Annotated in this window: 57 protein-coding genes, 1 tRNA gene and 1 pseudogene; 40 read left to right on the plus strand and 19 right to left on the minus strand. The window is 57.9% G+C overall.

Annotated elements, in window-relative coordinates; genetic code table 11:
* Window positions 1–66 precede the first annotated feature (66 nt).
* The 3 genes from PH605_RS22115 to PH605_RS22125 all read right to left on the minus strand — a co-directional run bounded on the left by PH605_RS22115 (window position 67) and on the right by PH605_RS22125 (window position 1,789).
* Entirely contained in the window at window positions 67–357 is a 291-nt protein-coding gene (locus PH605_RS22115) for a hypothetical protein (RefSeq protein WP_161987982.1), read from the minus strand.
* Window positions 358–455: 98 nt separating this feature from the next.
* Window positions 456–947: a lysozyme gene (locus PH605_RS22120; RefSeq protein ID WP_142846102.1), complete on the minus strand. Its 492-nt coding sequence runs from the start codon at window positions 945–947 to the stop codon at window positions 456–458.
* Window positions 948–1,003: 56 nt separating this feature from the next.
* On the minus strand, window positions 1,004–1,789 hold the full coding sequence (locus PH605_RS22125) for a DNA-methyltransferase (protein WP_142846104.1): 786 nt from the start codon (window positions 1,787–1,789) through the stop codon (window positions 1,004–1,006).
* A 73-nt stretch (window positions 1,790–1,862) separates the two neighbouring features.
* Here PH605_RS22125 and PH605_RS22130 point away from each other — a divergent pair, with 73 nt between their 5' ends.
* From PH605_RS22130 to PH605_RS22160, 7 genes are all read left to right on the plus strand, one after another.
* Window positions 1,863–2,873, plus strand: a complete 1,011-nt coding sequence (locus PH605_RS22130) for a hypothetical protein (protein ID WP_142846106.1) — start codon at window positions 1,863–1,865, stop codon at window positions 2,871–2,873.
* Window positions 2,874–2,961: 88 nt separating this feature from the next.
* Window positions 2,962–3,426: a hypothetical protein gene (locus PH605_RS22135; protein WP_142846108.1), complete on the plus strand. Its 465-nt coding sequence runs from the start codon at window positions 2,962–2,964 to the stop codon at window positions 3,424–3,426.
* 77 nt (window positions 3,427–3,503) lie between these two features.
* Window positions 3,504–3,776 (plus strand): hypothetical protein, encoded by a 273-nt coding sequence (locus PH605_RS22140; RefSeq protein ID WP_142846110.1) that lies wholly within the window; start codon window positions 3,504–3,506, stop codon window positions 3,774–3,776.
* Between the two features lie 108 nt (window positions 3,777–3,884).
* Window positions 3,885–4,046: a hypothetical protein gene (locus tag PH605_RS22145; protein WP_161987983.1), complete on the plus strand. Its 162-nt coding sequence runs from the start codon at window positions 3,885–3,887 to the stop codon at window positions 4,044–4,046.
* A 484-nt stretch (window positions 4,047–4,530) separates the two neighbouring features.
* Window positions 4,531–6,024, plus strand: a complete 1,494-nt coding sequence (locus tag PH605_RS22150; protein ID WP_161987984.1) for a KAP family P-loop NTPase fold protein — start codon at window positions 4,531–4,533, stop codon at window positions 6,022–6,024.
* Complete coding sequence (locus PH605_RS22155; RefSeq protein WP_142846114.1) at window positions 6,021–6,743, plus strand: hypothetical protein; 723 nt, start codon at window positions 6,021–6,023, stop codon at window positions 6,741–6,743. Before PH605_RS22150 ends, PH605_RS22155 begins: the two co-directional genes overlap by 4 nt.
* 227 nt (window positions 6,744–6,970) lie before the next feature.
* Complete coding sequence (locus tag PH605_RS22160) at window positions 6,971–7,615, plus strand: recombinase family protein (RefSeq protein WP_142846116.1); 645 nt, start codon at window positions 6,971–6,973, stop codon at window positions 7,613–7,615.
* A 126-nt stretch (window positions 7,616–7,741) separates the two neighbouring features.
* On the opposite strand, the gene PH605_RS22165 is transcribed toward PH605_RS22160, so the two are convergent.
* The gene (locus tag PH605_RS22165; protein ID WP_142846118.1) at window positions 7,742–8,506 is read right to left on the minus strand and encodes a DUF2971 domain-containing protein; all 765 of its coding nucleotides are present in this window, start codon (window positions 8,504–8,506) and stop codon (window positions 7,742–7,744) included.
* A 154-nt stretch (window positions 8,507–8,660) separates the two neighbouring features.
* On the opposite strand from PH605_RS22165, the gene PH605_RS22170 reads away from it, so the two are divergent.
* The 9 genes from PH605_RS22170 (at window position 8,661) to recX (ending at window position 16,497) form a co-directional block, all read left to right on the plus strand.
* Window positions 8,661–9,107: a hypothetical protein gene (locus tag PH605_RS22170; protein WP_142846120.1), complete on the plus strand. Its 447-nt coding sequence runs from the start codon at window positions 8,661–8,663 to the stop codon at window positions 9,105–9,107.
* A complete protein-coding gene (locus PH605_RS22175) occupies window positions 9,104–9,379 on the plus strand; it encodes a hypothetical protein (RefSeq protein WP_271040162.1) in 276 nt (91 codons plus the stop codon). The genes PH605_RS22170 and PH605_RS22175 overlap by 4 nt, the downstream gene beginning before the upstream one ends.
* A 14-nt stretch (window positions 9,380–9,393) precedes the next feature.
* Window positions 9,394–9,792, plus strand: coding sequence for a hypothetical protein (locus tag PH605_RS22180; protein WP_142846122.1), 399 nt, complete (start codon window positions 9,394–9,396; stop codon window positions 9,790–9,792).
* A gap of 612 nt (window positions 9,793–10,404) precedes the next feature.
* Window positions 10,405–11,421, plus strand: coding sequence for an ABC transporter substrate-binding protein (locus tag PH605_RS22185; protein WP_003522114.1), 1,017 nt, complete (start codon window positions 10,405–10,407; stop codon window positions 11,419–11,421).
* Window positions 11,422–11,533: 112 nt separating this feature from the next.
* Window positions 11,534–12,997, plus strand: coding sequence for an ATP-binding cassette domain-containing protein (locus PH605_RS22190; protein ID WP_142846124.1), 1,464 nt, complete (start codon window positions 11,534–11,536; stop codon window positions 12,995–12,997).
* Window positions 12,994–13,935, plus strand: a complete 942-nt coding sequence (locus tag PH605_RS22195; protein ID WP_080857658.1) for an ABC transporter permease — start codon at window positions 12,994–12,996, stop codon at window positions 13,933–13,935. Before PH605_RS22190 ends, PH605_RS22195 begins: the two co-directional genes overlap by 4 nt.
* On the plus strand, window positions 13,932–14,879 hold the full coding sequence (locus PH605_RS22200; RefSeq protein ID WP_003522111.1) for an ABC transporter permease: 948 nt from the start codon (window positions 13,932–13,934) through the stop codon (window positions 14,877–14,879). The genes PH605_RS22195 and PH605_RS22200 overlap by 4 nt, the downstream gene beginning before the upstream one ends.
* Window positions 14,880–14,913: 34 nt before the next feature.
* A complete protein-coding gene (locus tag PH605_RS22205; RefSeq protein WP_142846126.1) occupies window positions 14,914–15,834 on the plus strand; it encodes an SMP-30/gluconolactonase/LRE family protein in 921 nt (306 codons plus the stop codon).
* Window positions 15,835–15,906: 72 nt separating this feature from the next.
* On the plus strand, window positions 15,907–16,497 hold the full coding sequence (recX, locus tag PH605_RS22210) for a recombination regulator RecX (RefSeq protein ID WP_142846127.1): 591 nt from the start codon (window positions 15,907–15,909) through the stop codon (window positions 16,495–16,497).
* Between the two features lie 3 nt (window positions 16,498–16,500).
* Here recX and PH605_RS22215 read toward each other — a convergent pair whose 3' ends face one another.
* The 6 genes from PH605_RS22215 to PH605_RS22240 form a co-directional block, all read right to left on the minus strand.
* On the minus strand, window positions 16,501–16,899 hold the full coding sequence (locus PH605_RS22215; protein WP_161987985.1) for a c-type cytochrome: 399 nt from the start codon (window positions 16,897–16,899) through the stop codon (window positions 16,501–16,503).
* A 95-nt stretch (window positions 16,900–16,994) separates the two neighbouring features.
* On the minus strand, window positions 16,995–17,522 hold the full coding sequence (locus tag PH605_RS22220) for a DUF992 domain-containing protein (RefSeq protein ID WP_003522107.1): 528 nt from the start codon (window positions 17,520–17,522) through the stop codon (window positions 16,995–16,997).
* 248 nt (window positions 17,523–17,770) lie between these two features.
* Window positions 17,771–18,580 (minus strand): ATP-binding cassette domain-containing protein, encoded by an 810-nt coding sequence (locus tag PH605_RS22225; protein ID WP_142846129.1) that lies wholly within the window; start codon window positions 18,578–18,580, stop codon window positions 17,771–17,773.
* A gap of 34 nt (window positions 18,581–18,614) precedes the next feature.
* On the minus strand, window positions 18,615–20,579 hold the full coding sequence (gene fhuB, locus PH605_RS22230; protein WP_142846131.1) for a Fe(3+)-hydroxamate ABC transporter permease FhuB: 1,965 nt from the start codon (window positions 20,577–20,579) through the stop codon (window positions 18,615–18,617).
* A complete protein-coding gene (locus PH605_RS22235) occupies window positions 20,576–21,478 on the minus strand; it encodes an iron-siderophore ABC transporter substrate-binding protein (RefSeq protein ID WP_065657415.1) in 903 nt (300 codons plus the stop codon). The genes fhuB and PH605_RS22235 overlap by 4 nt, the downstream gene beginning before the upstream one ends.
* A 28-nt stretch (window positions 21,479–21,506) precedes the next feature.
* Window positions 21,507–23,669, minus strand: coding sequence for a TonB-dependent siderophore receptor (locus PH605_RS22240; RefSeq protein ID WP_161987986.1), 2,163 nt, complete (start codon window positions 23,667–23,669; stop codon window positions 21,507–21,509).
* 158 nt (window positions 23,670–23,827) lie between these two features.
* Between PH605_RS22240 and PH605_RS22245 the strand changes: the two genes are divergently transcribed.
* The 5 genes from PH605_RS22245 (at window position 23,828) to PH605_RS22265 (ending at window position 29,180) form a co-directional block, all read left to right on the plus strand.
* Entirely contained in the window at window positions 23,828–24,739 is a 912-nt protein-coding gene (locus PH605_RS22245) for a LysR family transcriptional regulator (RefSeq protein WP_142846164.1), read from the plus strand.
* A 243-nt stretch (window positions 24,740–24,982) separates the two neighbouring features.
* A complete protein-coding gene (locus PH605_RS22250; protein WP_065657417.1) occupies window positions 24,983–25,246 on the plus strand; it encodes a spike base protein, RCAP_Rcc01079 family in 264 nt (87 codons plus the stop codon).
* Window positions 25,247–25,433: 187 nt separating this feature from the next.
* Window positions 25,434–27,101: a phosphoethanolamine transferase gene (locus PH605_RS22255; protein WP_065657418.1), complete on the plus strand. Its 1,668-nt coding sequence runs from the start codon at window positions 25,434–25,436 to the stop codon at window positions 27,099–27,101.
* Window positions 27,102–27,166: 65 nt separating this feature from the next.
* Window positions 27,167–27,820, plus strand: coding sequence for a response regulator transcription factor (locus PH605_RS22260; RefSeq protein ID WP_020010073.1), 654 nt, complete (start codon window positions 27,167–27,169; stop codon window positions 27,818–27,820).
* A 22-nt stretch (window positions 27,821–27,842) separates the two neighbouring features.
* The gene (locus PH605_RS22265; protein ID WP_142846133.1) at window positions 27,843–29,180 is read left to right on the plus strand and encodes a sensor histidine kinase; all 1,338 of its coding nucleotides are present in this window, start codon (window positions 27,843–27,845) and stop codon (window positions 29,178–29,180) included.
* Between the two features lie 62 nt (window positions 29,181–29,242).
* On the opposite strand, the gene PH605_RS22270 is transcribed toward PH605_RS22265, so the two are convergent.
* A complete protein-coding gene (locus tag PH605_RS22270) occupies window positions 29,243–30,547 on the minus strand; it encodes an MFS transporter (RefSeq protein WP_065657420.1) in 1,305 nt (434 codons plus the stop codon).
* A 211-nt stretch (window positions 30,548–30,758) separates the two neighbouring features.
* Between PH605_RS22270 and PH605_RS22275 the strand changes: the two genes are divergently transcribed.
* The 5 genes from PH605_RS22275 (at window position 30,759) to PH605_RS22295 (ending at window position 36,380) form a co-directional block, all read left to right on the plus strand.
* The gene (locus PH605_RS22275; protein ID WP_065657421.1) at window positions 30,759–31,871 is read left to right on the plus strand and encodes an RHE_PE00001 family protein; all 1,113 of its coding nucleotides are present in this window, start codon (window positions 30,759–30,761) and stop codon (window positions 31,869–31,871) included.
* Window positions 31,872–32,127: 256 nt separating this feature from the next.
* Window positions 32,128–32,358, plus strand: coding sequence for a helix-turn-helix domain-containing protein (locus tag PH605_RS22280; RefSeq protein ID WP_003522093.1), 231 nt, complete (start codon window positions 32,128–32,130; stop codon window positions 32,356–32,358).
* 231 nt (window positions 32,359–32,589) lie between these two features.
* Window positions 32,590–33,840, plus strand: a complete 1,251-nt coding sequence (locus PH605_RS22285) for an adenylate/guanylate cyclase domain-containing protein (protein ID WP_078053687.1) — start codon at window positions 32,590–32,592, stop codon at window positions 33,838–33,840.
* Window positions 33,841–34,052: 212 nt separating this feature from the next.
* Window positions 34,053–35,045 (plus strand): inositol 2-dehydrogenase, encoded by a 993-nt coding sequence (gene iolG / locus PH605_RS22290; RefSeq protein ID WP_142846135.1) that lies wholly within the window; start codon window positions 34,053–34,055, stop codon window positions 35,043–35,045.
* Window positions 35,046–35,495: 450 nt separating this feature from the next.
* Entirely contained in the window at window positions 35,496–36,380 is an 885-nt protein-coding gene (locus PH605_RS22295; protein WP_059755971.1) for a DMT family transporter, read from the plus strand.
* Between the two features lie 10 nt (window positions 36,381–36,390).
* On the opposite strand, the gene PH605_RS22300 is transcribed toward PH605_RS22295, so the two are convergent.
* Window positions 36,391–37,446, minus strand: a complete 1,056-nt coding sequence (locus tag PH605_RS22300) for an ornithine cyclodeaminase (protein WP_142846136.1) — start codon at window positions 37,444–37,446, stop codon at window positions 36,391–36,393.
* Window positions 37,447–37,459: 13 nt separating this feature from the next.
* Window positions 37,460–38,380, minus strand: coding sequence for an arginase (gene rocF, locus PH605_RS22305; protein WP_142846138.1), 921 nt, complete (start codon window positions 38,378–38,380; stop codon window positions 37,460–37,462).
* Between the two features lie 129 nt (window positions 38,381–38,509).
* On the opposite strand from rocF, the gene PH605_RS22310 reads away from it, so the two are divergent.
* Both PH605_RS22310 and PH605_RS22315 read left to right on the plus strand, forming a co-directional pair.
* Window positions 38,510–38,947, plus strand: coding sequence for an Lrp/AsnC family transcriptional regulator (locus PH605_RS22310; RefSeq protein ID WP_003508428.1), 438 nt, complete (start codon window positions 38,510–38,512; stop codon window positions 38,945–38,947).
* Window positions 38,948–39,070: 123 nt separating this feature from the next.
* Window positions 39,071–39,144, plus strand: a tRNA-Gln gene (locus tag PH605_RS22315).
* 75 nt (window positions 39,145–39,219) lie between these two features.
* Here PH605_RS22315 and PH605_RS22320 read toward each other — a convergent pair.
* The 5 genes from PH605_RS22320 to bioB are packed head-to-tail and all read right to left on the minus strand — an operon-like array spanning window position 39,220 to window position 44,365.
* Window positions 39,220–40,206, minus strand: a complete 987-nt coding sequence (locus PH605_RS22320; RefSeq protein ID WP_142846140.1) for a beta-ketoacyl-ACP synthase III — start codon at window positions 40,204–40,206, stop codon at window positions 39,220–39,222.
* 55 nt (window positions 40,207–40,261) lie between these two features.
* On the minus strand, window positions 40,262–41,557 hold the full coding sequence (locus PH605_RS22325; RefSeq protein ID WP_142846142.1) for an adenosylmethionine--8-amino-7-oxononanoate transaminase: 1,296 nt from the start codon (window positions 41,555–41,557) through the stop codon (window positions 40,262–40,264).
* On the minus strand, window positions 41,554–42,192 hold the full coding sequence (gene bioD / locus PH605_RS22330; RefSeq protein ID WP_142846144.1) for a dethiobiotin synthase: 639 nt from the start codon (window positions 42,190–42,192) through the stop codon (window positions 41,554–41,556). Before bioD ends, PH605_RS22325 begins: the two co-directional genes overlap by 4 nt.
* A complete protein-coding gene (locus tag PH605_RS22335) occupies window positions 42,189–43,334 on the minus strand; it encodes an 8-amino-7-oxononanoate synthase (protein WP_142846146.1) in 1,146 nt (381 codons plus the stop codon). Before PH605_RS22335 ends, bioD begins: the two co-directional genes overlap by 4 nt.
* Window positions 43,331–44,365 (minus strand): biotin synthase BioB, encoded by a 1,035-nt coding sequence (bioB, locus tag PH605_RS22340; protein WP_142846148.1) that lies wholly within the window; start codon window positions 44,363–44,365, stop codon window positions 43,331–43,333. The genes PH605_RS22335 and bioB overlap by 4 nt, the downstream gene beginning before the upstream one ends.
* Before the next feature lie 232 nt (window positions 44,366–44,597).
* Between bioB and PH605_RS22345 the strand changes: the two genes are divergently transcribed.
* The 9 genes from PH605_RS22345 (at window position 44,598) to PH605_RS22385 (ending at window position 51,613) form a co-directional block, all read left to right on the plus strand.
* A complete protein-coding gene (locus PH605_RS22345; protein ID WP_142846150.1) occupies window positions 44,598–45,044 on the plus strand; it encodes an acetyltransferase in 447 nt (148 codons plus the stop codon).
* A gap of 99 nt (window positions 45,045–45,143) precedes the next feature.
* Window positions 45,144–46,043: an AraC family transcriptional regulator gene (locus tag PH605_RS22350; RefSeq protein WP_161987987.1), complete on the plus strand. Its 900-nt coding sequence runs from the start codon at window positions 45,144–45,146 to the stop codon at window positions 46,041–46,043.
* Window positions 46,044–46,128: 85 nt separating this feature from the next.
* Window positions 46,129–47,073 carry a hypothetical protein gene (locus PH605_RS22355; protein ID WP_142846152.1) on the plus strand — a complete coding sequence of 315 codons (945 nt, stop codon included), beginning with the start codon at window positions 46,129–46,131 and terminating at the stop codon, window positions 47,071–47,073.
* Between the two features lie 134 nt (window positions 47,074–47,207).
* A complete protein-coding gene (locus tag PH605_RS22360; protein ID WP_142846168.1) occupies window positions 47,208–47,618 on the plus strand; it encodes a hypothetical protein in 411 nt (136 codons plus the stop codon).
* Between the two features lie 87 nt (window positions 47,619–47,705).
* A complete protein-coding gene (locus tag PH605_RS22365) occupies window positions 47,706–47,936 on the plus strand; it encodes a hypothetical protein (RefSeq protein WP_003522077.1) in 231 nt (76 codons plus the stop codon).
* Complete coding sequence (locus PH605_RS22370; protein ID WP_142846154.1) at window positions 47,933–49,411, plus strand: TolC family protein; 1,479 nt, start codon at window positions 47,933–47,935, stop codon at window positions 49,409–49,411. The genes PH605_RS22365 and PH605_RS22370 overlap by 4 nt, the downstream gene beginning before the upstream one ends.
* Before the next feature lie 14 nt (window positions 49,412–49,425).
* The gene (locus tag PH605_RS22375; protein ID WP_125146138.1) at window positions 49,426–50,775 is read left to right on the plus strand and encodes a multicopper oxidase family protein; all 1,350 of its coding nucleotides are present in this window, start codon (window positions 49,426–49,428) and stop codon (window positions 50,773–50,775) included.
* 53 nt (window positions 50,776–50,828) lie between these two features.
* On the plus strand, window positions 50,829–51,305 hold the full coding sequence (locus tag PH605_RS22380; protein WP_142846156.1) for a cupredoxin domain-containing protein: 477 nt from the start codon (window positions 50,829–50,831) through the stop codon (window positions 51,303–51,305).
* Between the two features lie 23 nt (window positions 51,306–51,328).
* Window positions 51,329–51,613, plus strand: coding sequence for a copper-binding protein (locus PH605_RS22385; RefSeq protein WP_003522073.1), 285 nt, complete (start codon window positions 51,329–51,331; stop codon window positions 51,611–51,613).
* An 88-nt stretch (window positions 51,614–51,701) separates the two neighbouring features.
* Here the strand turns inward: PH605_RS22385 and PH605_RS22390 are convergent, their stop codons facing one another.
* Window positions 51,702–52,538, minus strand: coding sequence for a phosphatase PAP2 family protein (locus tag PH605_RS22390; protein ID WP_142846158.1), 837 nt, complete (start codon window positions 52,536–52,538; stop codon window positions 51,702–51,704).
* A 172-nt stretch (window positions 52,539–52,710) separates the two neighbouring features.
* On the opposite strand from PH605_RS22390, the gene PH605_RS22395 reads away from it, so the two are divergent.
* From PH605_RS22395 to PH605_RS22405, 3 genes and pseudogenes are all read left to right on the plus strand, one after another.
* Window positions 52,711–53,409, plus strand: a complete 699-nt coding sequence (locus PH605_RS22395) for a response regulator (RefSeq protein ID WP_065657442.1) — start codon at window positions 52,711–52,713, stop codon at window positions 53,407–53,409.
* A complete protein-coding gene (locus tag PH605_RS22400) occupies window positions 53,406–54,563 on the plus strand; it encodes an ATP-binding protein (protein ID WP_142846160.1) in 1,158 nt (385 codons plus the stop codon). Before PH605_RS22395 ends, PH605_RS22400 begins: the two co-directional genes overlap by 4 nt.
* A gap of 150 nt (window positions 54,564–54,713) precedes the next feature.
* Window positions 54,714–55,206, plus strand: a pseudogene (locus PH605_RS22405) (DUF535 family protein); the annotation flags it as partial.

The following is a 55,206-nucleotide window of genomic DNA, read 5'->3' on the forward strand; positions in this document are numbered from 1 at the left end:
AAGCTCTGTGGGACACGGTCGGCGAAATCGTCCCGCTCTTCAAACCCAAAGAGTGCGCCAACTATTTTACGTCGTGCGGATATGACCCCGAGTAAAGTGGACGTGCTCTAGATTGTTAATCGTTCTGCGGTCAGGGATATCAAGGTATGGTTTGTCCTGATTTGTACCGGTTGATTTAATCGAAAAATCAAACGATAGCGGGGATGCCGACAATCTAATTAATATCCAGTCTTCCGAACAACCACCTACATCATATTTCTTTCCATCTTCACTGCCATAATCAACGACCAAATCGTCAATCCAAGCAGATGGTTTAGGTGGTGCTGGTGGTTTTATCTTACGTGATTTCATTGCCATTTTTTGTAATCCTTGAATAAAAAGTAGGCGTTGCCTCGCCTACATATGTATTTATTCGAAAGGCTGAAAAATGCGCATTTAGCGTCAAAAAACTGCGATTATTTGGAAGCGGTTTTCTTCACGGCTACGGGCTTGAGTTTCGATACGGATATCGGTGATTCAAACAACAATCTTTCTGCTGCGCGGCGCGAAGTAAGACCGGCCAACACTCGACCGCCGCCCTTGTTCCATCGTGCAAATTGTTCAGCTGCTTCCTTGGTTCGGCCCGCATTTAACAATTTCAAAAGCGTGGATCCAGCAAACGCGCCTACCCCGATGTTATAGCAAAAGGACACCAGAGCGCCGTATTGATTTTCATTGATATCGACTTTGACAAGCCGTGTGACATCGGCTTCGAAACGTTTAAGATCATCCTGAAGGAGTTTTTCCGCCTGCGCCTCGGTGATCTTTTTGATACCAACATCTGACGCTTTGACTGTTGCAGTGTGTCCGTATCCGATGCTAGGTACGTGGGCGGCGCAGTAATATGCGGTAGTTTTTAAGCCTTCGAATCTTTTTATTAAAGAAATAGCGGCTGCATTGATAGCCATTGAAATACACCTGCAAAATTGAATACAGGTGTATTTATTTTCGTTATATCAGATGATTATCGGTAGCGGCGGATATACTCTTTCACCAAATACGTACCAACATCATAGTAATGCTGATCTTGCTCTATGCATATCCATTTACGACCAGTTGATTGCGCAGCCAATGCCGTAGTCCCGGAACCAGCCGTGTTATCCAATACGACATCATCTGGTTTGGAATACCATTGGATGAGTTGCTGAAACAAAGGCACCGGCTTGCGCGTCGGATGGATACCTTTATCAATCCAATCCCATTTCGCCATTTCAAGCGGATCCGTCCGAACAACGGATGTTGGATAACCAACTGCCTCAACGAAATACTCTTTATCCAGTGTATCTCTGCCAATAAATGATTCACCACTGGTTTTCGCTTTTTTGCCTTTTCGTTTAACCGGTTCATCAAGCATTGTCGCACCGGGAATATAGGTATGGCGATTTTGGTAAAACACCAATATGTCCTCGTGAGCGGCCATCGGGCGTATATCTTTAAACAAAAAACCCGTAGCGCGACCTTTATCCCAAACCATCGCGTAGTACTTCTCAAAGTACTTAATTCCATATTCAATTAACGTCGACGTAAAGGGCTGTTGCGCGGTCAGAACCAACGCCGCTTTAGGTTTGCAAATCCGCTTATAATGTCCAAACAGCTGCTCCGGTTCGATCAACGAGTCCCATCGAACCTCTTTCAAAACATTATAAGGAAGGTCACACAACACCATATCGACCGATCCATCGGGGATATCTTTCATCACCTCCAGACAATCGCCCATAAAGTATTCACCATTTCCGATTTTTTCGCCCATCTTCAAAGCCCTGTTAACCCGTCATTTCACGGATACACCGATAAGTGGCACGAGTTAATAATGGATCATCAAAATGCGCCGTCGTACCCCCTTACCAACCAATATCACTGATAAGATCATTTCGCTTACGAACGCATCCCAAATCAAAGAACTCAGTGACATCTACGCGGTCGTCTGGTTCGACGGATTAACCGAGCAGGATCACGCAGATATCTTTGCGATTGCTCCCGCTTCGAAGAAAATCCGAACGCTCTACGCGGATATCACTGATGGTGTTGTGACGCGCCGTATCGTCGGGAAGGTCGACTGGCAGGAAAACGAGCACGCCCATATCTACGTCATACCGAAGGTCTACCTTTCGAAAACCGAAATCAGACCTGAACTCCTAGGCTGGATTTATGGCGATGTGGCTGTGTTTTCACGTCATACCGGCCACGCTCCGATCACGGGTAAAGGGCTGGCTTGGGATGATAGCAAGCAGAATATCATCACGCGGGACATCAGGGTCACTGATAAGGTTATGACGCATTCGGGCAGCGCCATTTATGCACGACACTTTCTCGAAGACCGAGGTGACAGCGAGGTTCTATTGATCCCGGCAAGTTTCGAGAACAGGCACCTCCCCAAAATCCCAAACTTCAAAACAAAGTCGGATTACGTACTGACCCAAGCCACCGCTTGGATAATTCACGACGGTACTATCATCGCACACCTTGAAGATCATAAAACAAGGCGACAAGATTCGAACATTCGGCAACTCTATCTTCGCACAAAAAAGAAAATCAAACGCGGCGACATTTCGCACGAAGATGTTTGCCTGACCGACATTGAGGAAGATAACAAGCCTTCCAACATCTATCAGTTACTCGTCAATACAGCCGAACTGAAATTGATAAAGAATCAGAAGAACAAGCGTCCTCTCGTCTGGCCTTATCGCCTCGACCACCTGACAAACATCGTGGGGATAGACCCACTAAACCCGCCCGATTACTACGACCGGCTTAAAACTCTTAGGAAACAAAAGGAAGAAGCCACAAATAATCAATCAAAGACCTTGACCGACACCACGATCGGATATGGGTGATCGAAACTGACTATGGCGAATGGAATATTGCAGCCTCGATCCACGGTCACCATATTACCGCTTGTAAGTTGTAACAATGGAGCTTTGAATGACGAAATTATATAACCTCCTCAGTCAGTACCCGAACGATTTTCAGTTGATGGATTTCCGGTCTGGACCGCTGGTGATCGGCTCTGGGAACTATATCGTAATTGAGGTCACTCAAAAATTTGGTCAACTCGAAGAGGCAATCCGCGCATTGCCTGAAACGTCAGCGCTATTGCATTGCGTTCTCAAAGAACCAGTCCCGGTCAACGAAAATCACGAATTGATATTCAGGAAGAACGGGCGTATCACCGGCGATGTCTTTATCATTCATCCGCTCGATATTAGCGATCATCAAGCAATATCATCCGATAAATCCTTCAAGAGAGCTGCGTCGACATATGACGCGATCCTGATTGAAGACAAAGATGACCTTAATGCAGTCGGATCAGACGGATATTTTCAACACTTCGTCTACAACGGGAAAGAATATGCCGTCCCGGATACGACATTTAACGTTATGAAGTGACGAACTGATTGAAGCCTCCTAGCGGAGGCTTTTTTCATTTTGGAAATAAATACCTCTATAAACGGAGGATAACCAAAATGATCAAAATCAAAGACCCTGACCATAACCACGATGACTTCATATGGGTAGCTGAAATCGATTATGATGGAACCGTTTCACGTATCGTTCATCACACCAACAACATCCAACTTGGCGAATACGCATACGAAATCACAACCGATGACAAGCCCAAAAACCCTGACATATTTTATGATCTAAATGAATTATCCGACGAAGACTTATTGGAAGCAAAAATAGGAGTCTCGGACAGATACAGGATAGCCACTTTCATATCTTGCGATCCATTCTGAACTTCCCTAAATTACTCAACCGACAGGCTCCTTAACCACGGGAGCCTTTTTCATTTCAACGATAATGACCGCCGGGGGGATGTCATATATTCACGGAGGAGCGATAGGATGAAATTCCAAGTAATCCAGCATAAAAATAATCAGGATGAAATCGTTTTTGAATCAGACGATATCAGCGAAGTAGCCGATTTCATCCTTAAAATCCTCCGTGAAAATCCCGGTATGAATCCAAAAGATATTCGCTTCACACAAGCGAAAACCCAACACTAAAAGGTGGACGAAATTCAATAAACGAGCGATGATTTCCCAACAAATGGAGATCAATATGTCGTATAAAATTATCGCGTTTAACAATGCAATTCAAAAACTAATTGAATCGGAAACACGGACGACCGATGAAATTCTAAAAGATATCATCGTCGCCAATCTCGAAAGCCGTGGGTTCTACGTAACCGTAAAAGAGGAAGGATAACCCGAAATGAAGAGATATATAGCGGTCTCATACCGCGAAATCGACGCCGAAGTCATAGGCGGATACGATCATATTGAGGACGCATCGCAATTCCTTGTCGACTTTTTAAAAGACAATCCAATGTTTGATCCCGACGAGTTTGTAATTTACGAATTCTCGAAGCAATTCAAAGCCTCCTAACGGGGGCTTTTTTAATTATCGCGGTGGATATCTGCGCGCCCACCTTGCAACCCGTAAGAGCATTTCGCATCCTTACTCCTAGTTGATCAGGACTGGATGGCTATGACAAAGAAGGCGGACATTTGGGACAATGACTTGCTCGGCAGGGAACGCGATTCCGCTTACCTCTATAGCCTGATTAAAAACCGCTCGAAAAAGCAAAAAACTGAAGGCTCTGTAGTCGTCAACATCGATGCGAGATGGGGACAAGGTAAGTCGTTCTTCCTTCACAATATGTATCGGCAAGTGCTTGCTGAAGGCCATCCTGCGATCTCGATCAACGCGTGGAAATACGACTACGTTGACGATCCATATACTTACGTGATGTCGGAGTTGGAGAGGTATTTCCAGTCCCTCGTAGACAGACAACAATCTAGCATAAAGGAAAAGATTAAAGCGAAGGCGGCAGCAGTCCGCGACAACGCGGGGAAACTTCTATGGCTTGGCATTAAGGGTGTTGGGAAACGCGCAAGTCGTTATGCCTTTGGTGCTGCAGCAGACGAAATGGTAGAGGTGGTCGAGCAGTATGCTCCCGCCATTAAATCTGAGACCGAGGGCGTATTAGCGGATGTTGAAAAGCAACTTGTCGAGGTAACCGACGAGATTATCGGTGCCTACATAAAAAAGCGCTTGGATGATTTTCAAGACACCAAAGAGGCACTCCAATCGTTCAGGGACAGCCTTGAGGCTCTCGTCAAACTTCTAGAAGATGAACTGAAAATGAAAATGCCAATGTTCATCTTCATCGATGAATTGGATAGGTGCCGTCCGCCATATGCGATTCAAATGATGGAAAGGATCAAGCATTTGTTTGACGTACCACAACTGGCTTTCGTGATCGCTACTGACACGACGTCGCTCAGCCATTCTGTACAGGCAGTTTACGGCCCCAAATTCGATGGCAGGGAATATCTCGGAAGATTCTTCCACCGTACATACAAACTTCCTTCAGCCTCTAGAAAACGCATTATATCGGCAATGATTATAGCTGATGGTATCGATTTGAACCGCTGGCGTTATCCGGCCTACAATACGACTCTCGAAACCTACTCCGAGTTCATTGATCTCACAGCTGGCAAGTTTGATCTATCAATACGTCAAGTGGAGCAGTCACTTCACATACTTTTCGACATCACCTTCGCACACGACGAACGATTCACATTGGAGATTATCTACCTTTACACATTGATTTGCTACTCCATCAAACACGGCACCTTGGACAAGAGCGACTGGTCTGAAATATCGTCGTTTATGATAAATTTTGGCGACGATTGGTTTGTCGAGTTAAGCTCCGGGCCAGTTGGCTTTTTCGAAATTATCCAACGAATACGCAAGATTTCAGAAATGTCGATCAATGATGCTCTGGCAGATTTATCCGACAAAGCCCGCGAAATAGGTGACGCTGAATCATCGTATTTCTACGAAGCGATTAAGGTCGAATACCACGCAGATAGCGGGAGACACAGGTTAGAGAATACAGATTACGATGTTTATTTTGACCTCATAAACCACGCGAAAAATAGCTATATCGATGATCAAGTTGGCACTGAAGAATGAACTCATCTTCGAAAAATGAAGCGATTTTAGAACGACAAAAATCGTCAAAACTCAGATCGATAATAGGGCCTTTTTCAATAGGGGTTACACTTACAACCCTTTATCTGGGCGTAATCATATACGAGGTACTGATCGTAGGCGCATCCGGTGAATGGATCGACAACAACAAATTAAACAGTCTCGGTGACTTTCTTGCCGGTCTTTTCGCACCAGTCGCGTTTCTGTGGCTCGTGGTAACAGTGTTTCTCCAGAAGCAGGAGTTGGCGCTAACCCGTCAAGAAATGGTGGAAACTCGGGAAGTAATGATAGAGCAAGCAGCTGAAGCCCGTGCGCAAAAAGAGTTTGTGGAGCAACAGACCGCTATTATGAAGCGGCAGGCAGATCTTGCGGAAGAGTCGTATAAAAAGAGCCGTAAGTTGGAGATGTTCGACAAACGAATGGAAATTTACGATGAAATAAAGAGATACACAGAGATGCCATTTTATGACTTTATGGATGGCGCTACTTATATGGACTTTTTACATCTCATCAACAAGGCAAGATATGTATTTGCAGGCGACGAAAATATTTCGAATTGGATGCACGATTTATCGGAAGTGGTCTACAGTTGCTCGAACGAACCTGAAAACGTGGAAAATCTGAAATATGAATGGGAGAACATTTCATCTCCGGGCAGGTTCGATACGATGTTCCATACACATCTAAATTTGGCAGATTGATTTCGGCAGGACTTGTGGATTCGACCTACGAATCCACAAACAAATTTCGATTTATTTTTCGAAATTTTCGACCCATCGATGATACTCGATCATCCTTTTGAAGTCCACTGGAATCTTTCAAAAATACCTATTTTATTGAGTGATATCAGCGCTTTAACATTAGACGACGACCTTTGTTTAATGTTATAGATTTGGCAATTGAAATCGCATTGGAGAACATATTCCTAATGACCGACTATATTGCTTACTATCGCGTTTCCACCCAAAGGCAGGGGCAGTCAGGTCTCGGTTTAGATGCGCAACAAAAAGCCGTACAGGGCTTCCTTCAAACGTCTGATAAGATCGTTGCCGAATACACTGAAATAGAATCTGGCAAACGTTCCGACAGGCCTGAATTGGCGAAGGCTTTGGCGCACGCGAAATCAATCGGTGCGGTTCTCCTGATAGCCAAGTTAGACCGATTGGCTCGAAATCTGCATTTCATTACGGGATTGCAGGAAAGTAAGGCTTTGTTTCAAGCCGTTGATAATCCCAATGCAAATACGCTTATGGTGCAATTGCTGGCGATGATTGCCGAACACGAAGCACGTATGACATCAGAACGTACAACCGTTTCCCTTGCTGCTGCTAAGGCGCGTGGAGTCAAACTCGGCGGTTTCAAATGGGACAAAGATGCATTCGTTGATTATCGAAAGAGCGTCGGCCAAGCCTCTGCCGACCGTGCCATCGAGATGTTCAAAACCATCCCCGACTATCAAAACCTATCTTTCAACGCTCTCGCAAATGCACTCAACGAAGCCGGTCATAAAACCATCCGAGGCAATAACTGGACCGCGATGCAAGTGTCCCGCACACTGGCTCGCGTGGCTTGATCAAGCGTTTTGGCTACGTGGGTAGCAGGATCGCGCCTATGGCTTTGTGTGCGCTTGTGTGGGCGTTTTTAAGGGGATTGAATATGGCTTTACCCCCCTTTTTTAGAGAACGTTTATTTATACAGGTTATCCGATAATTTTTTTGTTGTTTTTTCGAAAACCGATCTCGTCAATCAAGTCTTCATATGACGGTACTTCCAGTGAATTTAGTTTCACGCGGTGCTTGCCTTTCAGATCGACAAAGTTTCGAGTCATATCAACGATGACGCGGTAGTACTTTTCTGAGAACCGTGTGTATGACAGACGGATATCAGGATTAGATTTATATATCCCATCGATCTGCGCTTTGGTGATGTTACTACGGAAACCGAACAGTGCGCCTTTCAATTTCATAGCATCATCGAACTTTTTGAAGTGCATATTTTCTACGAAATCGTACTCGTCAATTTCGAATGGACAGAACCGTCTAAATTCACGTTCATATTTCCAATTGGTGAATTTCATTAGACCAAGATGAAATAGTTCGAAACGCGACAGATCTTCAAACCGTTCTTTTCCAAACTTCTTTAGTGATGGCCGTTCGGTTATGTATTCCACATCGAACCACCATTGTTCATCAACTTCGAATATCAGGCACATACCTTTGTAATTGTCCGCGTAGTGACCCCACAAAAGCGGTTCCCGCCAATCAAAGGACATACAAAGAATACCACCGCCAGCATCGAATCTCTGTCTTTGCCGACGTAGTGCTTTTCTGTTGTCTACACCGCTAACGAAAATCCCGATGTGATCGGCTGGATCGTTCAATTCGGAGAATTTTGATATCTTCAATCGTTTGTCGCGAATGGCAGCGAGGCCGTGCTTTAGTGACGTGAAATAGTAAAGTTGCATTTTAACCCCTGCCCCGATCCCTTAAGATAGGCATATCGGCTGTTACTTAAAAATCGATTTCTTCATATGGTTGAAGTGGAACAAGCAGGTATACGCAATTTAAAGGCGATTGCTCGATAATCGGAAAATCTGTTCAACTCTATGGTTCCGATTGATGTCTAAACGACTTGCCTACGCTGCGATCTTCGCAGGTTTTATGTTTGCACATAGTGCCGTACAGGCCGATCCAAGCGACGACTACCCCGTTTCCTATGGCAATTGGGAGGGCGTGTGTAATGCGTATTCCTGCATTGCAAGAAACAATCGAAACGTCGCAATCCAGTTTGATGCTGATGGTGAGATGTGGGTGCAGTTCCCGGTATCGAAAAAGCAACTTGAAGAAGCGGGTATACTGAAGGTTACGCTATCGAACGGTACAAAGTTTGAGGAATTCAAAAGACCTGGAATAAATCAAACACTACGTCTGACCATCCCGAAGAAACAACAAAAACGCTTCGTAAACGTCAAAAAATTCACCATTGAAGGTGTTGGCGATTTCGACATTCGAAACTTCGCAGGATTGTATGAAGCAGGCGCTTTCAGATTGGGGATCAATGAATGAAAACTATTATCATTGTGGGATTAGCTCTGTCATTCGCGACTCCCGTTTATGCATTCGAACCGCATATCGAACGTCTGCTTGGGCAGTATGATGCATATAACGATATCTGCCGTGGTTCATCAGGTGATGAGAACGCGACACAGACTGCGTGCGCTTATCGAGGTGAAGTTGGGATGCTGCTCGGTCGTGAAGGTTTGTGCTACGGGAAAGACGGTCAGGCCGGATACGAGATGAAATGGCATAAGTGTGGCAAGGGATCGATTAGGCCGTAGTCGGAAGGGCGCTGATGTCTCGTCCGCCTCCCTCTATGACTTGGAACATCATCTTGTTCGCGATGGTTGTTGGCCCGCTTTTTGGCACGACATTCGTTGTGGTTGCATCTGCATTAAGGATTGATTCAGTTGCTCAGGTCTTTTTCGTGGCGCTGTTTGGCTGGATAGTGGGCGTGATACCGGCTTTTATCGCCGGGGTATTGTTCGCGAACCTGCGGTGGTGGTTCGGGTCGGGCTACTTGTTTGCAGCGTGTTGCGGTGTGATTAGTACGCTTCCCATTTTCTATCTCTTATTCGGCCACCCGGATAAAATATCGCTCTCAATTTACTTCGCGATCATAGTCGGTAGCCTTTCCGCGATGGGTACGCGATATGCTGCAACACTTTTCTTAAGGGCGTTGGGTAGTAAGTAAATTGCGGAGACCAGCGACCGGTCTGACGGGATCGAAATCAGCCGGGGGTATGTCCCCAATCTCCGCCGGTCTTAGTTATAGCGCATAAATGTCATCATCAAGACTTTGATAAATAACTGTGTCGAGCGTGTTTGCCATATTCGCGTTCGATGGGTTTAGACATTGACTCCATATATCCTTGATCCTCGGGAACGCCCTCTGATTAGCGTCAGGGGGTTTTCTTGTTTAGATTCAAGAAAATGGCTTTTCCATCGCTGCCGCGCTAAAAACTACTAATTGCATAGGAGTGCTTTTCGGCGTATCCAGCATGTGCGGACGCCCTCCCAAGCGCCTGCCTTCGACCATCGCGGCAAGATTCAACCCCAAGGGCGCCGCATCATCCATTCTGCGCCCGGCAGTGGCGTTTCGTCCTGCGGGTTCCCGCAAGCTTTCTGCGGAAACCCGCAGGAAGATTGCCGCGATCCGCCTATACAAGCCAAATCTTCTTGGTCATTCTCGCTTCTACTGGGGAAAGGAGCTCCAGTGCAAAGGAATTCCACCTGCCGCCGAGGAGATTTGCGGCGTGCGTGAATTCCGGGCTCGAAAAGGGCAAGCCACGAGGGAGGAAATCAAATGGCTTTCAGGAAGATGCTTCTGGCATCGGCCGCTGTCGCATGCGCAGCTTTGCCGATCACCGCTCATGCCGATACGTCGGCAAAAAAAATCGCGCTTTCAAACAATTATGCCGGTAATTCCTGGCGTCAGGCGATGCTGACGAGCTGGGACAAGATCACCAAGCAAGCGGTTGCCGACAAGCAGGTCGCCGCCGCAGACGCCTTCACCACAGCCGAAAACCAGGCGACCGAACAGGCCGCGCAGATCCAGAACCTCATTCTTCAGGGTTACGACGCCATCGTCATCAATGCCGCTTCGCCGACCGCCCTTAACGGCGCGGTGAAGGAGGCCTGCGATGCCGGCATCACCGTCGTATCCTTCGATGGCATCGTCACGGAGCCCTGCGCATGGCGCATCGCGGTCGATTTCAAGGCGATGGGCGAAAGCCAGATCGACTATCTCGCCAAGGCCATGCCGAAGGGCGGCAACCTGCTCGAAATCCGTGGCCTCGCGGGCGTTTCGGTGGACGATGAAATCCACGCCGGCATCGCCGCCGGCGTCGCCAAGAACCCGCAGTTCAAGATCGTCGGTTCCGTCAACGGCGACTGGGCGCAGGATGTGGCGCAGCGGGCCGTCGCCGGTATTCTGCCGAGCCTTCCAGAAGTCGCGGCCGTCGTGACGCAGGGCGGCGACGGTTACGGCGCGGCACAGGCTTTTGCCGCCGCCAAGCGCCCGACACCCACCATCGTCATGGGCAACCGTGAAGACGAACTGCAATGGTGGAAACAGCAGAAGGACGCAAGCGGTTACGAGACCATGTCCGTCTCCATCGCCCCAGGCGTCTCGACGCTCGCTTTCTGGGTGGCGCAGCAGATCCTTGATGGCAAGGATGTGAAGAAGGACCTGACCGTGCCCTTCCTGCGCATCGACCAGGCCAATCTCGAGGAAAACCTGAAGACGACCCAGAAGGGCGGCGTGGCGAATGTGGAATATTCGCAGGAAGACGCCCAGAAGGCCATCGCATCGGCCAAATAGGCCGCATCGGCCCAGAGCCTGACTATTGCGGCGCTACCGGAACGGGCGCCGCAATAGCCACCATATTCTCCGATTTTCACATCACTTTTTCACATCACTGGCGTAGTTGCTCATGAATGACATCATCGAGGCGGAAGAAGTCGTCGCTGCGCGCGGCGTGAAGGTCGTGTTCGGCGCGGTAAGGGCGCTGGATGGGGCCGATCTCGTCATCCGCACGGGGGAATGCCTCGGCCTCGTCGGCCATAACGGCGCGGGAAAGTCCACCATCGTCAACGTCATCAATGGCGGGCTGACGCCGCATGAGGGTTCCGTTTCTTATGGCGGCAACGAAAACCGCCACGGCATTGCCGCCGCGCGCGCGAACGGCGTTCGCTGCGTGTTTCAGGAACTGTCGCTCTGCCCGAACCTGACGATCAGCGAAAATGTCCGCATCATGCATGCCGCCACGGGTGGGCGAAACTGGCGCGGCCGTGCGCTGACGACGATCCGCCAGACACTGGACGAGATTTTTCCCGGCCACGGCATTGATTGCGAGCTGACCATCGCCGAACTTTCCATCGCCGAACGGCAGATGGTGGAAATCGCCATCAATTTTTGCCGCATACCGAACGCGCCGAGACTGGTGATCCTCGATGAACCCACCTCTTCGCTGGATGCCGGTCTCGCCGAGCAGCTGATGGATTATGTCCGCCGTTTCGTGCGTGAGGGCGGCTCGGTTCTGCTGATCTCGCATATTCTCGGCGAAATTCTTTCGACAGCCACCCGTATCGTGGTGATGAAGGATGGCCGGGTGGTGGCCGACCGGAAGGCCGCAGACTTCACCACCCGCTCGCTGGTTGAGGCCATGGGCAGTGTCGTGAAGGAACAGGACAGGCGGCGGGGTGAAAGCCGCAAGGCAGGCGAGAAGGTGCTTTCCATGCCGGCACGGCGGGGCGAAGGCCTTGCCTTCGAGGCCTTTCGCGGTGAGATCGTCGGCCTTGCCGGTCTCGGCGGCCATGGCCAGACCGAAGCGCTGCTCGACCTCTATCTTGCTCGCAACAATAGCTGGCTGCCCGCGCGCAAGACCGATATCGCCTTCGTGGCGGGCGACCGCAGCCTGAACGGCACTTTTCCGCTGTGGAGCATCCTCAAAAACCTGTCCATCGCCTCGCTCAGGGATATTTCAGCCGCAGGCATGGTGGACAGAGCCAAGGAAACCGAGCTTGGGGCGCTATGGAAAAAGCGCATCGAAATCCGCACGCCCGACATGGGCAACAAGATCCTCTCCCTCTCCGGCGGCAACCAGCAGAAGGTGCTTTTTGCCCGCGCGCTTGCCACCACCGCCAGCACGGTTTTGATGGACGACCCGATGCGCGGCGTCGATATCGGCACCAAACAGGAGGTCTATGACATCTTGAGAACCGAAGCCTCCCACGGCCGCACCTTCATCTGGTACTCCACCGAAATGGACGAAATCCGCCTCTGCGACCGGGTCTATGTGTTCCGCGACGGCGCCATCCAGGCGGAACTCGTCGGCGACGATATTACCGAGCAGAATGTGCTGGCGGCCTCCTTTGCCGGAGAAGACCACGTATGAAACTCTCGGCAAACGCGCTCCGCCTCATCATCCCCGCCGCCTCGCTCGCCTTCCTGCTCGCCGCCGTCTTCTACATGCAGCCGCGCGCCATGAGCTATACCGGCATGAACCTGCTGTTCAATCTGGCCGTGCCGATTGCGCTCGCCACCATTGCGCAGATGCTGATCATGTCGGTCAACGATCTCGATCTGTCGATGGGTACCTTCGTCAGTTTCTGCGCCTGTGTGACCGCCACTTTCCTGCAAACCACGCCACTCCTCGGAATTGCGATTTTTGCCGGTGCGATTGCGGTCTATGCATTGCTGGGCGCCATCATCCATATCCGCGCCCTGCCCTCCATCGTGGTCACGCTCGGCATGAGCTTCGTCTGGGGCGGCCTCGCCGTTCTCATTCTTCCCTCGCCCGGCGGCCAGGCCCCCGCTTTCATCCGCACGCTGATGACGGCAAAACCGCCTTTTGTGCCGATCGCCATCGTCGCCAGCATCCTGATCGCTGTGGTCGCCCATTACATCGTCATGCGCTCTTCCTTCGGCGTGCTGATGCGCGGCGTCGGCGGCAATTTCCGCTCGGTCGAGCGTTCCGGCTGGTCGGTCGTCGGCATTCGCGCCGCCACCTTTGCGCTGGCCGGTTTCTTTGCGGTGCTGTCCGGTATCGCCCTCGTCGGGCTGACGACATCGGCCGACGCCAATATCGCGCTGCGTTACACGCTGCTCTCGATTGCCGGTGTCATTCTCGGCGGCGGCGAATTCGTCGGCGGCCGGGTATCGCCCATCGGCGCGGTCATCGGCGCGCTGACGCTGACGCTCGCCGGTTCGTTCCTCTCCTTCATGCGCATTTCGCCGGACTGGCAGATCGGCGCGCAGGGGGCGATCCTCATCATCGTGCTGGCGCTGCGCATCCTGCTCAACCGTCTTGAAAAACGGGAGAAAAACCAATGAACGGGCTCTCTTCCCTCACCAGAAAACCATGGATCTGGTCTTTTGCCGCAACGGCAGTCGTCTGGATTGTCACCGTGCTCTTCACCGGCGGTGCAAGCTCCTTCGGCCTGTCGCATGCCGCACTCACCTTCGCAGCCTTTTCGGTCATCGTCGGCATCGGCCAGATGTTCGTCATCACGCTCGGGCCGGGCAATATCGACCTCTGCGTTCCCGCCACGATGACGCTGTCGGGGACGCTGGCGCTCAAATTCATGGATGTGTCCGACGGTCTCATCCTGCCCGGACTGCTGATCGCCATCCTGATCGGCATCGCCATCGGCATCGGAAATTATGCGCTGATCAAGCTCCTGCGCATCCCGCCGATCATCGCGACGCTCTCCATGAGCTTCATCGTGCAATCCATCGCCATCTGGTCGAACCGCGGCCTGCGCATCAAGCCGCCGGAAACATTGGCCACATTCGCCACGTCAAGTTTCTTCGGCATTCCCAACGTCGCCCTCGTGGCCCTGCTGCTCTCGGTCATCGCCTGGCTGCTGCTCGACCGCTCGTTTTACGGACGCTGGATTTCCGCCATCGGCCAGAGCACCTTCGCCGCCCGCATGACCGGCATTCCCGTGGACGGCGCACGTTTCGTCACCTATGTGCTCTGCGCGGTGCTTGCTGCCATCGCGGGTTACCTGCTCGCCAGCTTCTCCGGAGGTGCTGCGCTCAACATGGGCTCGGAATATCTGCTGATGTCCATCGCTGTCGTCGTCATCGGCGGCACGGCGGTGGCGGGAGGGGATTCCAATGTGCCCGGCATCTGGGGCGCTTCGCTCTTCATGTTCCTGGTGGTTTCGATGCTGAATACCTATGGTTTCGGCGCCGGCATCCGCCTCATCCTCACCGGCCTCATCATCATCTCCGTCATTCTTCTGGCAAGCGGCCCCAAGGCCACGCGCTGAACCATAACGACAAGCCCCCAAGCGGACCACGCTCATGACCACAGACAAGACCTCCCCTTACGAAATCCACGACGACCGCTTTCGCCATCTGATCGTCGGCAATGCCGAGCTGGAAGAGCTTTATTCCGGTTGCCGCTGGGCCGAAGGCCCGGTGTGGTTTGCCGATCTGAACTGCCTGCTGTTCAGCGATATTCCGAATGAGCGCATGTTGCGCTGGGTGCCGGATGGCGGGATCTCGGTATTCCGCCAGCCCTCCAACTTCACCAACGGCAATACGCGCGACCGGCAGGGGCGGCTCGTTTCCTGCGAACATGGCGGCCGCCGCGTCACCCGCACCGAAGTCGACGGCGCGATCACCGTTCTTGCCGACAGCTACGGCGGCAAGCGGCTGAACTCACCCAATGACGTGGTGGTGAAATCCGATGGCAGCGTCTGGTTCACCGACCCCACCTACGGCATTCTGTCCGATTACGAGGGCTACAAGGCGGAACCCGAACAGAAGACGCGCAATGTCTACCGGCTCGATCCCGCAACCGGAAAAATCGACATCGCCATCGACGACTTCGTGCAGCCGAACGGCCTTGCTTTTTCGCCGGATGAGACGAAGCTTTACGTTGCCGACAGTTCCTATAGCCACGACGTCACCCGCCCGCGCCATATCCGCGTCTTCGACGTGGTGGACGGCGCTAAGCTCACCAACGGCCGGGAATTCTGCAATCTCGACAATGGCCTGCCGGACGGCTTCCGTCTGGACACGGCCGGCAACCTGTGGAGCAGCGCCGGCGATGGCGTCCACTGCTTTTCCCCCGAAGGTACGCTCCTCGGCAAGATCAAGGTGCCGCAGACAGTCGCGAACCTCACCTTCGGCGGCCCTAAAAAGAACCGCCTGTTCATCACCGCGACGAAATCGCTCTATTCGGTCTATGTCGCCGCAACCGGCGCGCAAACGCCTTGATCTACTGAAAAACCGGAGGAAACGGGCCGGGAAGGAACTGGCAAGACGGGTTCACCGCGCTATAAAAGCGGAATGAACGACGATTCCAGCCCCTTCCTGGCCGACGACATGGCGATGGACGGCGACACGCCGGCCATTGAACCCACCAGCCGGATGCTGTCCTGGGCGCGCAATTCTGCGCTCTACCGGCTGGAACAGCGCATGATGACGGAAAAGCAGCTGCGCGACGCCATCATGCGCAAGGCGCGGGAAAAATTCGAGGATATCAGCCCGGCGCAGGTCAGGGCGCTTGGCGAATTTGCCGTGACCTTCGCTTATGGCATCAAGGCGCTCGACGACACGGCCTTCGCGGAAATTACCGTGCGGAGCGGCCAGCGCAGCGGCAAGTCAAAACGCGGGCTCGCGCAGAAACTTCAGATCAAGGGCATCGCCCGGGAAACGGCAGCCGTCGCGCTTCAGGAAACAAACGATCTCGTCGCAGCCGTCATCTTCGCCCGCAAGCGCGCCTTCGGGCCGTTTCGCCGTGTCGAACTGGACGAGAAGCGCAAGACCAAGGAATTCTCCGCTTTCGCCCGTAACGGCTTCGGCTTTGAGATCGGCTCGAAAGTCATGGCGATGACCTTCGAAGAGGCGGAAGAGATTATCGCTGAAGCGCCGCTCTGACCGCTATTGCGGCATGGGATGCGTTTTCAGATAGGCGATCAGATCCGCTATATCGGTTTCGCTCCACAGCCCGAAAAAGCGCATGGCATTTCCCGGGATCGCCTTTTTCGGGCTGGCGATGAATTTTTGCAGTTCCTCTTCCGACCACACCCGGCCAGCCGCACCGGCATCCTTCAGCGCCTGCGAATAGTGGCCGTAATCGGTGATGGAAGCCATCGGCCTGCCGACGACACCCATGAGATGCGGCCCCATGCGGGTGCGTGGCGTATCGGCGCTGTGACAGGTGGAACAGCGGCTGAAGACCTTCTCCCCGTGGGCCGCATCGCCCTCGGCAAAAGCGGCTGTCGCCGAAAGGAAAGAACAGACGGTTACTGCCGCGACACTTCTGAATGTGGAAATCATGGCCCGGATAATACAACGCCCTCTCCGTCTGACAACGAAGAGGGCGTATTTTGACATGCGACAGAATGCCCGGCCGGGGCCGGGCACTTTGCCGATCAGTTCATGGCCGTGAGCGTCACGGAGGTGCCGGTGGCGGCGAGGTTGAGACCAACCTGACCCGTCACGCTGACCGTCTGCAGCTGGATGGAGCCGGACGTGCCGCCAACGAGAACGTTGGTGCCGACACCAAGACCGACGGTGACTTCAGCCGTTGCGCCCTGATAAAGGCCGCCGAGCGAACCGCGGTGGTAACCGGCGGTCGGGGCGAAAACGGCCCAGACCAGACGGCCCTGCGTGGTGAAGCCGAGGTCGACACCCATCTTGCGGATGGCGCCGGTGTAATGGTCGGTGCGACGGGCGCCCATGGTGGACTGGAAGGTGCAATCCAGTTCCTTGGCCGAGCCGAGAACGTAACCGACGCCGCCGCCGATATCGCAGGTGAGGTAACCGATCTTGACGCCGTTGCGATCGTCCTGCTCCTGCGGAGCCGGCTCATATCTTGCAAGGTCGGCAGCGAGGGCGGATGCGGTTCCGCCGAGGCCCATCGTCAATGCGGCAAAAGTTACGGCAACAGCCTTTTTCATCTGATTTTCTCCTGTTTTATTCCTACCCGCAGCAGCCCTTCTTGCCCTCTCCGGATATTGAATTCCGCACTGTTAACGTTTGTTCCCTGAAATCGATCCAAAACAACTTAATTGGAGGCGATGAAAGCGGAACGGTTAACAATGTCTGATGGCGGTAGGATGCCATTAAGACATTGTTAGGGCGGGAAATACGTGGGGAATCGCCATCAACAGCCAGTGTTGCCGGCCGTTGTTTTGCTGCAACAACCTCAAAGCGGCAGGGCGACGGGAAAGCCGGTGGCGGCATGGGTCATGACATCCATGCGGACGCCATAGATGCGCTGCAGCGTCTCCGGCGTCATGATCTCCTGCGGCGTTCCCCGGGCGATAAGCTGGCCGGAATGAAGCGCGACGATCTCATCGCAGAAGCGCGCCGCCATGTTGACGTCGTGCAGCACGACGATGACGCCGAGCCCCTTTTCGCGCGACAGTCTCTGCACCAGCGAAAGCACTTCGATCTGGTGCGCCATGTCGAGTGCGGAGATGGGTTCATCGAGAAGCAGGCTTTCGGCGTTCTGGGCCACCAGCATGGCAAGCCACACGCGCTGGCGCTCGCCGCCTGAAAGCGTATCCACCAGCCGGTCGCGGAAGGCGACGGTGTCGGTGAGTTCGATGGCTTCGTCCACCTTCTCCTGATCCGCTTTGGTGAACTGCCCAAGCGCGCCGTGCCAGGGATAACGGCCAAGCGCCACCAGTTCCTTGGCCAGCATGCCGGAGGCGGCCGGCGTATATTGCGGCAGATAGGCGATCTTTCGCGCAAATTCACGATTGCCCCATGCGCCGAGCGCCTTACCTTCGAATGAGACCCTGCCCGCCGTCGGCTCCTGAATCCGCGCGAGAATCTTGAGCAACGTGGATTTTCCCGAACCGTTATGACCGATCAGGCCGATGGTCTTGCCGGTCGCAAAACTGGCCGTCAGCGGCTGCAGCAATGTCCTGCCCGGCACTTCCATGGTCACGCCGTCGAGAGAAAAAAGCGGAATATCGTCATAATCGACGGCAAGTGCTGCCTGACCCATGGTTCTCATCTCCGTACGTCGTTCAAAAAAATCATCATCGCCTGCCTGAAAGCCAGATCAGATAGGGCGCGCCGGCAAGCGCCGCAAAAAGCCCGAGCGGCAGTTCGTAAGGAAAGGTGACTGTCCGTGCGCCAAGATCGGAAAGCGCCATCAGCACCGCGCCGAACAGGAAGGAGGCGAAGAGATGGTCGCGCGGCGTAGTGAAACCGGCGCGAAGTGCAATATGCGGCGCCATCAATCCGACGAAACTCAAGGGACCGACGAGCAGCGAGGCAGCCCCGGTGGCAATGCCCGCCACCGCGATGACGGCGACGCGCGCCGCACCGAGCGGCAGACCGAGGGAGAGCGGCACATCGCGTCCGAGCGGCAGGATCGTCAGCCAGCGCGTGACCGATAGCGCGCCCGCCAGCAGCACGACGGAAAGAATGGCGAGAAAAATCGCCGAAGCCGGCGTCGCCGTCGAACCCGAGCCGCTGAGCCAGGCGAGGATCTGCCATGCCCGCTGGTCGCCAATGGCAAGCAGCGCCGAGAGAACGGCCGAGCAGAGCGAACTGATGGCAATGCCCGCGAGCAGGATTTTTTCCGGCGCCAGGTGCCGGCGCATGGAAAACAGCAGGACGAGGATCATGACGGCCGCAGAGCCGATGCCTGCGCCGCAAAACAGTTCGAAAAGACCGGCGGCCGGAAAAATCGTGATGGCGGCGGCAAAACCGAGGCCGGCACCGCCGCTGACGCCGATCACCTCCGGGCTTGCCATGGGATTGCCGGTAAGCCGCTGGAGAAGCGCGCCCGCCATAGCCAGAAGTCCGCCTGCTGCAACGGCCGCCACCAGCCGCGGCCAGCGGAACGGCAGCAGGCTTTGCAGATCGTCAGCCTTCAGCACCGTCCAGCCATCGGGCCCCTTGCCGATGGCAAGCGCTGCAAAAACCAGCCCCGCCATGACGGCCAGCACCGGCAGCAGGGCCGTAAGCCGGCGTCTTGTCGCCAGCTCGACGCCTTCACCGCGATGCACATCGGTCGGCCGGATTTTCGGCAGCAGCCACAGAAGCAGCGGGCCGCCGATCAGGGCCGTTACCGCGCCAGTCGGAAAAACTTCGGCGGTCGTGCTTGCCAGAAGCTGCACGAGACCGTCGCAGAACCACAACAGCAGACCGCCCAGAAGCGGGGAAACCAGGAGCACCGAAGACGAACGCCGCACACCGAGCGCCCGGGTGAGCGCAGGTGCTGCAAGGCCGATGAAGCTGACGAGGCCGACCGCCGAAGCAACAAAGGCGGCCAGCATGACCGCGACGGCGGCGACCGCCAGCCTGATCGAAAACAGCGAGACGCCAAGCGATCGCGCACCGGCATCGCCGAGACCGAGGACCGTCAGCGGCTTCATCAGCAGGCCGGTCAGAACGAGCCCGGCAACAAGCTGAAACGCGAGGGACAAGGCGTTCGACCAGTCCTGCTGGCTGAGCGAGCCGCCGTTCCAGACGACCAGCGACATCAGATATTCGCCCTGTGCCAGCGTCAGCGCGGCGGAAACGGACGCGGCGGTGATGCCGACCAGCAGCCCCGACACCACCATGGTCACCGGCTCGAAGGAGCGTCGCCAGCCGAGAAGAAACACGATGCCGGCCGCACCGGCCGCGCCGGCAAGCGCCACCAAAGCGCGGTTGCCATCCAGCATCCACGGGAAGAACAGGGTTGCGACGACGATGGCCAGTTGCGCGCCGGCCGAGATGCCGAGCGTCGAAGGATCGGCAATCGGATTGCGCAGCAATTGCTGGAACAACGCGCCCGACAGGCCGAGCATCGCCCCCGCCAGAATGGCGACCGCCACGCGCGGCATCAGGCTGAAGGCGAAAATCACCTGATCCATCGACATGGTGGCAGCATCGAACGGCAGGCCGGGCCATGCACCGAAAGGCAGCCGCAACAGCCCGGCATGCAGGGAAAGCCCGCAGGCCAGAACGAACAGCAGCCCGAAGAAAAACTGAAGAGGCCGCGCCGTCACAGGGCTTCTCCCTGCGCCGAGAGCGCTTCGGTCAAAAGCCGCGCAAAGCGCATGCCGGCGGTGATGCCGCCATAGGGGCCGACATTGCCGAGCGTGACCACCCGGTTTTCCCGCACGGCGGGCAGCGCACGCCATATGGCGCTGCTGCGCAGGGTTTCCCGCGCCTCGACCGGAATATCGGAGACGATGACGATGCGGGCATCGGGCGAAGCGGCGAGGTTTTCAAGCGGCACCGGGGCCGCGAAGGTGAATTGCGAACGATCCACCCAGGCATTGGCGAGTCCCAGCCGGCCAAGAACATCCCCGAACATGCTATCCGCACCGAAAGCGCGAAAATGCCGGGCGTCGCCGATATTGATCACATAGGTCGGCCGCGCCGCAAAACCGGCAAGGCGGGTCCGCATGGCTTGCAGCGTCGCTTCCGTTTCGCCCAGAACCCTGCGCGCCTCATCGGCCCTGCCAAGCTTTTCGCCAAGGGCGGAGACCGCCGCCAGCGCCTTTGCGAAAGGCGGCTCGCCCTTCACGTAAAAGGGCAGCGAGAAGACCGGGGCAATCGCTTCCAGCCTGCCGGTATAGCGGGTGTAGAAGGGCGAAATCAGAATGAGATCGGGCCGGGTCAGTTGCAGAAGCTCGAAATTCGGCGCGCCGCGCAGGCCGAGATCGGCGACGGTTGCAGGGATTTCCGGCTCGACCGCGTCCGCCCGAAACTGGATGAGCTCGGTCGCCGCCACCGGCATGACGCCGAGCGCAACGGCGGTTTCCAGCATGGCCCAGTCGATGGCGGCGAGGCGTGGCGTGACCGCCGCCTGCGCCTTGCCAGCAAGAGCCGAAGCAGCGAGCAGGCCTAAAAATTCCCGCCGCCCCCAAAGGGGGGACATCCATCGATCCTTGCGCGTCATGCCCCTGCTGCTTCACTTTGATATGGCGTCACCAACGATAGGTCAGCTTGCCCATAACCGTTCTTCCGTCACCGTAATAGCATCCGAAAGTGGAGCAACTAGAAATATATTCTTTATCAGTCAAGTTTTGCACCAGAAGCGAGGCGCGGTAGCCGTTCTTCTCGTAATGCACGCCGAGATCGAGCAGGGCGAGGCCCTTCATCTCGAAGGTATTGGCGGCATCGCCATAGCGTTTTCCGACATAACGCACACCGCCGCCGATGCCGAAACCCTCAAGGGCGGTATCTTCCGGGAAAGTGTAATCCAGCCAGAGGCTTGCGGCGTGCCGCGGCGTGCTGTCCAGCTCCTTGCCGTTATTCACGCGGCCGGAGACCTCGCTGTCCATGTAGGTATAGGCCGCGCGCAGGTCGAGCCCGTCGGCAAGGCTTGCGACGCCTTCAAGCTCGAGGCCTTTCACATGCGCCTCGTCCATCTGCTGCGTCACCCCGCCCACCGTCGTCGTGACGTTTTTCTGTGTCAGATCGTAGACCGCGGCGGAAAAGAAACCGTCGAAACCCTCAGGCTGGTATTTGACGCCCGCTTCCCATTGTTCGCCGGTGGTCGGTTTCGGCGCATCGCCGACAGCCGGCTGCGGCACCGGTTCGAAGGAGGTCGCGTAGCTGACATAGGGCGCGATGCCGCCATCGAACAGATAGCTGATGCCGACGCGGCCGGTCAGCTTGTGATCGTCCTTGTCGAGCGAACGGTAGGTGGTGCCGTTGAAGGTCGTACCGCTGGTGCTTGCCCAGTCCTGCCGCAGGCCGGCGGTGACGCGCCAGTTCTCGAAAGCGATCTCGTCCTGCGCATAAAGGCCGATCTGGGAAATATCCGTCTTCACATCGGCATAAAGCGTGCGCGAGGTGAGGCTGATCGGCCCGCCATAGACCGGATTGACGGGATTGAGCGGCGTCGCGGCCCAGAATTCGGTTTTGACGTTATTGTCGAAATAACGGTAGTCCAGCCCGACAAGCAGGGTGTGGTCGATTGGCCCCGTGGAGAACTCCGCCTGCAGGCTGTTGTCGATGTTGAAAGTGTTCAGCAACTCGTCCTGAAACGTCGCATTGCGGCGGATGAGATTGCCGATCATGCCGCCGCTGGTCGAGGACATGCCGAGCGCGCGGTAGGACCAGTCGAAATTGGAATAACGCGCATTCTGCCGGAAGGTGAAGGTCTCGTCGAAACGGTGCTCGAATTCATAACCGATATTGGTGAATTTGCGGCTCGACGTATCGAAGGACGGATCGCCGACATAAAAGCTGCGATCCAGCATATTGCCGGGTCTGAGATAGGTCAGCGCCGGCGGCAGGCCGGAGGGCGAACTCGGATTGTCGTGCTGATAGGAGGCAAGAACCGTCAGCTTCGTATCCTCGTCCGGCTGCCAGGTGAGCGCCGGCGCGATGAAATAACGGTCGTTCTGCAAGTTGTCCGTCTGGGCATGGGCGTTGCGCGCAAGGCCTGTCAGGCGATAGGCGAAACTGTCGCTATCCGCCACCGGGCCACCAATATCGAACATCGACTGGTAATAGTCGAAGCTGCCGATCTGCACACCGACTTCGCCGAACCGTTCGAAGGTCGGCCGCTTGCTGATGAGATTGATAAGGCCGCCGGGATTGCCCTGACCGAAAAGAACGGAAGCAGGCCCGCGAATGACTTCCACGCGCTCCAGACCGTAAACCTCATAGGAAGGCGCACCGGCGGTACGCATCAGCCGCAGACCGTTCAGGAACTGCAACTGGTTTCCCTGGAACCCGCGAATGCGCGGCGCATCGAAACGCGGATCCGCCCCAAACGGCTGCGCGACGACACCCGGAACATAGTTCAGCGCCTCGCTGAGATTGCGGACGTTCTGAGCATCCATCTGGTCCTTGGTGATGACGGATACGGATTGCGGCGTCTCGATCAGGGATCGCCCCGTCTTGGTGGCGCTGGCGCTGGTTTTCGCCACATAGCCTTTCACCGGCGCCTTGGGATCCTGATTTTTGGCGCCCTCCACGGTGATGGTCTGCAGCACCGTCGTACCGGCCTCCTGCGCAAGGGCGGAAGCCGAGGCCAAAAACGCCACATAAGCGATGACGGCGCAACCGCCAGCCAGAATGGAAATGTGTTTGGTTTTTCCCTGCACCCCAAGACCCTTCGTCACCTGCGCCACCATAAGGCGGTATTTTTCTGGAGAATTTAAGTCATCTTATTACGCAAGGGACGGATTGTGATCCAATAAGCGCAGCCGGTTTTTTTCAGAACTATTGATTATGAAAACTCACGACGATAATAGCTTGGAATTATTCAAATCTGCCGGGAAAGGCCGTGACGATGGGCAGGAAACCGGCAAGCCGGGCAGAAACATTCGAATTGCGCCACCTGCGCTATTTCACCACGCTGGTGGATGAGCGCAATTTCGAGCGCGCCGCCGCCCGCCTCGGTATCGCCCAGCCGGGCTTGAGCCAGCAGATCATGGCGCTCGAACAGATTGTCGGCATGCCGCTTCTCGACCGAACGCGCCGCTCGGTGAAGTTGACCACGCCCGGACAGCTTCTCTACGAGGACGCCCGGAAGATCCTCGCCAATGCCGAGGCGACGCTTGCGGCGCTCAAACGTGTCGACCGCGGCGAAACCGGGCGCATTTCCATCGGTTATGTCGCCTCGGCCGCCTATTCCGGCCTGATGATCCGGTCCATCGCCAGTTTCCGCGCTTCCCATCCCGATGTGGAACTGCAATTGATCGAGATGGAGATGCGGCTGCAACTGGCCAAGATTGACGACGGCAATCTGGACTTCGCCTTCATCCGCCCGCCCGCGCCTGTTCCGGAAGGTGTGACAACCCATGTGGTGCTGCGCGAACCGCTGATGGCCGCGCTTCCTGAAAACCACCCCCTGGCCTTTGCGCTGCAGGTCGATCTGAAAAACCTTGCCGGCGAGACCTTCATTACCCCGCGGCAACCGCCGGATGTCGGCTTTCACTACAATACGATTGAAGCCTGCAATGAAGCCGGGTTCCAGCCGGCGATCAACCCGGAAGGCAGGGACTACACCACGATTACCAGCATGGTGGCCATCGGCCTCGGCGTCGCGCTGGTGCCGCGCTCGCTTAATTGCCTGAGGTTGCCCGGCGTGCGCTATGTGCCGCTTGCGGCCAGTTCCACGACCTCGGACCTCGCTATCGCCCACCGGAAAACGGAAGCCTCTCCCGCCGTCAGGGCCTTCATTCTCCATATGCGCAATTGAAGCGGCAGCACCCGCCCGCCTGCCGATCCCGTGGACGAAAAATCCGCCATCACCCGTTTGCGCCGCATCGGCGGCAACAGGCGGGGGCGGCGTAACCGCATGGGATTGCGAAAGGAATGACGCTCTTGCGGGCAGGCCCAACACGAGGCCGAAATCCTGTTCGGATATTTCCTGTCCCCGCTTTTCCCCGCAGCCGCAGCGCACCCCATAATCGCGGCAGATTTTAATTTACGGGAGACAGCAATGGCTGAGACTTACGAACACCACGCCGCCGGCCTCGAATCGCCGGCATCCCACGCTTTCGATGTCGTTCCGGACGATACGAACCCGCTTTCTTCCCCCACCCGCGCCATCTATGTGGGCAATGGCGGCCATCTCTGCCTGACCCTGCTTTCCGGGGCGACGGTGACCTTCCAGAACCTGCCCGCAGGCAGCCTGCTACCGGTCAGGGCCACGCGCATATTCGCAACGCGCACCACCGCCACAGGCATCGTGGGCCTCAATTAAGGCCTCTATCGTCTCGACAATCTCAAACACCACCACCGAACGGCCACGACGGAGTGTGACACTTCCATGACAAGCTTTCAGGTTGATGTCAGCAAAATGACGCATCCGCCATTGATCGGCCCATGCGGCAGCCTGGACGACGGCGTTTTCGCCCCGTCTCCGTTGCCGCCGGCCTATTGGAAATCTGGTGGATCTGACAGTGGCTCTTTTTACCGCGAAAGCGACGGGAACAGTAACATATCGTCCGGAAATCGGCAGCGTGCCGCTCAGCCTGCTGACGGCGGCCTATCTGCTGTTTTTCATGAACCGGACATTCTGGTCGAAGGTTCACACCTATCTTTCCGCCTATCCGGTCGCCATTGTCGCGCTTTATGCCGCTATGGCCGCCCTTCTCGGCGCCCTCATCATCATTTTTTCCGCCAAATATCTCATCAAGCCGTTTTTGATATTCCTGGTCTTCGCGGCGGCCGCCGCTTCCTGGTTCATGGATCGCTACGGCATCGTCATCGACAGCGACATGATCCGCAACGCCATGGAGACGACGCAGGCGGAAGCCGGCAATCTGATCACGCCCGGCTTTCTCTGGCACATGGCGATTTACGGACTGGTGCCGTCCCTCCTCATCGCCGCCGTGCGTGTGCGCCACCGCCCAATCCTCGACAAGCTTTTGTGGAACACGATCAGCATCCTGATCTGTCTTTCCATCGCCGGCATCATCAGCTTCGCCAATTCCAAGACCTTCACCACCGCCGTGCGCCAGCACAAGGATATCGTCAAAAGCGTCAATCCACTGTCGCCGATCATGTCGGCCATTCATTATTTCACGCTGGCGGGCAAGGAAGTCGATATTCAGGTCAGCCCGGTCGGCGGGGATGCGAAGGTCCTGCCTTCATTGGGCGGCGTCCGCAAACCCCGTATCACCGTCATCGTGGCGGGCGAGACGGCGCGGGCCGCGAACTTTTCCCTGAATGGCTATGGGCGCGATACCAATCCCGAGCTTACAAAACGCGGTGTGGTCTATTTTCCGAACACGACCAGCTGCGGCACCGCGACGGCGATTTCCATTCCCTGCATGTTCTCGAAGTTCCCGCGTTCGGAATATAGCCACAAAAAGGCGCTCGCCAATGAAAACGTCATGGATGTTCTCGTCCATGCCGGGGTCAGCGCGACATGGCTGGACAACAATACCGGCAGCAAGAACGTCGCCGACCGCATCCCCTATTTCGACCTGCCCTCCACCAATGACAGCCGCTTCTGCACCGGCGGGGAATGCCGCGACGATATCTTCTTTGACAAGCTCGACTCCTGGCTCAACAACGTCACCAGAGACAGCGTCATCGTGCTGCACCAGATGGGCAGCCACGGGCCGACCTATTATCTGCGCTACACCGACGAATTCCGCAAATTCACCCCGGATTGCCGCACGGCCGAGCTTGGCAACTGCTCCGACGCGGAGATCGTCAACTCCTACGACAACACGCTTCTTTATACCGACCATTTCCTCTCGACCGTGATCGACAAGCTGAAGGCCCGTTCCGACAGGCTGGCGACGGGCATGATCTATGCGTCTGACCACGGCGAGTCGCTGGGCGAGAACGGCGTCTACCTGCATGGCGCCCCCTATCTTCTGGCGCCCGACCAGCAGACCCATGTGCCGTTTCTCGTCTGGTTCGACGACGACTTTGCGAAATCCATGGGGCTCAACAAAGCCTGCCTCGCAAAAACCGCCGCGGAGGGCGGGCGCTCGCACGACAATTACTTCCACAGCATCCTTGGCATGATGAATGTCTCCACTTCGGTCTATGATCCCTCGCTCGATGTATTCGGCGGCTGCACCCAGCGGCAGAACAGCTGAAACACCGTGCTTGACGCTTATCCGGAGAAAGAGATACGCAGGACGAAGCGATAGAGGGAGCTGTCTTGCGGGTTCTGCTTGTTGAAGACGATCATGTGCTTGGCGAAGCGCTGCGGGACCATGTCGCGGCGGCGGGTCATGCTGTCGACTGGTTCAAGACGCTCGGCGACGCCATGGCGGCGACGCTGACGATGGGTTACGGCCTCATCCTGCTCGACATGCGCCTGCCGGATGGCGAGGGCATCACCCTTCTGCAAAGCCTGCGCCAGCGCGATGACGCGACGCCGGTGATCATTCTGACGGCCCATGACCAGGTCTCCGACCGGATCGCCGGGCTGAACGCCGGTGCGGACGATTATCTGGTCAAACCTTTCGATCTCAACGAGCTTTCGGCCCGCATGCTGGCGGTTTCGCGCCGTTACGAAGGGCGCTCCGCTCCCGTCATCCGCCTGCCCGGCATCGAGATCAACCAGGTGGCGCGCAACATCACGGTCGATGGAACGGCGCAGACGCTGAGCGCCCGGGAATGGGCCGTGCTGGAAAAACTCGTCGAACATCCCGGCGCGGTCGTCTCGAAAGCGCAATTGCACGACACGCTTTATGAATTCGGCGCGGAAATAGAAAGCAACACGGTCGAGGTCTATATCAGCCGACTGCGCAAGAAAATCGGCCATGACCGCGTCGAAACCGTGCGCGGCGTCGGCTACACCATTCGATAGTCAGAATTACAAGCAGGCAGAAATGGCCAGACCGACCAGCATGACCCGCAAGCTCGTGACGGCGCTGACCAGCGTTGTCGCCATATCCTGGCTTCTCGCCTGCGGGCTGGGCGTCATGGTGATGCAGGATGAGTTCGCCGAAATTTTCGACGCCGGCGTTGAGGAAACCGCCGAAAGACTGCTGCCGCTATTGGTGGACGACCTGAGGGAAAACAACACCGCGCCTGCCGCGCAAAAGCTCAACCGGACGTCGGAACGGGCGGAATATCTGACCTATCAGGTCCGCGACCGGGAAGGACAGGTGGTGCTGCATTCGCATGACAGTTCCACCGAACCTTTCGAGGTCTCGCTCGAACCCGGCTTTTCCGAAACCCCGACCCAACGCATCTTTACGGTTGCGACACCGGACGGCAATTATTTCCTGCAGGTCGCCGATGCCTTCGCCAATCGCCGCGAGGCGATCGAAGAGGCGGGCACCGCGCTGCTTCTCCCCGTTCTCATCCTCATTCCCGCCAGCATTTTCGCCGTCATTGTCGTGGTGCGCAGAACGCTGCGACCGATACAGACCCTGCGCGACGACATCGGCAAAAAGGACGGCGGCAATCTCGCGCCGCTGCCGACGCAACCCTTTCCGGGTGAACTCCATCCCATTGCCCGTTCGGTCAATCTGCTGCTCGGACGATTGCGATCGGCAATCGAGGCGGAACGGGAATTCACCGCCAACAGCGCCCATGAATTGCGCACGCCGATTGCCGGCGCACTGGCGCAGGCGCAGCGGCTGCATGCCGACATTCCGCCGGAGCTTGCACCGCGCGTGGAAAACATCGAAAAATCCCTGCAGCATCTCGCCCACCTGGCCGAAAAACTGCTTCAGATGTCGCGCGCGGAGGCGAGGATCGGGGTCACCGACACGGCAAACGATCTCATCCCCGTTCTCGAACTCATTATCGACGACATGATGAGAACGGCCATCGGTTCATCTCGCATCCGCTTCACCAATCGCTGTGAAGGCGGCCTGTCCTGCAGGATCGGCGCGGATGCCTTCGGTATCATCGTCCGTAACCTCCTCGAAAACGCGCTGATCCACAGCCCGGCGGAAAGCCCGGTGCAGGTCGTCGCCGAAGCGGACGGCACGATCCGCATCGTCAATTCCGGGGCGACGATCGACGCGGCGCTCCTACCCAAGCTGACGACGCGTTTTACCAGGGGCCAGACCACGGCGGACGGAACCGGGCTTGGCCTTGCCATCGTCAAGAGCCTGGTGGAGCAGGCCGGCGGAGAGCTGGTGCTTTCCTCTCCGGCGCCGGGCCGGCAGGACGGTTTTGAGGCCCGCATCGTCCTTCCCGCCGAAACCGCCTGAATGCCAAAAAGAAAAAGCCCCATCGGAAGGACGGGGCTTTTTCCGGTCTGGATGGTGGTCGCTCAATCCTCGTGGATATGGCTGTGAGCCCGCGTATCGCGCATCTTCACATAAACCACCAGCGACAGGGCGATCATGATCGTCACATACCAGAAGAACCAGTTTTCGTGGCCGATCTGCTTGAATTTCAGGGCCACGAATTCCGCCGTTCCGCCGAATATGGTGTTCGCCAGCGCATAGGGCAGAGCCACACCGAGCGCGCGAATATGGGCGGGGAACATTTCCGCCTTCACCACCGCATTGATAGAGGTATAGCCGGTAACGATCAACAGGCCGACCAGCACGAGGGCGAAAGCCATGATGGGATCGGTCGTCGTCGAAAGCGTGCTGAAGATCGCATAGGTGAACAGCGTTCCGAGAATACCGAAGCCGACCATCAGCGGCTTGCGGCCGATCCTGTCGGACAGCGCGCCGGCAATCGGCTGGCACAGCATGAAGACGAAGAGCGCTGCCGTGGTGATTTCCGTGGCGCTTTCCTTGCTGAAGCCGGAGGTGTTGACGAGGAATTTCTGCAGATAGGTCGTATAGGCATAAAAGGCGAGCGTGCCGCCGGAGGTGAGCGCCATGACCATCAGCGCTTCCCTTGGATAGTGCTTGAACAGCGCCCATCCGCTGGACTTCGGCTTGTCGGCAGCGCCGGTCTTGGCATTTTCGAAGGACTGCGTCTCGACAAGGCCGCGGCGGATATAAAACACCGCAATCGCCAGAAGGCCGCCAATGAAGAAGGGAATGCGCCAGCCCCAGGAGCCGAGCTGTTCCGGCGTCAGAACCCGCTGCAGCACCAGAAGCACCGCCAACGCCAGAAGCTGACCGGAAATAAGCGTCACATACTGGAAGCTGGAGAAGAAACCGCGGCGGTTCTTGCCGGCCATTTCGCTGAGATAGGTGGCGCTGGCGCCATATTCACCGCCGACGCTGATGCCCTGCAGAAGCCTTGCGAAAACCAGAATGGCCGGCGCGGCAATGCCGATCGCCTCATGGCCGGGCGTAATCGCGATCAGCAGCGAACCGAGACACATCAGCGTGACGGACAAGGTGAGACCGGCCTTGCGGCCCTTGCGGTCGGCATAGGTGCCCATGAACCAGGCCCCGATGGGCCGCATCAGAAATCCGACGGCGAAAACGGCGGCTGCACTCAGAAGCTCGGCGGTCTGGTTTCCGGAAGGGAAAAACACCGGCGCGAAATAAAGGGTGAAGGCCGAATAAACGTACCAGTCGTACCATTCGACGAGGTTGCCCGCCGATCCGCCGATAATGGATTTCAAACGGGTTTTCTGGTCCGGCGCGGTGGCGGGACCATTTGCCATAATATTCACGGGTAAACTCCAATTCATCTTCGTCTGGAGATGGAAGGGCGAACGGAAGGTGTGATAATTTGTCGCTCTCGGTGGGGGTATATACCCGTCATGTTGCAGTGCGCAAGTTTATACCGCATCGCAATATTGCCGAAAAACCAGCCAAACCCGCTCACCTGTGATCCGCCTTGTAAGCCGCCCGCGCTCAAACTAAAAAATATCAATGATTTACGATATATCGGACGTTCAGATCGAAAAGCTTCTCATTGCCGCCGCCCGTGCCGGCGAGGCGCTGGCGCGGCTGGACGAGCGGATCGACCGGTCACCGATGAAACACGGCTTCATCGAAAGACAGGATTTCACCGATGCGATTTCCTCCATGTGGGTGGATGGCGAACTCGTTCACCTGGAAGATCTGGTGCTGCATGACGCGCATATGGATGTGCGCGCGCCAACCCATGAAATGACGGCGGCGCACCGGATTCTCCGCTCGAGACGGCTGATCTTTTCCAATGCCCCCGGCTGGGCCTTTACCGCGCCGGGCCTTTCAAGGCTACGCGGCAGGGCGGCACTTGCCGAAGAGCCGGCGCCTCCCAGACAAACGCTCGATCACTCCCGCGATGAAGACATCGACGCGGAGGAGGAAGAAACATCGCTGGATGGCGCTTTTTCCGAGCTCGATGCGCTTCTGGCGCGAAGCGCGGCAACGCTCGACGCGATCACCACCGGCAACGCGCTTCCGCCAATGCACAGGGAGGAAAGCCATGCGATCATCAACGAACCCGACTGGGACGAGGATGAGCGGCTGAAAGAATGGTGGAACGTCCATGCGCGAACGGAGGAACTGCCGGCGATTCTTCGCACCGCCATCCTTCTCGACGCCTGGAACATGATCGAGGTGCTGCAACGCAGCCCCTGGCTCGGCCGGCTTCTGGCCTCCGCCTTTCTGCGCGACGGCGCCGTCACGCCCGATCACCTGCCGGCCCTCAGCGCCGGTCTCCGCGCGGTCCCGCGGGAGCGTCGCCACGCCCGAAACCAGACACAGCGGGTTCTCGCACTTCTCGACAGCTTTTACGAAGCGGCGCAGGCCGGCATGAAGGAACATGACCGGCTGGCCCATGCGCGTGAACGCATGATGCGCAAGCTGGCAGGCCGGCGTTCCTCCTCGCGCCTGCCGGAACTCGTGGAACTTGTCGTCTCCCGACCGGTGGTTTCCGCAGCGATGATCGTCAAGGAACTCGGCACCACGCCGCAGGGTGCGATCGGGCTCGCCAACCAGCTGGAACTGCGGGAAGTGACCGGTCGCGGCCGGTTTCGCGCCTGGGGCATGCTGTAGCGAAAGCCGCTCCCGCCCCTCGCAAGAGCCACGAAAAACGGCGGTATCTCGGCCTTTTTCCGGCAAAGACGTGCCGCACGGATGCAGCGATCACGAATCTTAACAAAATTTAACTATTGCGTAGGTCGATGAAGCCGCTATGTTCCTCGCTGCGTTGCAGCACCGATTTTCTTCTCCGGCAACGCGGTCGCATTCGGCCCCGGCAACTTTTCTTTGCCGCCCGCATTTAAGTGTCCATTCTGAGGGAGATGCAATAATGACAATTTCAATCTCACAACCCGATTCCGATCACGAAACAGATGCTCCTTTTGCCAAAAAGGTTCTGACCGCGCGCAATCTCGCCGGATATACGGTCGAACAGCTTGCCGTGACCTGCGGCCTGACGACCAGCGAAATACGCGCGCTCGAAGACGGCACGGACAGCGATCCGCTGCGCATCAGACGCGTTGCCGCAGCTCTTCATATTCCTGTCGAAACCGTTATCTGATCCGCCTTAGCGATCATCAAAAATCTCAGCGCCGCCGGGGACGATGTTCCCGGGAACATCCGGGCGGCGCGCGTGGCCCGATGCCGCCAGTGCCTTCCGGAACATTTTCCGCGCCCCTCTCTTAACATTTTCGTTATCCGGCACCACATGGGGTTCACGAGCGACCATGTTGGCCGAGTGCGGCATGCGCCCCGCTTGTGCGAGAGCAGCAACAACCTCCGGAATCCTGCCATGACACTAAGTCTCGACACCGAAGAACGGGTTTCTTCAGCATTGGATGAATTGTGGCCAGCGGAAAAGACGGAAATTCTCGACTGGTTGATCACCGGCACCAAGGACGAACGCTTTATCGACGAAATATTCGTCGAGCTCTGCAACAGGCTGCGGGCGAGCGGAATTTCCGTGGCGCGGGGCGTGCTCGCTTTCCGCATTCGCCATCCGCAATGGCTTGGCGCGCGCATTCTGTGGAAAGCCGGCCTGTCCTCCGCCGAGATCGCCACCTATGGCTATGGGTCTGAAAATACGCCCGAATATCTGAACAGCCCTATCAACGACATTCATCAGGGCGCCACCGAAGTCCGCCACCGGCTGAACGGAGAGGACATCGATGAGCCCGGCTATACGATCTACGAAGACCTGCGGGCCGAGGGGCTGACGGATTATTGCGCCTGGCCGATCGAGCACACCTTCGGCAAGCGCCATGTCGCCAGCTTCTCCAGCGACCGGCCCGGCGGTTTTTCCGACAGCGAAATCCTCGCCTTGAAAAACCTGCTTCCGGCGCTGGCGCTCGTCAGCGAAATACGCCTGAAGAACCGCATGACGCGCACCCTTCTGGAGACCTATGTGGGGCCGCATGCGGGCGAAAAAATCCTCAATGGCGCCACCACGCGCGGCAGCGGCATGACGGTGGGTGCGGCGATCCTGATCTGCGACCTGCGCAATTTCACCCATATTTCCGACCTTTGGCCGCGTGACGATGTCATCGAGCTTCTCAACGGTTATTTCGACGCCATGTGCGATCCCATTGAGGAATTCGGCGGCGAAATCCTGAAATTCATGGGCGACGGGCTGCTGGCGATTTTCCCGCTCAGCGACCCGCAGGCCTGCGAAAACCTGCTGAAAGCCATCGCCAGCGCCCAGAAGAGCCTCGTCGCGCTGAATGAAATCAATTGCCGCAAGGGCCACGATCCCCTGGGTTATGGCATCGGCGTGCATGTCGGCGATGTCATGTATGGCAATATCGGCTCGAAAACCCGCCTCGATTTCACCGTCATCGGCCCCGCCGTCAATATCGCCTCGCGGCTGGAAACGCTGACCAAGGAGACCGGACGCAATGTGCTTTTCTCCGAGGAATTCGTGCGCATGGCCGGATATCAGGGAAAGCTGGAAAATCTCGGTCCATGGCTGCTGCGCGGCCTCGAAACCCCGGTCGAAGTATATGCCCTGCCCCACAATGCGGCCCTGACAGCTTCGGCTGATTGATTATCGCGAAGGGCTTTTAACGACACCGGCCATCCGCGCCGCATGACCTTCCCGAAGAGCGATTTCGGCCGTCTGGATCATCGTCAAAACGCTTGACACGTCTGCAATGTCGATCTAGCAAAATGGAACATATATTCCATATCGAAACATTGCTTGCATTCATATTCTGTCTTTCCGGGAGTGAGGGACGGGTGTGAGAAACCGGAGGAAAGATGGTTACGAAATTGGCACTGCTCGGCGCTGGACGGATCGGCAAGGTCCACGCCAAGGCGATCACCACCGACAGCCGTGCGCAGCTGGTGGCCGTTGTGGACGCCATGGCCGGTGCTGCGGAAGCAATCGCCCGCGAGGCGCAGTGCAAGGTCAGCACGATCGATGAGGTTCTGGCCGACGAGACGATCGATGCCGTTATCATCTGCACCCCGACCAACAAACATGCCGACCTGATCGAGCGTTTCGCCCGCGCTGGCAAGGCGATCTTCTGCGAAAAGCCCGTCGATCTCGATGTCGCCCGCGCGGAAGCCTGCGCCAAGGTGGTCGAGGAAACCGGAGCGAAGGTGATGCTCGGTTTCAACCGCCGTTTCGACCCGCATTTCCAGGCCGTTCACAAGGCAATCGACGATGGCCGCATCGGCAAGGTGGAAATGGTGACCATCACCAGCCGCGACCCCGGCCCGCCGCCGGCCGAATATATCAAGGTCTCCGGCGGCATTTTCCGCGACATGACCATTCATGATTTCGATATGGCCCGTTTCCTGCTCGGCGAGGAAGTGGAAAGCGTGTTTGCCACCGGTTCCGTCCTCGTCAATCCGGAGATCGGCGCGCTGGGTGATTTCGACAGCGCCAGCATCATCCTGACGACAAAAAGCGGCAGACAGGCGATCATTTCGAATTCCCGCCGCGCGACCTATGGTTACGACCAGCGCATCGAAGTGCACGGTTCGCTCGGTTCGGCCGCGGCCGAAAACCAGCGTCCTGTTTCCATCGAGATCGCCAATGCGGACGGCTACACCCGCCCGCCGCTGCATGATTTCTTCATGACGCGTTATACGGCCGCCTATGCCGCGGAAATCACCGCCTTTATCGACAGCATCGAAAACAATGCCGCGCCGTCGCCTTCCATCAAGGACGGTCTGATCGCGCTGAAACTGGCCGACGCCGCGCTGAAATCCGCGACCTCGAAGACGGCCGTGAAGCTCGGCTGAAGCCACAACCGGGACGCTGAGCGTCTTGCTGAACCTTCTGTCCGCCGCGCAATTGTTGACGGCGGACAGCCCTGCCTGTCCCAAAGCCCTCGGCAGCAGGCTCACATCATACTAGCTCTACGCCGACCTGCGGAGCGGCGTGCCCACCGCCCTCATTCCTGTGCTCGTCACAGGAATCCAGCCGACGCGCGTCTGCGCTGCGAGAAAAAACTCCTTTCAGCCCAATGACTTGGGCTGGCTGAATCCCTGTGACAGGCACAGGGATGAGGAGAGAATGCAGCAAAAGCATGCTCCAGCAATCGCCCCTTTAAAACGCAGCTTCCACACTTGCATGGCAGCTATTCGGAAAATAAGGTTGTCTGACAAGGTACGGCCGTAACATATGGCTGTTACCCACCTCATTCACCCCGAATACTCTTTTGCCGGCGGCAGTCGGATAGCGGTTTTTTCATGCCATCACCCAGGACCGGCTTTCTTTATGCGCTTGTCGCTTTCACGATCTTTGCGGCGCAGGATGGCATATCGAAACATCTGGGCAGCGCCTATCCGCCGGTTTTTATCGCCATGCTGCGATACTGGGCCTTTGCCGTCTTCGTTCTTTTGATGGCCGCAAGGTCGGCGGGCGGCATTCGGGGCGCCGTCATGGCCAACCGTCCCTGGCTGCAGATCGGCCGCGGCGTGCTTCTCGCCGTACAGATCGTCATTTCGATCTTCTCCTTCGCCGTCGTCGGGCTGGCGCACAGCCATTCCATCCTTGCCTCCGCACCGCTGATCGTTGCGGCGCTGTCCATGCCTTTGCTGGGAGAACATGTGGGCTGGCGGCGCTGGAGCGCCATTTTTGTCGGCTTCATCGGCGTTCTCGTCATCCTCAAGCCGGAGGGCGACGGTTTCGACAACCGGCTGATGATCACCTTCGTGGCCACCTTCATGCTGGCGCTCTACAGCGTCCTGACCCGCCTCGGCAGCAAAAGCGATTCGGCGATGACAAGCTTCTTCTACACCGGCGTGGCCGGTGCGGCGGCCCTGACGCTGGTCGGTCCGTTTTATTGGGTCAGCATCGAGCCGCAGGATTGGGGCTGGATGCTGGCGCTGTGCATTACCGGCATGAGCGGCCATTATTGCCTGATAAAGGCGTTCGAACTGGCGGATGCAGCCTCCGTGCAGCCCTTTTCCTATTATCAGCTGGTGCTCGTCTCCATCATCGGCGTCACCGTCTATGGCGAAGTGGTGACGTCCAACATGGTCATCGGTGCAGCGATCGTCATTGCCGCCGGCCTCTTCACCATCTGGCGCGAACATGTGGTTGCCCGCAAGAGCCGCCGGGAGACGAAATAGGCAGAAAACCCTAGACGAGAGCCGCCTCACACCGCAGCAGCATCCCGAACAAGTCACGCGGCTCATCCGGATCAGCCAGCAGATCGAGCTCCGTATAAAGCCCGGTGGATGGCAGCTTCGAGCGCACGTAACGCAGCGCCGAAAAATCTTCCGTCGCGAAGCCGACGCTGTCGAACAGTGTGATCTGCCGGTCGCTCGCCCGCCCCTGCTTTTCACCGGTTATGACCTGCCAAAGCTCGGTGACGGGATAATCCGCCGGCAATTGCTGGATTTCACCTTCAATGCGCGTCTGCGGCGGATATTCGACGAAAATATCCGACCGCAACAGGATGTCCCGATGCAACTCCGTCTTGCCGGGGCAATCGCCGCCAACGGCGTTGATGTGAATGCCGGGCCCGACCATGTTGTCGGTCAGTATCGTCGCATATTGCTTGTCGGCGGTGACGGTGGTGATGATATCCGCCCCTTCGACCGCTTCCTGTGCGCTTTCACAGATCTTGATGGCAAAACCCTGCCCGGCGAGATTGCGGGCGCATTTTTCGCTGGCGGACGGGTCGATATCGAATAGCCGCAGCGTGTCTATGCCAAGAATCGCCTTGAAGGCGCGCGCCTGGAATTCGCTCTGGGCGCCATTGCCGATGATGGCCATGCAGCGGGAATTCTTGCGGGCGAGAAATTTTGCGGCGACGGCGGAGGTGGCGGCGGTGCGCAGCGCCGTCAGGATGGTCATCTCGGTCAGAAGCAGCGGATAACCGTTACCGACATCGGAAAGCACGCCGAAAGCCGTTACCGTCTGGCGGCCTTCCTTCATGTTCTTCGGATGGCCGTTGACATATTTGAAGCCGTAAAGCGTGCCATCGCTGGTCGGCATCAGTTCAATGACGCCTTCCTTCGAATGCGAGGCGATGCGCGGCGTCTTGTCGAAGCTTTCCCAGCGGCGGAAATCCTCTTCCACCGCCTCGGCAAGCTCGCGCAGGAACGTATCGATGCCGACGCGCAGCACGAGTTTCATCATGTGATCGACGCTGACGAAGGGCACGATATTGAGGTTCGGTATCACGTTCATCGCATCATTCCTTTCAGCCGGCCCGTGTCGGGCGGTCCATGACCCGCTTGCCCATCAGGCTGGTGGCGAGATCCACCATCAGCGTCGCGGTTCTGCCGCGCTCGTCGAGAAACGGGTTAAGCTCCACCAGATCGAGACTGCAGACCAGCCCGCTATCATGCAGCATTTCCATGACCAGATGCGCCTCGCGGAACGTCGCACCGCCCGGAACCGTGGTGCCGACGGCCGGCGCGATGGACGGCTCGAGAAAATCGACATCGAGACTGACATGCAAAAGCCCGTTTGCCGCCTGAACCCGTGCCAGAAACGCCCGCAGCAGAACGGCGACGCCATGCTCGTCGATCGAGCGCATGTCGTGCACGGTGATGCCGCTCTTTTCCAGTGCGGCCCTTTCGGCCGGATCCACGCTGCGGATGCCGATCATGCCGATATTGTCTTCCGGAACCGCATGGGAAAGCGGCGGGAAATACCCGGCAAATCCCTCTCGCCCACTGAAATAGGCGACCGGCGTGCCGTGCAGATTGCCGCTGCGCGTCGTCTCAAGCGTATGATAATCGGTATGTGCATCGAGCCAGAGCACGAAAAACGGCCGGCCGGTCTCTGCCACCCGGCGCGCCATGCCGGCGACTGTCCCCGCGGAAATCGCATGGTCGCCTCCGAGAAAGATCGGCACGGCATCCGCGCTTTCACGATAGGCAGCCTCCGTCAGCGCCTCGGTCCAGGCCACGGTTTCAGACAGATGATGCACGGCGGGATTGGGATGATTAAATTCGCGGAAGGTCGCCGGCGTCACATTGCCGGTATCGACAACGCGATGCCCCAGTTCTTCAAGGGCACGAGCAAGCCCCGCGACGCGATAGGCGCTCGGCCCCATCTCGCATCCCAATTGCCCGGCCCCGATCTGCAGCGGCGCACCGATCAACCTGATTTCCATTCCCATCCTCGCTTTCCTGCCAACAAGACCAGTTCACCACAGTGATCTGGCGAAATGAACATGAAATATTGGCAATATTATCGAAATAAGCTATCGATCTGGTAAAATTGATTTACCGAATTGGTCATCATGGACAATCTCGACGAGCGGCTCATCACCCTTTTGCGACACAATGGCAGGCGCAGCATTTCCGATCTCGCAATTGAGACGGAAACCTCGCGTGCGACGGTGCGCTCACGCATCGAAAGAATGGAGAATGACGGCACCATCATCGGTTATACCGTCATTTTGCGCGCCGATGCGGTGGAGGCCGCGATCCGCGGCATCATGATGATCGAGATTGAAGGCCATGTGACGGACCGCGTCATCCGCACCCTTGGCGGTTTTCCGGAAATCTCTGAAATCCACAGCACCAACGGCCGCTGGGACCTGATCGTGGAACTCAACGCCGCCACGCTCAGCGATTTCGACGCGGTACTGCGCCGCATCCGCCTGGTGCCCGGCATCACCGGCAGCGAGACCAGCCTTTTGCTCTCCACCCCACGCTCCACCCGGGCACGGCTCTGAACCGGGGAGCAAAACGCAAAACAGGGATAAAACGCATTTTTCGATTTTTTCGACTTGCGCCCCGGAATAAATCATCTATATGACGACCCACCAAAGCGAACGCGCCACGCGCTTTAAAGCTTTTGGGGAATAGTTCAATGGTAGAACAGCGGACTCTGACTCCGTCGATCTTGGTTCGAATCCAGGTTCCCCAGCCAAATTTCTCCAAATAAAATCAGCTTCTTGAGTTTTGGATATCGCATGGCATCGCGACGTCCCGTGCCCAGCATCGTTCACCCGCGATAAACCACCGCTCCACCCGTCATACCTGCACCGGCGGCCGTCAAAAGCAGTGTTTCGCCTTCCCCGAAAGGCCTTTCGGCATTGGTGACGGAGAGCGAAAGCGGAATGGTGGCGGCGGAGGAATTGCCGAAGCTTTCTATGGTGCGAACCGTCTTTTGCCTGTCAATGCCGAGATTGCCACAGACGGCGTCGAACATGCGGGCATTGGCCTGATGGGGCACGAAACGGTCGATATCGGTTGCTGTCATTCCGGCTTGATGCAGCACCCGCTGCGAGGTCGCGGTCATCAGCGCCACGGCACGGGAGAATACTTCGCGGCCGTCACGCATCGTCATCAGCACCTCCTTAGTCGATGTATCGGCAGAGAATGGCTGGCTGCTGCCTCCCGCCGCTATCTGGATCAGATCGTAACCGTCGCCATCCGCAACGAGATCGGCTGACAAAAGCCCACGCTGCGCCTCGCGGCAGGGCTTGAGGACGACGGCGCCGGCGGCATCGGCGAACAGGACCGCGCTTGCCCTTTCCGCCGGATTGATACGGCGGCTCAATATATTGGCGGCAACGATGAGGACGGCGCGGCCGTGGGTGCGGACAAAGCCATCCGCAAGGGTAAGCGCATAAAGAAAGCCAGAACAGGCCCCGGCGAGATCGATCGCGCCGGATCGGGCAAGGCCCAGCCTGTGGGCGAGCAGCGGCGCCGAGGGCGGCAAGAGGTGATCCGGCGTGGAAGTCGCAAGCAGCGTCAGAGCAATGTCGTCGGAGCCGATTTCGGCGTCTTCCAGCGCCATGCGGCCGGCGCTCGCGGCAAGGCCGCTCAGAGTGTCGCCCTCTTGCGCCCAATAACGCGTGCGGATGCCGGTTCGCCGCTCGATCCAGCCGGCTTCCAGCCCGAGACTGGTCTCTATCTCGGCATTGTCGACGCATCGTGACGGAACGGCATGACCAAAACCGGCCATGCGGGAAGAACGGGTCTGCATTGTCAGGACTTTCGGAGACGGTTCTGGAACAGGTTGAACATGCCGCACCCCGTTTTCACGCGATGCCGAGCGCGCGCGATTTTAGCGAAGCGGTTTCGGTGACGATCCCGGCCACGTCATCAATGGCGTCAAAGGCGCTGGCCAGATCTTCCGCCGTCGAACAATAGGGCGGCATCAGGTAAAGCACATTGCCGAGCGGGCGGATGACGAACCCGCGCTCGCGGAACGATTGCCGCATGCGCGGCCCCGCCTCGGCGAGATACCCGCCGGCGGGCACCACGAGATCGAGGGCCGCGATGGTTCCCATCTGCCGGATGCCGGTGAAACGCCGGTCATCCGCAAACCGCCGGAGATTGTCACGCAGCACCTGTTCCAATTGCCCGATGCGTTGAAGCACGGGCTCATCCCGCCAGACCTGAAGATTGGCGACGGCCGCGGCGCAGGCAATCGGATTGGCCGTATAGGAACTGGAATGGAAAAAGGTCTTGCGACGATCCGTCGAAAAATGCGCGTCGAAAATCTCCGCACTGCACAGCGTTGCCGCCAGCGGCAGGGAGCCGCCGGTCAGGCCCTTGGAGATGCAGAGAATATCCGGTGAAATGCCGGCCTGTTCGCAGGCGAACATGGTTCCGGTTCTGCCCCAGCCCGTCATCACCTCGTCTGCAATAAAGAGGCAGCCATGGCGTTCGGCGATCTGTTTCAGCCCGGCCAGAACATCCGCGCCGTAAATCCTCATGCCGCCCGCCCCGAGCACCAGCGGCTCGACCAACAGGGCGGCGATGCGGCCTGAACGGCAGAAGTCTTCGAACATGTCCAGCGTGTGCTGTTCACCGCCCGCTTCCGGAAAAGCCAGCCGGCCAACGCCGAAGAGCAGCGGTTCGTAAGCGGCATTGAAGGCACCGCGCTCACCGGTCGACATGGTGCCGATAGTGTCGCCGTGATAGCCGTGCTCCATCACCACGATACGGTCGCGCTTTTCTCCGCGATTGTGGAAATATCCCAGCGCCATTTTCAGCGCCACCTCAACCGCCGTCGAGCCGCTATCGGAATAAAACACATGGCTTAGCCCAGCTGGCGCAAGCTCGATCAGCCCGCGCGCCAGCGTTTCGGCAGGTTCATGGGAGAACTCGGCGAAAATGACTTGATCGAAGGCCTCTGTCGCGGCGCGGATGGCCGCCATGATCGCCGGATGCCGGTGCCCGTGGGTGATGACCCACCAGGAGGAAATGGCGTCGAACAGGCGATCGCCGTCCTCATCGACGAGAAATGCGCCTTCCGCTGATACGACGCGTTTCATCGGCGGTTCCAGCCCATGCTGGGTGAAGGGATGCCAGACAGGGGAACGGCTCATGCCGGCGCCTCCAGAAAATCAGCGAGATTGAAGTGTCGGGCAAATGCCCGATGCAGCGCCTCTGATGTCATCTCCGGCAGGCGCGGCAGACGGCCGAGCAGGCGAATGGCGCCGATATTGGCGATGACGCGCTCATTTTCCCGGTTCTCATCGCCGATGAAGACCACGCCCTGCACGGGAATGGCGCGGTGCCGCAACGCCTCGAGCGAGAGCAGCGTGTGGTTGATGGTGCCAAGCGACGTTCTTGCGCACAGCACAAGCGGAATTTGCCAGCGGGCGAAGATATCGGCGAAGAGCACCGTGTCCGTCAGCGGCACCAGAAGCCCACCCGCGCCCTCGATCACCAGCGGTCCATCCGTTTGCGGCGGCAGCAGCAGCGTGGGGTCGATCGTTACATTTTCGAGGCGGGCCGACAGATGCGGCGAAGCCGGCATTTTCAGGCGATAGGCCTCCGGTAGGATGCGCCCGCGCGGCACGCCACCCAGCCGCTCCACCGTCTCACTGTCTGTTTCTTCCTCAAGCCCGGATTGCACGGGTTTCCAGTAACAAGCCTGCAGGGCATGGGTCAGCGCTGCGGAAAAAACCGTCTTGCCGATGCCCGTATCGGTGCCGGAGATGACGAAACGAGGGCTCATCTGCGCTCCTCCCCCAGCGAAAGGACAAGCAGCCCGATCATATCGGCGATCTGGCTCTCATCCACATTGAGCGTGATGGCGATACGCAGGCGCGCCGTGCCCTCCGGCACCGTCGGCGGGCGGATCGCGCGTACATCGAAACCGCCCTCCCGCAGATGTGCAGCGATACGAAGCGAACGGGCATTGTCACCGATCATCACTGGTAATATCTGGGAGCCGCTGGGCGCGACGCCGAGCCGGGCGCGAAGCTCTTCGCCGGCAAAATTTACCAGCTCCGCCAGCCGCAGGCGTCGCCATGGTTCACCGGCGACGATGCGCAGGGCTTCCCGCACCGCCGCCGCCATCAGCGGCGAAGGCGCAGTCGAATAGATGAAACCGCGGGCGCGGTTAACGAGGTAATCGGCAAGCACCGCCGGCAGGCTCAAAAGCGCGCCGGAAAGACCGAGCGCCTTGCCGCAGGTGTGCAATGCCACCACATTGCCCCTGCCTTCCAGCTCCGCGGCAAGGCCACGCCCGCCGGGGCCGAAAACACCGGTGGCATGGGCCTCATCGACGACAAGGAAGCCTCCGTGTTGCCCGGCAAGATCAGCCAGGGCCGAAAGGGGCGCTCGGTCGCCATCCATGGAATAAAGGCTTTCGATGGCGATCCACGGTCGGCCCCGGCCACCCTCCTGCCGCCAGCGGATAATTTCCCGTTCGAATGCCTCGATCTGATTATGCGGCACGGCAATCGCCTTCGCCTTGCCGGCCGCAATACCGTCATGGACGCTGGCATGGATCAGGGCGTCGTGAAGAACGAGGTCTTCCCGCAGCGGCAATGTGGAGAACAGCGCGACATTGGCGGCAAAACCGCTGCCGAAATAGATCGCTTTTTCCGCTCGGAAAAATGCCGCTGCTTCCGCTTCCAGCGCCTCATGTTCGCGGTGGTTGCCACGCAGCAGCCGCGAGCCGCCGGCCCCCACCGGCACGCCCCTTCCGATGGCGTCGGCAAATGCCGCCTTCAGCCGGGGTGAATCGGCAAGGCCAAGATAGTCATTGGAGGTGAAATCGATCCCCTGTTGAGGAGCGAGCGCGCGCAGCCGCGATTTGCGCTCCAGGCCTGCAAGCTTCGCCTCATAGGGAGAGAGGGCCGCGAGGGTCACCGGCACCCTCCCGCCTCCCCAGACTGCAATTCCGTGGACTGCAGTTCCATCGGCTTCAGGCCAAGACGGCGGAAAAGCGCCGTGTCGTGGTCCTCACCCGGATTATCCGCCGTCAGCAGGGTTTCGCCGATGAAGATGGAGTTGGCGCCGGCCAGGAAACAGAGCGCCTGCGTCTCATCGCTCATCTCCGTGCGCCCGGCCGAAAGCCGCACATGCGAACGCGGCATGAGGATGCGCGCCAGCGCGATGGTACGGACGAAATCGATCGGATCGACGGGATCGGCCTTGGCCAGCTTCGAGCCGGGGATCGGGATCAGCATGTTGATCGGCACGCTTTCCGGCGGCACCGGCAGGTTGGCAAGCGTCACCAGCATCGAGATCCGGTCTTCCACCGTTTCCCCCATACCAAGAATGCCGCCCGCGCAAACCTTGATGCCGGCATCACGGACATTGGCAAGCGTTTCCAGCCGGTCCTCGAAGGTGCGGGTGGTGATGATCTGCGAATAGAACCGCTCGGAAGTGTCGACGTTGTGGTTGTAGTAGTCGAGACCGGCATCGGCCAGCCGCTCGGATTGCTCCGGCGTCAGCATGCCGAGCGTCATGCAGGTTTCCATGCCGAGCGCCTTCACGCCCTCGACCATGGCCACCACGGCCTCCATGTCGCGCTCCTTGGGATTGCGCCAGGCGGCACCCATGCAATAACGCGTCGCGCCGCCTTCCTTCGCCTTGCGCGCCTCAGCCAGCACCCGCTCCACTTCCATGAGTTTGGAGGCCTTAAGGCCGGTGGGGTTGCGGGCGGACTGGCTGCAATAGCTGCAATCCTCCGGGCAGCCGCCTGTCTTGATGGATAAGAGCCGGCTCATCTGGATGGCATTGGGATCGAAATGACAGCGATGCACCTGTTGAGCGCGGAACAGAAGATCGTTAAAAGGTAAATTATAGATAATTTTGGCTTCTTCAAGCGACAAGTCATTGCCGAAACCCGCAATCGGAGCTGGATTTCTGTCGATTTGCGTGACTATCTGGTCCATCTGTCGATCTTTCCCTCAAAATAAATAGATAGAAGTTCTTTTTATCTATTTTTTTACGGCCGCTTTTTGCAAGCACTTTTTTCGAGAAAAATTTTCGGCAGGAGAGATGGCGACATATGCGAGGATCGGAATCGCCGGCTTTAACGCTGAAATTCATTGAATACGCACGCGCTCTCGGAAAAGATCGGGTCGGCCCATGGCGTGAAAAGTCCGCACTTGCTAAGGGTGAGGCATGATCACACTTCGTCCCTCCGAGAGCCACGACGCTTCCCGCATCCTCGAGATATGGAGCAAAGCAGTCGACGCCACCCACGGGTTCCTTCTGCCGGCGGATCGCGTCGCGATCGGGGAGGAAGTCGAAGCCTTTCTGCCGCAGGCGCCGCTCACGCTGGCGGTCGATGTTTCTGACCGCCCCCTCGGTTTCATGTTTCTGCATGAAGGGCACATGGAGGCGCTTTTCATCGATCCGGACCATCATGGTCAGGGCATCGGCAAGGTTCTGGTTCAGCGGGCGCTTGCGCTCCACCCCGCACTAACCACGGACGTCAACGAACAGAACGCCGGGGCCATTGGTTTTTACCGCCGGCTGGGATTCGAACCGACGGGACGCTCCGATCTCGACGGACAGGGGCGACCCTATCCGCTCGTTCATCTTCGATTTCGCGCAACGGAAAAATAGGCCGCCGGGATCGTCGGGGAGGATCAAGCCACGAACACCATAGTCCGCTTCGCAACCGACGATTTTCTGCCCGAACACCGCTTCGACCAATGGCGCGAAGTGCGCGGCAAAAGCCTGTTTGGCGTGACAATCGAGCTTGCGCGGGACCTTCGCCACAGCTTCAGGGGTTCGTTTCAGGCGCGCGCCGTCGCCGGCGCCGTGGTGACCGAGATGCGTGCTTCCTCTTACCGGGTGAACCGCACCGAAGCCGATATTGCCCGGATTGCCGGCGACAGCCTCTGCATTGGCCTGCAGGTCAGGGGCTCCGGCTTTCTGCATGCCGGTAAAAATCAGGTTCACGCGGTTGGCGGTGGCGATATCACCATCAACTATTCCGACTTGCCCTATGATGCGATACCGGGAAACGAGGCGGATTTTCACTACAGGATGCTGAAGATCCCCGTGGATTACGAGGTCATGCTCGGTCAGGCCACCGATGACCTGTTTGCGACGCGTTATGCGGAAAACAACAGTTTCTCCCTGCCCTTCCGGGCCCTCTTCAATGCGCTGAACGCCGACCCCGGCAGGCTCATCGATCCCGCCCGCGATGTCACCCATATCGCCCGGCTTGCCATGACGGCGCGCGGGCGGCTTTCGCCCGCCATGCCGGAGGTTCGCGCCGCGCTCAGGACCGGGCTCTGTTATGCAGCACAGGACATCATGATACGGAAGAAATCCCGGCAGAACCTCACCCCTGCCGCCGTCGCAAGGGAACTGGGCATTTCGCTTCGGCAATTGCATGTGGTTTTCGAGGGTGCCGAACTGTCGTTTTCCCGCACGCTCTCCTCCTTGCGGATCGAGGAGGCGAAACGGTTGCTGCTGGCATTCCCCGCCTTGCCGGTCACGCAGATCGCTTTTGGCTGCGGCTTTGACAGCCTCGCTACTTTCTACAGGGTATTTGTCGGCACCTATGGCATGACGCCCGGCGACGCCCGCGCTGCGGATATGCCGCCGGCTTAAAATTTCACCTCTGCGCGCAATGAGAAGACGCGCCATTTCAGCTCCTGTAAGGGCGATTGGATCATCCCATCCCGGAGCGCGGCCCATGACCAATTTTTTCGATTTTGCGATTTCCCGGTTGCCGACCGCGACAGCCGATTGCCGCAGGCCAGCGCCCGGCGAAATAGAGGCGATGCTGCAAAAAGAACCCTTCGCGGCGGCGCTGCGTCTGCTGGCGGGAAGTTTCATCGCCCTTTACGAAGGCTCGCCCGAGATGACCGCGCTTTTTGCGACACGCCAGAGCCGGCTTCTGTGTCACGCGCTTCTGGCGCTCTATTTTCAGAAATGTGGCGCCCCTGAAACAGGAGAGGGAGAAGCCGCGCTGACGCGGGAAGATTTCGGCCATCTGGCGCTTCGGCATGGGCTCGCCAGCCATAGTGTCGCTTATGCCTTCTTCAAGGAGGCGCTGAAACGCGGAATGACACGCCCGGCAGACCGGTCCAGCAACGGGCCGGGCAATGGGCCCGGCAAAGGGATCGTGCCTTCAGCCCCGGCGCTGGCGATGCTTGCGCAATGGTACGACGTGCATTTTCAGGCGCTGGATCTGCTGGATGAGGGCTTCAGGGCATCACGTTTCATCAAGCGGTCGGAGGCCCTGCTTCCCCATATCCACCCCCGCGTATCGCAGGCGTTTCTGTCGCATCCGGAGGTGCGCTGCCCCGGCCCGCTTTCCATCATCTTCAACTGGTTCGATGCCGGCGGACTGCTGATGGACCGCCTTATCGCCGGCATCGACTGGGAAAGGCCGACCGAACAGGGCAGGCGCCTGACCGATGTGGAAACCGTGACGCAGCTGGCGACATCTCTTTCCCTGTCGCGTATCCACATCGGCCGCAAGCTTGCGGCGGCCGAACTGATCGGCGGCATCGGCTGGAGCGGACGACGCGGCCGCTCCGCGCTCTGGATTTCGCAGGGTTTTTACGAGGAATATGCCCGCATGCAGGCTCGCAAGCTCCTTATTCTCGATGAAGCCTTCATCGACTTCGCGTGAGGTGCGGGCAGGCTGCAGACCCTGCGATTCCGCTTGCCGGCCTCGCTCCGCGTGAATGCGGCATAACGGCTTTCGTCGATGGTTATGAGGGATATCCATTGACAAATCACAGGACTACAGCTTTTCTACGCAACATGCGTGAGATGTTGCGAGCATCGAAATTGCTGGCCCTGTTGTTTAGACTGGTGATGATACTGTCACTGGCTGGCTATAGTGTTTCCACCGTCAATGCCGCAATGCATCCTGCCAAAGCCGGTGGAATGCAGCACGACCAGTCCGCCATGATGGATCACGGCGCGACGATGGACCATGGCGCCTCAGCCATGATGTCCGACAGTCACGATCATAACGATATGGCCGAACAGGACGGCGGCGTAAAAAAGCCCGTCAAGCCGCAATGCTGCGGCGATTTCTGTCTCGGCATGGCGGTTCTGATCAGCCACGACACCATTGGCAGCCCCGTCGTCAACAGCATCCGTTCCTTCCTCGACGACAGCAAGGCGCTGGGCCAGACCCCGCTCCTTCACCGCCCCCCGAATATCTGAACAGGCAAAGCCCGCCTTTGGGCAATGACCGTGCGTGAGCGGCTTTAGCGCCGCCGCGCCGTTGCATCTCCTATTCGGAAAATACCCATGAACCCAATTTACATTGTGGTTGCGGCGCCCCTGCTTCTGGGCGGCTGCACAGCCACATCCATGATGAACGACGCCGCCTCCTATGACGACGCGGCAAACCCTTCGCTCGGCGCGGCCCCCATCCGCTATCAGACCCCGGTCGCGGGTTACACGCACCGCGCGCCGGTGGACCCGAAGCCCTGGCGTAACCAGAACGATGCGCAGGCTCCGAAAGGAGACGCATCATGACGATACTTACCTTCAAACTCGGAGCGAAAATCGCGACCACCCTTTGCCTGCCGTTTCTTCTCGGCGGCTGTGTCACGGCCGCCCAATATGCGTCGCGTGAAGCCGGTTTCGCCAATGTTTCGGCCAGGACATCCGAGGCGACAGGCAAGCAGGCGGTCTGGGTGCAGAACCGGGCCGAGGCGCAGGCGACGCAGGCCCGCGTCAAATCGCTGATGGCCGCCGGCAAAAGTCTCGATGTCGAGACGGCGGTGCAGGTTGCGCTCCTGAACAACAAGGGCCTTCAGGCAGCCTATGCCGATCTCGGCGAATCCGCCGCCACCGCATGGCAATCGACCATGCTGGTCAATCCGCGGGTCGGCATCGGGCTGACGGGGATCGGCACCCCGGGGCTCAGGGCCTATCAGGCGATCGAGGGTGTCGTAGTCACCAATATTCTGGCGCTGGCTACCCTCAAGAAAAATGTCGAGATCGCCGATACCGGCTTCCGCAAAGCGCAGTTAGGCGCCGCGCTGAAGACGCTGCAACTGGCGGCCGATACCCGCCGCGCCTGGATTACCGCGGTGGCGGCATGGGAAAATGTCGGCCAGCTGGCGCAGGCACAGACCGCGGCGGATGCCGCCTCCGAACTTGCCGTGAAACTCGGCGAGGCGGGTTCGCTCAACAAGGAGGGCCAGGCCCGCGAACAGGTGTTTTACGCCGAGTTGACCGGCCAGATTGCCCGAGCGCGGCTTGAGGCCCGTCTTGCCAAGGAGGAACTGACCCGGCTGATGGGACTGTGGGGAGCGGATATCGAATACACCATTCCCAACCGCCTGCCCCCGCTTCCGAAAGCGCTTACCAAACGGGACATGATCGAGGCCGAGGCGCTGCAGCGCCGCGTGGATCTGCAGATGGCAAAGCTCGATCTGGAAGCGACCGCCCGGTCGTTCAAGCTCACGGAAGCCACCCGATACGTGACCGATCTCGAAATCCGTTCCGGCTTCGAGACCGAGCGCGAGCTGGAAGACGGCGAAATCCACAAGCAGACCACCGGCAATGCCGAGCTGGAATTCGTCATTCCGATCTTCGATTCCGGTCAGGCGCGCATGCGGGAATCCGAACTTGCCTATATGCGCGCGGCGAACCTGCTGGCGGAAAAAGCGGTCAATGTCCGCTCGGAAGCCCGCTCCGCCTATCAGGCCTATCGCTCGAACTATGACATCGCCAGGCATTACCGCAACAGCGTGGTGCCGCTGCGCACCAAAATCGAGGAGCAGTCGCTGCTGACCTATAACGGCATGATCACCAACACCTTCGAGCTTCTGGCCGACAGCCGGGAAAAGGTCAATTCAAGCCTGCTCGCCATCAATGCGAAACGTGACTTCTGGCTCGCCGAGGCCAGCCTCGCTCCCGCCATTTACGGCGGCGGCACGGGTGCTGCGGCGGGCGCGGAGACCGAGGTTGCCGCCGCTGGCGGCGGCGGTGGCGGACACTGAGAAAGGAAACGACCATGTTTAACAGAAGAAACTTTCTGGGTGTCGGCGCCGCAATGGTCTCCTCGGCGGCCTGGGCGAAAACATCCAACACCGGCCTGCCGGAAGCGGCCGTGATGGAAACGGCTGCGACCCAGGCCCCGGTCAAGCCCACCACCGGCCCGGATTACAACCCCGTCGTCACCCTCAACGGCTGGACCCTGCCCTTCCGGATGAACAACGGCGTCAAAGAGTTCCACCTTGTCGCCGAGCCGGTGGAGCGCGAAATGGCGGAGGGCATGACCGCTCGCCTCTGGGGCTATAACGGCCAGTCGCCCGGTCCGACCATCGAGGCCGTCGAAGGCGACCGGGTGCGTATTTTCGTCACCAACAAGCTGCCGGAACATACGACGATCCACTGGCACGGCATGATCCTGCCGTCCGGCATGGATGGTGTGGGCGGGTTGTCGCAGCCGCATATCCCGGTTGGCAAAACCTTCGTCTACGAGTTCGATCTCGTGAAATCCGGCACCTTCATGTACCACCCGCATTCGGACGAGATGGTGCAGATGGCGATGGGCATGATGGGCTTCTTCGTGATCCATCCGAAGGACCCGGCCTTCATGCCGGTGGACCGCGATTTCGTGTTCCTCATCAATGCCTTCGACATCGATCCCGGTTCCTATGTGCCGAAGATCATGACCATGACCGACTTCAATCTGTGGTCATGGAACAGCCGGGTGTTTCCGGGCATCGATCCGCTGGTGGTTTCCAAGGACGACCGGGTGCGCGTGCGCGTCGGCAACCTCACCATGACCAACCATCCGATCCACATGCACGGTTACGATTTCGAGGTGACCTGCACGGACGGCGGCTGGGTGCGGCCCGAGGCGCGCTGGCCGGAGGTGAGCATCGATATCCCCGTGGGTGCGATGCGGGCCTATGAATTCGACGCCAAATATGTCGGCGACTGGGCAATCCATTGCCACAAGTCGCACCATACGATGAATGCGATGGGACATGACGTCCCGACCTTCATCGGCGTCGACAAGAAGAGCGTCGCAGAGAAAATCCGCAAGGTGCGGCCGGAATATATGCCGATGGGCACCGCCGGCATGGCCGATATGGGCGCGATGGAAATGGAAATCCCTGAGAATACCGTACCCATGATGACGGGTTGGGGTCCGCACGGCCCCATCGAGATGGGCGGCATGTTCTCCGTGGTGAAGGTCCGCGAAGGCATCTCCGCAGGCGATTACTCAGATCCCGGCTGGTACGAAAACCCGCCCGGAACCCAGGCCTGGGAATGGACCGGCGAGTTGCCGGATACGACCAAGACCAATGACCCCAGAACGCAGATCACGCCGAAACCGATGAAACACGGCTGATCGCGCAGACCCCAACCCCCACAAGAACCCCACCAAAATCAAGGAAACATGGAATGACCAAACTGAAAATTGCACTGCTTCTCACCGCTCTCGCCACGCCCGCCCTTGCGTCCGGCACTCACGGCGGCGGCCATGAAGCGATGGCGATCGGCGAACCGGGCGACAAGGCCAAGGTGACCCAGACCATTCAGGTGACGATGAAGGAAACGCCGGACGGCAAGATGCTCTTCACCCCCGCCAAGTTCGACTTCAAGAAGGGCAAGACAGTCCGCTTTGTCGTGAAGAACGTCGGCGAACTGGACCATGAATTCATTCTCGACGAACAGAAGGCCAATCTGGAGCACAAGGCCGCCATGGAGAAGGCTCCGGAGATGGAGCACGACAATCCGAACGCGATCAGCCTCGCGCCCGGCGAAAGCGGCGAAATCATCTGGAAATTCACCAATGACGGCATGTTCGAATTCGCCTGCCTGAAACCCGGACATTACGAGGCCGGCATGCGCGGCGATCTCAAAGTTTCTGCAAAGTAACCCGGCAACAAAGGAATCCGACCATGAAGACCATCGTTAAAATCACCGTTGCAGCAGCACTCCTGCTCACCGCTCCCCTCAGTGCATTCGCAGAGGAATTCACCAAGGGAACGGTAAAGAAGGTCGATGCCGCGGCCAAGAAGGTCACCATCATCCATGAAGAACTGAAGAACCTCGACATGCCGGCCATGACGATGGTGTTCCGCGTCAAGGACGATGCGATCCTCGCCAAGCTCAAGGAAGGCGCCAATATCGAGTTCGTCGCCGAACGCGCCGACGGCAAGCTGGTCGTCGCCCAGGTGAAATAAGGCCATCTGGCCACTCCGCAAGAAACAGCACGGGCAGCGGTTTTCCGCTGCCCTTTTTGATATTGGGCGGATGTGATTCCCCTCAGCCTTATTGTCCCGCAAATGGCCTTGTTTCCGCGGCGGGCCGCGCCCCTTCGGCCTTGCGCGAGAAGGCGGCGTCTATCGCCTGCCGGTTGTTCATGAACGGCCGCTGTAGGAGAAGAAACACCGCGAGCATCAAGGGCCATGCAATCAGGACATCGGAGAGGAAGTGAGCGCCCATTGCGACCCTGTTCAGGGAGACAATCACGATGAATGGCGCCAGTATCGCGATGCCGATCAGGCGAAATTTCTCTGGCAGGAGAATGGTGAAGGCAAGAAGAGCGGCTGCGGAAGCGCTTTCACCGGAAGGAAAAGAGCAATTTCGGGCGCAGCCACCGTCAAGGGAAAGAACCGGTGTAAACAACAGGTCTCCCCCGAACTCGCCGAGATGGCGAGGTCTTGCCCTGCCAAACGCGTTTTTCAGTATATGAACCGTGGCACCCGGGCCCAGAGCAAAAAAGACGGCAATAAGCAGCAGCTTGTGCGGTGGTAAAACCCGAGGCAGTGCGCCCGAAAATGGCATGAGGACAAGCATGCACACCAGCCCCGACAACAAAACCGGCGGAAGCATGCGGTTCAGATCTCGGACGGAAACCAGGAACTCATCCTCGCCAAGGTGGAAACGGTCCGTCCAGAATTGCCGGCTCACCTCAAGATCGATATCCGACCTGAGCGTGAAGACAATCATCATCGCAAGAGCGACCAGAAGAGCCAGCAGGAAGGAACTGCCGGCGGCACGCGAAAAAGCCTGACAGGCGACATGGATGGCGCCTGCGCGAAATTTCGACCTCCGGGTCCAATTCAGCTTTTTCCTGTCGGTTTTACTGGCGAGAGGCTGGTGCATGGCCAGTTCTCTTCCGCAGAAATGTCAAGGCTTTGCGGAGAAAGAGACAAGACTGCGAGGAAAGCGGCACCGATAGTGTTTATTCGGGGATGGAGGCTCTTGCCCGATGTTTCGCATCCGCTTAGCGTCCCGGCGTTACCACGGTTTACAGAAGCAGATTTGCGGATCGAGTATGGACAAAGGGCTTATTCTGATCGTCGAAGACGACCCCGATATTATTCAGATTCTGGACGCCTATCTCATTCGCGAAGGGTACAGAACCGTCAGGGCGAGCGACGGAGAAATAGCGCTGACGCATTTCTCCATGTTGAGACCGGATCTGGTTCTGCTCGACATTCGCCTGCCGAAGTTCGATGGCATCGAGGTGTTGAACCGCATCCGGCGGGAACGGGATACACCTGTCATCATGGTCACCTCCCTTGCGGAGGATATGGACAAGCTGACCGGCCTTCGCCTTGGCGCTGACGATTACATCGTCAAACCTTTCAATCCCCACGAATTGATCGCGCGGGTGAATGCCGTGCTGAAACGCACGCGACAGCCGGCCGCCGGTGGGGTCTTGCGCTTCGGGGCCATCGAAGTGGACACCGAAGCCTATGTCGCGGCCGTTTGCGGCGATGGGGGACGGACCGTTCTACCCCTGACGCTGAGCGAGTTCAGGATACTCGCCCATATGACGCGCCGCCCCACCCACGCCTTTCAGCGCGCCGATATTCTGGATGCCTGCCTGCCGGAAAGCGATGCGCTGGCGCGCACCATCGACACGCACATCGCCAATCTGCGCAAGAAACTGGCGGATCATGGCGCCTGCGGTTATCTGGTCTCGGTGCGCAGCGTCGGTTATCGGCTGGCCGGGGAGCATAAACCATGAAACTCTGGCGACTGCGCCTGCGCACGATGACGGCGATCACGATCACCACGATGCTCATCTTTGCCGTCGCGTTGGTCTATTTCGGCGTTTCCTGGTATGCGGACAATATTGAAGAACGCATCATCGCCCAGCTGTCGCCCGATGCCTCCAGGGCCTTCTCGGATATCGACCGGGGCGTGATGCCGGATCAGCGCCAGCTTCAGGCCCTTATCGAGGTTTTGCCGGGCCTGGAGGATGAGGCGGATAACGAGCTTATCAAATCGGTATTCCTCTTCGGATTGCTCGCTGTCCTTCTGTGCAGCCTGCTCGGTTATTTCATCTCCCGGCGCATTGCGGCACCTCTCGGCGAACTCGCAGACGCTGCGCGGCGCATGGCGACCGGCGATTTCAGCGGAGGTGCAAAGATCAAGGCGAACCCCATCGCCGAAGTCGCATTTCTGGTCGACAGTTTCGAGAGTCTGACGCGGGAACTTCAGATGATGGAGCGCCGGCTGAAGTTCAACACGATGGCGGTGGCCCATGAATTGCGCACACCGCTGACGATCCTCCAGGGCCGTTTGCACGGCATCGCGGATGATGTCTTTCCCCTCGACAAGCAAGCCATTCGCCACCTCATCGTCCATGTGGAGGGGCTGGCGCGTCTTGTCGATGATTTGCGCACACTTTCCCTGGCGGAAACCAACAGCCTCGTCAAAGACACCGAGCCACTTGATCTTGCCGCCGAATGCGCGGCGGTGGCGGAAGCGGCGCGGCCACTGATGGATGAGGCCGGCATCGATATCGATATGTCGCTGGAGCCCGCATCCATTTGCGGCGACCGCCAACGCCTTCGGCAGCTATTGCTGATCCTGATGGACAATGTGCGCCGCTATGCGGCGAGCGGCAAATTTCTGAGCTGTTCGACCGGGCTTCAGGACGGGCGGCCCTTCGTTACGATCGAGGATAAGGGGCCGGGCTTTCCCCCCGGCGTCGAGGCACACGGTATCGAACTCTTCTGGCGGATGGAACCGTCGCGCGCGCGCAAAACCGGTGGCACGGGCCTCGGCCTTTCGATTGCCCGTGCAATCGCTCGGGCGCATGACAGCGATCTGCAGATAAAGACACGACCGGACGGCGGAGCCATCGTGACGGTTGTCTTTGGGAAAACCTCCTGAAATCTCCCGGCCAACCGTCTCTTTGCGGTTGCTTGTTTTGCGCTGAGGCAACAAACCGGTCTTCACGTAGGGCAGGCCGTTTCTCGACAGAATCTTGACAATTCTGGCGCATGCCCCGGCTGAACGCCATGTTCTGCCGGAAGCCCATTTATGTCGCGCATTCAAGATGTTGCCGTTCTGGCAGAGAAACTCCCGGTCACGGATGATGTGGCCCAGACGGTTTCGGAAACACCCCGTTTTTTGTTGCTCTGGAGAATTATGACCTTTCCCCGGCGCGCCTACTGGAAGCGGGCGGTCCTTTTCTGGCTGCGTTTTGCGGCCAATCCATTGGTCACCTTTCGGTGGTGGCGGTTTCTGGCGGATTTTTCAGCAGAGCGAAAATTGCCGCTCCCGCATGACGACCTTCTCCAGAAACCCCTGTCGAAACTGCTCATCAATAAAGTTTCCCGGAAGAGACGGCTGGTTTTTCTCATGGATAATTTCGCAATTGCGGACCGGCATTTTTCCAGGAGCGTCATGGCCGGGCTGTGGGCACTACTGTCCGGTTTAAATTTGCGGCCATTGGAAGGCCATCTGGATTTGGTTTCTGGGTTTGTCTGGTGGCGGGTCGAGAAGCCGATCGGTGCGTCGCCGGTGCATGAGG

Source organism: Agrobacterium sp. CFBP 3001 (genome assembly GCF_027871605.1).
GTDB classification, from domain to species: Bacteria; Pseudomonadota; Alphaproteobacteria; order Rhizobiales; family Rhizobiaceae; genus Agrobacterium; species Agrobacterium leguminum.

Excerpts from the sequence above, each read along its gene's own strand:
- PH605_RS22115 (WP_161987982.1), bottom strand. The coding sequence starts at position 357 with ATGGCAATGAAATCACGTAAGATAAAACCACCAGCACCACCTAAACCA.
- PH605_RS22120 (WP_142846102.1), bottom strand. The coding sequence starts at position 947 with ATGGCTATCAATGCAGCCGCTATTTCTTTAATAAAAAGATTCGAAGGC.
- PH605_RS22125 (WP_142846104.1), bottom strand. The coding sequence starts at position 1,789 with ATGGGCGAAAAAATCGGAAATGGTGAATACTTTATGGGCGATTGTCTG.
- PH605_RS22130 (WP_142846106.1), top strand. The coding sequence starts at position 1,863 with ATGCGCCGTCGTACCCCCTTACCAACCAATATCACTGATAAGATCATT.
- PH605_RS22135 (WP_142846108.1), top strand. The coding sequence starts at position 2,962 with ATGACGAAATTATATAACCTCCTCAGTCAGTACCCGAACGATTTTCAG.
- PH605_RS22140 (WP_142846110.1), top strand. The coding sequence starts at position 3,504 with ATGATCAAAATCAAAGACCCTGACCATAACCACGATGACTTCATATGG.
- PH605_RS22145 (WP_161987983.1), top strand. The coding sequence starts at position 3,885 with ATGAAATTCCAAGTAATCCAGCATAAAAATAATCAGGATGAAATCGTT.
- PH605_RS22150 (WP_161987984.1), top strand. The coding sequence starts at position 4,531 with ATGACAAAGAAGGCGGACATTTGGGACAATGACTTGCTCGGCAGGGAA.
- PH605_RS22155 (WP_142846114.1), top strand. The coding sequence starts at position 6,021 with ATGAACTCATCTTCGAAAAATGAAGCGATTTTAGAACGACAAAAATCG.
- PH605_RS22160 (WP_142846116.1), top strand. The coding sequence starts at position 6,971 with ATGACCGACTATATTGCTTACTATCGCGTTTCCACCCAAAGGCAGGGG.
- PH605_RS22165 (WP_142846118.1), bottom strand. The coding sequence starts at position 8,506 with ATGCAACTTTACTATTTCACGTCACTAAAGCACGGCCTCGCTGCCATT.
- PH605_RS22170 (WP_142846120.1), top strand. The coding sequence starts at position 8,661 with ATGTCTAAACGACTTGCCTACGCTGCGATCTTCGCAGGTTTTATGTTT.
- PH605_RS22175 (WP_271040162.1), top strand. The coding sequence starts at position 9,104 with ATGAAAACTATTATCATTGTGGGATTAGCTCTGTCATTCGCGACTCCC.
- PH605_RS22180 (WP_142846122.1), top strand. The coding sequence starts at position 9,394 with ATGTCTCGTCCGCCTCCCTCTATGACTTGGAACATCATCTTGTTCGCG.
- PH605_RS22185 (WP_003522114.1), top strand. The coding sequence starts at position 10,405 with ATGGCTTTCAGGAAGATGCTTCTGGCATCGGCCGCTGTCGCATGCGCA.
- PH605_RS22190 (WP_142846124.1), top strand. The coding sequence starts at position 11,534 with ATGAATGACATCATCGAGGCGGAAGAAGTCGTCGCTGCGCGCGGCGTG.
- PH605_RS22195 (WP_080857658.1), top strand. The coding sequence starts at position 12,994 with ATGAAACTCTCGGCAAACGCGCTCCGCCTCATCATCCCCGCCGCCTCG.
- PH605_RS22200 (WP_003522111.1), top strand. The coding sequence starts at position 13,932 with ATGAACGGGCTCTCTTCCCTCACCAGAAAACCATGGATCTGGTCTTTT.
- PH605_RS22205 (WP_142846126.1), top strand. The coding sequence starts at position 14,914 with ATGACCACAGACAAGACCTCCCCTTACGAAATCCACGACGACCGCTTT.
- recX (WP_142846127.1), top strand. The coding sequence starts at position 15,907 with ATGAACGACGATTCCAGCCCCTTCCTGGCCGACGACATGGCGATGGAC.
- PH605_RS22215 (WP_161987985.1), bottom strand. The coding sequence starts at position 16,899 with ATGATTTCCACATTCAGAAGTGTCGCGGCAGTAACCGTCTGTTCTTTC.
- PH605_RS22220 (WP_003522107.1), bottom strand. The coding sequence starts at position 17,522 with ATGAAAAAGGCTGTTGCCGTAACTTTTGCCGCATTGACGATGGGCCTC.
- PH605_RS22225 (WP_142846129.1), bottom strand. The coding sequence starts at position 18,580 with ATGGGTCAGGCAGCACTTGCCGTCGATTATGACGATATTCCGCTTTTT.
- PH605_RS22235 (WP_065657415.1), bottom strand. The coding sequence starts at position 21,478 with ATGACGCGCAAGGATCGATGGATGTCCCCCCTTTGGGGGCGGCGGGAA.
- PH605_RS22240 (WP_161987986.1), bottom strand. The coding sequence starts at position 23,669 with ATGGTGGCGCAGGTGACGAAGGGTCTTGGGGTGCAGGGAAAAACCAAA.
- PH605_RS22245 (WP_142846164.1), top strand. The coding sequence starts at position 23,828 with ATGGGCAGGAAACCGGCAAGCCGGGCAGAAACATTCGAATTGCGCCAC.
- PH605_RS22250 (WP_065657417.1), top strand. The coding sequence starts at position 24,983 with ATGGCTGAGACTTACGAACACCACGCCGCCGGCCTCGAATCGCCGGCA.
- PH605_RS22265 (WP_142846133.1), top strand. The coding sequence starts at position 27,843 with ATGGCCAGACCGACCAGCATGACCCGCAAGCTCGTGACGGCGCTGACC.
- PH605_RS22270 (WP_065657420.1), bottom strand. The coding sequence starts at position 30,547 with ATGGCAAATGGTCCCGCCACCGCGCCGGACCAGAAAACCCGTTTGAAA.
- PH605_RS22275 (WP_065657421.1), top strand. The coding sequence starts at position 30,759 with ATGATTTACGATATATCGGACGTTCAGATCGAAAAGCTTCTCATTGCC.
- PH605_RS22280 (WP_003522093.1), top strand. The coding sequence starts at position 32,128 with ATGACAATTTCAATCTCACAACCCGATTCCGATCACGAAACAGATGCT.
- PH605_RS22285 (WP_078053687.1), top strand. The coding sequence starts at position 32,590 with ATGACACTAAGTCTCGACACCGAAGAACGGGTTTCTTCAGCATTGGAT.
- iolG (WP_142846135.1), top strand. The coding sequence starts at position 34,053 with ATGGTTACGAAATTGGCACTGCTCGGCGCTGGACGGATCGGCAAGGTC.
- PH605_RS22295 (WP_059755971.1), top strand. The coding sequence starts at position 35,496 with ATGCCATCACCCAGGACCGGCTTTCTTTATGCGCTTGTCGCTTTCACG.
- PH605_RS22300 (WP_142846136.1), bottom strand. The coding sequence starts at position 37,446 with ATGAACGTGATACCGAACCTCAATATCGTGCCCTTCGTCAGCGTCGAT.
- rocF (WP_142846138.1), bottom strand. The coding sequence starts at position 38,380 with ATGGAAATCAGGTTGATCGGTGCGCCGCTGCAGATCGGGGCCGGGCAA.
- PH605_RS22310 (WP_003508428.1), top strand. The coding sequence starts at position 38,510 with ATGGACAATCTCGACGAGCGGCTCATCACCCTTTTGCGACACAATGGC.
- PH605_RS22320 (WP_142846140.1), bottom strand. The coding sequence starts at position 40,206 with ATGCAGACCCGTTCTTCCCGCATGGCCGGTTTTGGTCATGCCGTTCCG.
- PH605_RS22325 (WP_142846142.1), bottom strand. The coding sequence starts at position 41,557 with ATGAGCCGTTCCCCTGTCTGGCATCCCTTCACCCAGCATGGGCTGGAA.
- bioD (WP_142846144.1), bottom strand. The coding sequence starts at position 42,192 with ATGAGCCCTCGTTTCGTCATCTCCGGCACCGATACGGGCATCGGCAAG.
- bioB (WP_142846148.1), bottom strand. The coding sequence starts at position 44,365 with ATGGACCAGATAGTCACGCAAATCGACAGAAATCCAGCTCCGATTGCG.
- PH605_RS22345 (WP_142846150.1), top strand. The coding sequence starts at position 44,598 with ATGATCACACTTCGTCCCTCCGAGAGCCACGACGCTTCCCGCATCCTC.
- PH605_RS22355 (WP_142846152.1), top strand. The coding sequence starts at position 46,129 with ATGACCAATTTTTTCGATTTTGCGATTTCCCGGTTGCCGACCGCGACA.
- PH605_RS22360 (WP_142846168.1), top strand. The coding sequence starts at position 47,208 with ATGCGTGAGATGTTGCGAGCATCGAAATTGCTGGCCCTGTTGTTTAGA.
- PH605_RS22365 (WP_003522077.1), top strand. The coding sequence starts at position 47,706 with ATGAACCCAATTTACATTGTGGTTGCGGCGCCCCTGCTTCTGGGCGGC.
- PH605_RS22370 (WP_142846154.1), top strand. The coding sequence starts at position 47,933 with ATGACGATACTTACCTTCAAACTCGGAGCGAAAATCGCGACCACCCTT.
- PH605_RS22375 (WP_125146138.1), top strand. The coding sequence starts at position 49,426 with ATGTTTAACAGAAGAAACTTTCTGGGTGTCGGCGCCGCAATGGTCTCC.
- PH605_RS22380 (WP_142846156.1), top strand. The coding sequence starts at position 50,829 with ATGACCAAACTGAAAATTGCACTGCTTCTCACCGCTCTCGCCACGCCC.
- PH605_RS22385 (WP_003522073.1), top strand. The coding sequence starts at position 51,329 with ATGAAGACCATCGTTAAAATCACCGTTGCAGCAGCACTCCTGCTCACC.
- PH605_RS22390 (WP_142846158.1), bottom strand. The coding sequence starts at position 52,538 with ATGCACCAGCCTCTCGCCAGTAAAACCGACAGGAAAAAGCTGAATTGG.
- PH605_RS22395 (WP_065657442.1), top strand. The coding sequence starts at position 52,711 with ATGGACAAAGGGCTTATTCTGATCGTCGAAGACGACCCCGATATTATT.
- PH605_RS22400 (WP_142846160.1), top strand. The coding sequence starts at position 53,406 with ATGAAACTCTGGCGACTGCGCCTGCGCACGATGACGGCGATCACGATC.